The organism is Agrobacterium sp. ES01 (assembly GCF_050320885.1).
Lineage (GTDB): Bacteria > Pseudomonadota > Alphaproteobacteria > Rhizobiales > Rhizobiaceae > Allorhizobium.
Genome location: NZ_JBNQTH010000001.1, coordinates 1,063,652 through 1,120,376, shown reverse-complemented (window position 1 = coordinate 1,120,376; position 56,725 = coordinate 1,063,652). Strand labels below are relative to the sequence as shown.

General features: G+C 57.3%; 58 protein-coding genes (2 of these 58 cut by a window edge). 36 read left to right on the top strand and 22 right to left on the bottom strand.

Annotated elements, in window-relative coordinates; genetic code table 11:
- Positions 1–1,234: the 5' portion of a hybrid sensor histidine kinase/response regulator gene (locus tag ACQQ2Q_RS05535; protein ID WP_428186016.1), read on the bottom strand. 2,276 nt of this gene lie to the left of the window's left edge; 1,234 of the gene's 3,510 nt are visible here — the first part of the coding sequence; it begins with the start codon at positions 1,232–1,234; its stop codon lies off the left edge, out of view.
- A gap of 210 nt (positions 1,235–1,444) precedes the next feature.
- Between ACQQ2Q_RS05535 and mscL the strand changes: the two genes are divergently transcribed.
- From mscL to ACQQ2Q_RS05495, 8 genes are all read left to right on the top strand, one after another.
- Complete coding sequence (gene mscL / locus ACQQ2Q_RS05530; RefSeq protein WP_428186015.1) at positions 1,445–1,870, top strand: large conductance mechanosensitive channel protein MscL; 426 nt, start codon at positions 1,445–1,447, stop codon at positions 1,868–1,870.
- Between the two features lie 133 nt (positions 1,871–2,003).
- Positions 2,004–3,173 (top strand): pyridoxal phosphate-dependent aminotransferase, encoded by a 1,170-nt coding sequence (locus ACQQ2Q_RS05525; RefSeq protein ID WP_428186014.1) that lies wholly within the window; start codon positions 2,004–2,006, stop codon positions 3,171–3,173.
- Positions 3,174–3,351: 178 nt separating this feature from the next.
- A complete protein-coding gene (gene galE, locus ACQQ2Q_RS05520; protein ID WP_428186013.1) occupies positions 3,352–4,386 on the top strand; it encodes a UDP-glucose 4-epimerase GalE in 1,035 nt (344 codons plus the stop codon).
- A gap of 212 nt (positions 4,387–4,598) precedes the next feature.
- Positions 4,599–5,369: a glucose-1-phosphate cytidylyltransferase gene (gene rfbF / locus ACQQ2Q_RS05515; RefSeq protein WP_428186012.1), complete on the top strand. Its 771-nt coding sequence runs from the start codon at positions 4,599–4,601 to the stop codon at positions 5,367–5,369.
- A 2-nt stretch (positions 5,370–5,371) separates the two neighbouring features.
- Entirely contained in the window at positions 5,372–6,451 is a 1,080-nt protein-coding gene (gene rfbG, locus ACQQ2Q_RS05510) for a CDP-glucose 4,6-dehydratase (protein WP_428186490.1), read from the top strand.
- On the top strand, positions 6,448–7,011 hold the full coding sequence (locus ACQQ2Q_RS05505) for a dTDP-4-dehydrorhamnose 3,5-epimerase family protein (protein ID WP_428186011.1): 564 nt from the start codon (positions 6,448–6,450) through the stop codon (positions 7,009–7,011). Before rfbG ends, ACQQ2Q_RS05505 begins: the two co-directional genes overlap by 4 nt.
- On the top strand, positions 7,008–8,237 hold the full coding sequence (locus ACQQ2Q_RS05500; RefSeq protein WP_428186010.1) for a methyltransferase domain-containing protein: 1,230 nt from the start codon (positions 7,008–7,010) through the stop codon (positions 8,235–8,237). Before ACQQ2Q_RS05505 ends, ACQQ2Q_RS05500 begins: the two co-directional genes overlap by 4 nt.
- A gap of 156 nt (positions 8,238–8,393) precedes the next feature.
- Positions 8,394–9,671, top strand: a complete 1,278-nt coding sequence (locus ACQQ2Q_RS05495) for a glycosyltransferase family 2 protein (RefSeq protein ID WP_428186009.1) — start codon at positions 8,394–8,396, stop codon at positions 9,669–9,671.
- Between the two features lie 97 nt (positions 9,672–9,768).
- Here ACQQ2Q_RS05495 and ACQQ2Q_RS05490 read toward each other — a convergent pair whose 3' ends face one another.
- The 15 genes from ACQQ2Q_RS05490 to xylF form a co-directional block, all read right to left on the bottom strand.
- Positions 9,769–10,431: a GNAT family N-acetyltransferase gene (locus ACQQ2Q_RS05490; protein WP_428186008.1), complete on the bottom strand. Its 663-nt coding sequence runs from the start codon at positions 10,429–10,431 to the stop codon at positions 9,769–9,771.
- Positions 10,418–11,449 carry an N-acetylneuraminate synthase family protein gene (locus ACQQ2Q_RS05485; protein WP_428186007.1) on the bottom strand — a complete coding sequence of 344 codons (1,032 nt, stop codon included), beginning with the start codon at positions 11,447–11,449 and terminating at the stop codon, positions 10,418–10,420. The genes ACQQ2Q_RS05490 and ACQQ2Q_RS05485 overlap by 14 nt, the downstream gene beginning before the upstream one ends.
- Before the next feature lie 14 nt (positions 11,450–11,463).
- A complete protein-coding gene (locus ACQQ2Q_RS05480; RefSeq protein WP_428186006.1) occupies positions 11,464–13,251 on the bottom strand; it encodes a thiamine pyrophosphate-binding protein in 1,788 nt (595 codons plus the stop codon).
- Between the two features lie 17 nt (positions 13,252–13,268).
- Positions 13,269–13,742, bottom strand: a complete 474-nt coding sequence (gene fabZ / locus ACQQ2Q_RS05475) for a 3-hydroxyacyl-ACP dehydratase FabZ (protein WP_428186005.1) — start codon at positions 13,740–13,742, stop codon at positions 13,269–13,271.
- Positions 13,739–13,987 carry an acyl carrier protein gene (locus tag ACQQ2Q_RS05470; RefSeq protein WP_428186004.1) on the bottom strand — a complete coding sequence of 83 codons (249 nt, stop codon included), beginning with the start codon at positions 13,985–13,987 and terminating at the stop codon, positions 13,739–13,741. Before ACQQ2Q_RS05470 ends, fabZ begins: the two co-directional genes overlap by 4 nt.
- Positions 13,988–14,084: 97 nt before the next feature.
- Positions 14,085–15,293: an acyl-CoA reductase gene (locus ACQQ2Q_RS05465; protein WP_428186003.1), complete on the bottom strand. Its 1,209-nt coding sequence runs from the start codon at positions 15,291–15,293 to the stop codon at positions 14,085–14,087.
- Entirely contained in the window at positions 15,286–16,365 is a 1,080-nt protein-coding gene (locus ACQQ2Q_RS05460) for an acyl-protein synthetase (RefSeq protein ID WP_428186002.1), read from the bottom strand. Before ACQQ2Q_RS05460 ends, ACQQ2Q_RS05465 begins: the two co-directional genes overlap by 8 nt.
- The gene (locus ACQQ2Q_RS05455; protein ID WP_428186001.1) at positions 16,362–17,813 is read right to left on the bottom strand and encodes an AMP-binding protein; all 1,452 of its coding nucleotides are present in this window, start codon (positions 17,811–17,813) and stop codon (positions 16,362–16,364) included. The genes ACQQ2Q_RS05460 and ACQQ2Q_RS05455 overlap by 4 nt, the downstream gene beginning before the upstream one ends.
- Positions 17,814–17,918: 105 nt before the next feature.
- Positions 17,919–18,692 carry a cephalosporin hydroxylase family protein gene (locus ACQQ2Q_RS05450; protein ID WP_428186489.1) on the bottom strand — a complete coding sequence of 258 codons (774 nt, stop codon included), beginning with the start codon at positions 18,690–18,692 and terminating at the stop codon, positions 17,919–17,921.
- 181 nt (positions 18,693–18,873) lie between these two features.
- On the bottom strand, positions 18,874–20,040 hold the full coding sequence (locus ACQQ2Q_RS05445) for a DegT/DnrJ/EryC1/StrS family aminotransferase (protein WP_428186000.1): 1,167 nt from the start codon (positions 20,038–20,040) through the stop codon (positions 18,874–18,876).
- A gap of 1 nt (position 20,041) precedes the next feature.
- Positions 20,042–21,187, bottom strand: coding sequence for a glycosyltransferase family A protein (locus tag ACQQ2Q_RS05440; protein ID WP_428185999.1), 1,146 nt, complete (start codon positions 21,185–21,187; stop codon positions 20,042–20,044).
- Positions 21,188–21,359: 172 nt separating this feature from the next.
- A complete protein-coding gene (locus tag ACQQ2Q_RS05435) occupies positions 21,360–22,232 on the bottom strand; it encodes a DUF6030 family protein (protein WP_428185998.1) in 873 nt (290 codons plus the stop codon).
- A 252-nt stretch (positions 22,233–22,484) separates the two neighbouring features.
- The gene (locus tag ACQQ2Q_RS05430) at positions 22,485–23,267 is read right to left on the bottom strand and encodes an ATP-binding cassette domain-containing protein (RefSeq protein WP_428185997.1); all 783 of its coding nucleotides are present in this window, start codon (positions 23,265–23,267) and stop codon (positions 22,485–22,487) included.
- A gap of 15 nt (positions 23,268–23,282) precedes the next feature.
- On the bottom strand, positions 23,283–24,596 hold the full coding sequence (locus tag ACQQ2Q_RS05425) for a sugar ABC transporter permease (RefSeq protein ID WP_428185996.1): 1,314 nt from the start codon (positions 24,594–24,596) through the stop codon (positions 23,283–23,285).
- A 206-nt stretch (positions 24,597–24,802) separates the two neighbouring features.
- The gene (gene xylF, locus ACQQ2Q_RS05420; RefSeq protein WP_428185995.1) at positions 24,803–25,843 is read right to left on the bottom strand and encodes a D-xylose ABC transporter substrate-binding protein; all 1,041 of its coding nucleotides are present in this window, start codon (positions 25,841–25,843) and stop codon (positions 24,803–24,805) included.
- 207 nt (positions 25,844–26,050) lie between these two features.
- Here xylF and ACQQ2Q_RS05415 point away from each other — a divergent pair, with 207 nt between their 5' ends.
- The 16 genes from ACQQ2Q_RS05415 to visR all read left to right on the top strand — a co-directional run bounded on the left by ACQQ2Q_RS05415 (position 26,051) and on the right by visR (position 43,093).
- Positions 26,051–27,256: an ROK family transcriptional regulator gene (locus tag ACQQ2Q_RS05415; protein ID WP_428185994.1), complete on the top strand. Its 1,206-nt coding sequence runs from the start codon at positions 26,051–26,053 to the stop codon at positions 27,254–27,256.
- Positions 27,257–27,277: 21 nt separating this feature from the next.
- Positions 27,278–28,690, top strand: coding sequence for a di-heme oxidoredictase family protein (locus ACQQ2Q_RS05410; RefSeq protein WP_428185993.1), 1,413 nt, complete (start codon positions 27,278–27,280; stop codon positions 28,688–28,690).
- Positions 28,687–30,351 (top strand): CRTAC1 family protein, encoded by a 1,665-nt coding sequence (locus tag ACQQ2Q_RS05405; RefSeq protein ID WP_428185992.1) that lies wholly within the window; start codon positions 28,687–28,689, stop codon positions 30,349–30,351. The genes ACQQ2Q_RS05410 and ACQQ2Q_RS05405 overlap by 4 nt, the downstream gene beginning before the upstream one ends.
- Before the next feature lie 364 nt (positions 30,352–30,715).
- Positions 30,716–32,362 (top strand): methyl-accepting chemotaxis protein, encoded by a 1,647-nt coding sequence (locus ACQQ2Q_RS05400; protein ID WP_428185991.1) that lies wholly within the window; start codon positions 30,716–30,718, stop codon positions 32,360–32,362.
- Between the two features lie 135 nt (positions 32,363–32,497).
- On the top strand, positions 32,498–32,797 hold the full coding sequence (locus tag ACQQ2Q_RS05395; protein ID WP_428185990.1) for an STAS domain-containing protein: 300 nt from the start codon (positions 32,498–32,500) through the stop codon (positions 32,795–32,797).
- Positions 32,794–33,159 (top strand): chemotaxis response regulator CheY1, encoded by a 366-nt coding sequence (gene cheY1, locus ACQQ2Q_RS05390; RefSeq protein ID WP_428185989.1) that lies wholly within the window; start codon positions 32,794–32,796, stop codon positions 33,157–33,159. The genes ACQQ2Q_RS05395 and cheY1 overlap by 4 nt, the downstream gene beginning before the upstream one ends.
- Before the next feature lie 17 nt (positions 33,160–33,176).
- Entirely contained in the window at positions 33,177–35,432 is a 2,256-nt protein-coding gene (locus ACQQ2Q_RS05385; protein ID WP_428185988.1) for a chemotaxis protein CheA, read from the top strand.
- Between the two features lie 4 nt (positions 35,433–35,436).
- Complete coding sequence (locus tag ACQQ2Q_RS05380) at positions 35,437–35,904, top strand: chemotaxis protein CheW (protein WP_428185987.1); 468 nt, start codon at positions 35,437–35,439, stop codon at positions 35,902–35,904.
- Positions 35,901–36,809 (top strand): protein-glutamate O-methyltransferase CheR, encoded by a 909-nt coding sequence (gene cheR / locus ACQQ2Q_RS05375; RefSeq protein ID WP_428185986.1) that lies wholly within the window; start codon positions 35,901–35,903, stop codon positions 36,807–36,809. Before ACQQ2Q_RS05380 ends, cheR begins: the two co-directional genes overlap by 4 nt.
- Positions 36,806–37,861, top strand: a complete 1,056-nt coding sequence (gene cheB, locus ACQQ2Q_RS05370; RefSeq protein ID WP_428185985.1) for a protein-glutamate O-methylesterase CheB — start codon at positions 36,806–36,808, stop codon at positions 37,859–37,861. The genes cheR and cheB overlap by 4 nt, the downstream gene beginning before the upstream one ends.
- Entirely contained in the window at positions 37,861–38,250 is a 390-nt protein-coding gene (locus ACQQ2Q_RS05365; protein WP_428185984.1) for a response regulator, read from the top strand. The genes cheB and ACQQ2Q_RS05365 overlap by 1 nt, the downstream gene beginning before the upstream one ends.
- Positions 38,247–38,804: a chemoreceptor glutamine deamidase CheD gene (gene cheD, locus ACQQ2Q_RS05360; RefSeq protein ID WP_428185983.1), complete on the top strand. Its 558-nt coding sequence runs from the start codon at positions 38,247–38,249 to the stop codon at positions 38,802–38,804. The genes ACQQ2Q_RS05365 and cheD overlap by 4 nt, the downstream gene beginning before the upstream one ends.
- Positions 38,805–38,823: 19 nt before the next feature.
- The gene (gene cheT / locus ACQQ2Q_RS05355) at positions 38,824–39,204 is read left to right on the top strand and encodes a chemotaxis protein CheT (RefSeq protein ID WP_428185982.1); all 381 of its coding nucleotides are present in this window, start codon (positions 38,824–38,826) and stop codon (positions 39,202–39,204) included.
- 244 nt (positions 39,205–39,448) lie between these two features.
- Positions 39,449–41,146 (top strand): flagellar basal-body MS-ring/collar protein FliF, encoded by a 1,698-nt coding sequence (fliF, locus tag ACQQ2Q_RS05350; RefSeq protein ID WP_428185981.1) that lies wholly within the window; start codon positions 39,449–39,451, stop codon positions 41,144–41,146.
- Positions 41,147–41,586: 440 nt separating this feature from the next.
- Entirely contained in the window at positions 41,587–42,333 is a 747-nt protein-coding gene (visN, locus tag ACQQ2Q_RS05345) for a transcriptional regulator VisN (protein WP_428185980.1), read from the top strand.
- Positions 42,334–42,343: 10 nt separating this feature from the next.
- A complete protein-coding gene (gene visR, locus ACQQ2Q_RS05340) occupies positions 42,344–43,093 on the top strand; it encodes a transcriptional regulator VisR (protein ID WP_428185979.1) in 750 nt (249 codons plus the stop codon).
- Positions 43,094–43,172: 79 nt separating this feature from the next.
- Here visR and ACQQ2Q_RS05335 read toward each other — a convergent pair whose 3' ends face one another.
- The 6 genes from ACQQ2Q_RS05335 to motA all read right to left on the bottom strand — a co-directional run bounded on the left by ACQQ2Q_RS05335 (position 43,173) and on the right by motA (position 48,456).
- Positions 43,173–43,607, bottom strand: a complete 435-nt coding sequence (locus tag ACQQ2Q_RS05335) for a hypothetical protein (RefSeq protein WP_428186488.1) — start codon at positions 43,605–43,607, stop codon at positions 43,173–43,175.
- A gap of 4 nt (positions 43,608–43,611) precedes the next feature.
- Positions 43,612–44,694: a flagellar biosynthesis protein FlhB gene (flhB, locus tag ACQQ2Q_RS05330; protein ID WP_428185978.1), complete on the bottom strand. Its 1,083-nt coding sequence runs from the start codon at positions 44,692–44,694 to the stop codon at positions 43,612–43,614.
- Positions 44,695–44,860: 166 nt separating this feature from the next.
- Complete coding sequence (fliG, locus tag ACQQ2Q_RS05325; RefSeq protein ID WP_428185977.1) at positions 44,861–45,910, bottom strand: flagellar motor switch protein FliG; 1,050 nt, start codon at positions 45,908–45,910, stop codon at positions 44,861–44,863.
- 27 nt (positions 45,911–45,937) lie between these two features.
- Positions 45,938–46,558 (bottom strand): flagellar motor switch protein FliN, encoded by a 621-nt coding sequence (gene fliN, locus ACQQ2Q_RS05320; protein WP_428185976.1) that lies wholly within the window; start codon positions 46,556–46,558, stop codon positions 45,938–45,940.
- A 69-nt stretch (positions 46,559–46,627) separates the two neighbouring features.
- Positions 46,628–47,587, bottom strand: coding sequence for a FliM/FliN family flagellar motor switch protein (locus ACQQ2Q_RS05315; protein ID WP_428185975.1), 960 nt, complete (start codon positions 47,585–47,587; stop codon positions 46,628–46,630).
- On the bottom strand, positions 47,584–48,456 hold the full coding sequence (gene motA, locus ACQQ2Q_RS05310) for a flagellar motor stator protein MotA (protein WP_428185974.1): 873 nt from the start codon (positions 48,454–48,456) through the stop codon (positions 47,584–47,586). The genes ACQQ2Q_RS05315 and motA overlap by 4 nt, the downstream gene beginning before the upstream one ends.
- 170 nt (positions 48,457–48,626) lie before the next feature.
- Here motA and ACQQ2Q_RS05305 point away from each other — a divergent pair, with 170 nt between their 5' ends.
- The 12 genes in view from ACQQ2Q_RS05305 to flgH are tightly spaced (at most 60 nt apart) and all read left to right on the top strand, a layout consistent with a single transcriptional unit that may run on beyond the window.
- Positions 48,627–49,406 (top strand): DUF1217 domain-containing protein, encoded by a 780-nt coding sequence (locus ACQQ2Q_RS05305; RefSeq protein WP_428185973.1) that lies wholly within the window; start codon positions 48,627–48,629, stop codon positions 49,404–49,406.
- Position 49,407: 1 nt separating this feature from the next.
- A complete protein-coding gene (gene flgF, locus ACQQ2Q_RS05300) occupies positions 49,408–50,142 on the top strand; it encodes a flagellar basal-body rod protein FlgF (protein WP_428185972.1) in 735 nt (244 codons plus the stop codon).
- A 20-nt stretch (positions 50,143–50,162) separates the two neighbouring features.
- Positions 50,163–51,569, top strand: a complete 1,407-nt coding sequence (gene fliI, locus ACQQ2Q_RS05295; protein WP_428185971.1) for a flagellar protein export ATPase FliI — start codon at positions 50,163–50,165, stop codon at positions 51,567–51,569.
- A gap of 3 nt (positions 51,570–51,572) precedes the next feature.
- Positions 51,573–52,136, top strand: coding sequence for a flagellar protein (locus ACQQ2Q_RS05290; protein ID WP_428185970.1), 564 nt, complete (start codon positions 51,573–51,575; stop codon positions 52,134–52,136).
- Between the two features lie 60 nt (positions 52,137–52,196).
- Entirely contained in the window at positions 52,197–52,586 is a 390-nt protein-coding gene (gene flgB, locus ACQQ2Q_RS05285) for a flagellar basal body rod protein FlgB (protein ID WP_428185969.1), read from the top strand.
- Between the two features lie 4 nt (positions 52,587–52,590).
- Entirely contained in the window at positions 52,591–53,010 is a 420-nt protein-coding gene (gene flgC / locus ACQQ2Q_RS05280; RefSeq protein ID WP_428185968.1) for a flagellar basal body rod protein FlgC, read from the top strand.
- Entirely contained in the window at positions 53,007–53,339 is a 333-nt protein-coding gene (locus tag ACQQ2Q_RS05275; RefSeq protein WP_428185967.1) for a flagellar hook-basal body complex protein FliE, read from the top strand. Before flgC ends, ACQQ2Q_RS05275 begins: the two co-directional genes overlap by 4 nt.
- A 30-nt stretch (positions 53,340–53,369) precedes the next feature.
- On the top strand, positions 53,370–54,158 hold the full coding sequence (gene flgG, locus ACQQ2Q_RS05270) for a flagellar basal-body rod protein FlgG (RefSeq protein WP_428185966.1): 789 nt from the start codon (positions 53,370–53,372) through the stop codon (positions 54,156–54,158).
- Between the two features lie 28 nt (positions 54,159–54,186).
- On the top strand, positions 54,187–54,672 hold the full coding sequence (gene flgA, locus ACQQ2Q_RS05265; protein WP_428185965.1) for a flagellar basal body P-ring formation chaperone FlgA: 486 nt from the start codon (positions 54,187–54,189) through the stop codon (positions 54,670–54,672).
- 17 nt (positions 54,673–54,689) lie between these two features.
- Positions 54,690–55,787, top strand: coding sequence for a flagellar basal body P-ring protein FlgI (locus tag ACQQ2Q_RS05260; RefSeq protein WP_428186487.1), 1,098 nt, complete (start codon positions 54,690–54,692; stop codon positions 55,785–55,787).
- Positions 55,784–56,314 (top strand): MotE family protein, encoded by a 531-nt coding sequence (locus tag ACQQ2Q_RS05255; protein ID WP_428185964.1) that lies wholly within the window; start codon positions 55,784–55,786, stop codon positions 56,312–56,314. The genes ACQQ2Q_RS05260 and ACQQ2Q_RS05255 overlap by 4 nt, the downstream gene beginning before the upstream one ends.
- Positions 56,311–56,725, top strand: partial view of a flagellar basal body L-ring protein FlgH gene (gene flgH / locus ACQQ2Q_RS05250; protein WP_428185963.1) — the 5' portion only. Its footprint extends 287 nt past the window's final position; the window shows 415 of its 702 coding nt (coding positions 1–415); its start codon is at positions 56,311–56,313; its stop codon lies beyond the right edge, outside the window. Before ACQQ2Q_RS05255 ends, flgH begins: the two co-directional genes overlap by 4 nt.

Here is a 56,725-nt window from a genome sequence, read left to right as displayed (position 1 = left end):
TGCTGTCAGCGGAACGATAATAGGCATAGCCCAGAAGCATGATGGCAAAGATCGCCGTGCGGCGGATCTGCAGGAGCGGGCGGGCGAAATCGGATCGATGGCTGTGTTTGCCGATCAGCTTTTGCCTGAGGAAGACCGGCAGCACGATGTCATTCGAGACCATGATCGAAAGTGCGACCGAGGCAACGATCACCATGGCCGTCGCCGCTGAAAAGCCGCCGAGAAAGGTGATCAGCGAAATGAACGGCATTTCCGCATGGAGTGGCAAGGACAGCACATAAAGGTCCGCATCGCCTCCGCCGCCAAAGGTCAGAATTCCGCTGATTGCAGCCGGCAGAACGAATATATTGATCGCCACGAGATAAAGCGGAAGCAATATGCCGGCCAGGCGCAGTTCCTGTGGCGTGCGGTTCTCCACCACCGTCACATGAAACTGTCGGGGCAGCATCACGACGGCAAAGGCGGAAAGGGCAATCAGCAGCACCCACCGGCTGATTGGTGTCTCATGCGAAAGTGCTGACATCACTTCCGTGGAAGCGCTCGCCTTGGCCAGAAGGTCCGACACCCCGTCGAACAGTCCAAACAGCACGAACATGCCGAGCGTCCAGAATGCGAGCAGCTTGACGACCGATTCCATTGCAATGGCCAGGATCAGGCCGTCCTGATGCTCCGTGGCGTCGGTGTGTCGCGTACCGAAGATGACGGCAAAGCACGCAAGCGAAAGCGCAACCACCAGCGGCAGGTCGATAAAATAGAGGTTGCCGGTGCCAATCCCGTATTCGGATGGATCGACCATCGCCGAAACGGAGGATGAGATCGCCTTCAGTTGCAGGGCGATATATGGAATGGTCCCAACCAGCGAGATCAGCGTCACCAGCATGCCCACGATCGGGTTCTTGCCGTAGCGAGCGGCAATGAAATCGGCACCCGAAATCAGCTTTTCAGCCTTGGCCACCTCGATCAGGCGTCGAAGAAATGGCATTCCCAGCGTAAACACCAGAATGGGGCCGATATAGATGCCGGTAAATTCCAGTCCGCGTTCCGCCGCCAGACCCACACCGCCGAAATAGGTCCACGACGTGCAGTAGATGGCCAGACTCAGCGCATAGACGATCGGCCGGCCCTTGGCCGGCACACCACTGAGGCGTGTGCGCCTGTCGCCATAGCTTGCCACTGCAAATAGCAGCAACAGATAGGCAACGGCAGACGAGATGATGATCCATCCTGGAAGCACGCGCCCTCCCTCGCAACGGCAATCCAACTCTGCGTCAGTCTATGGCAAATGTAATCTATTGAAAATCGCTGCTGTCTTCTCCTAAAGTCGAAATAAAACAGCATGCGCGAGGCGCGAAATTCCACCTTCCATTCTCCGTCGGGCATATTAGGATGCTGACATGTCGCAGCGGCATCGCGCGGCCAGCATATTCCAATGGGGACACAGAAAATGTTGAATGAGTTCAAAACTTTTATCGCCCGCGGCAATGTCATGGACCTGGCCGTCGGCGTCATCATCGGCGGTGCCTTCGGCCTGATCGTTACCTCGCTCGTCAATGATATCATCATGCCGCTTGTCGGCGTCATCTTCGGCGGGTTCGATTTTTCCAATTACTTCCTGCCCTTGTCGGCCAATGTCACCGCCGCGACCCTTGAGGCAGCCCGCGAGCAGGGTGCTGTGTTTGCCTATGGCAACTTCATCACGGTGCTGATCAACTTCCTCATCCTCGCCTGGATCATCTTCCTGCTCGTTAAGGGTGTGAACAAGATGCGCGGATCGCTGGACAAGAAGGAAATGGAAACGGCAAAGGCAGCGCCACCTCCGGCCGACATCATGCTGCTCACCGAAATTCGTGATCTTTTGAAAACCCGCTAGTTCCAACACGTCGTCCCGGCTCGGCTTGGTGTCGAGCCGGATCATCACCAGAATCGATCAGTCTCTCACGCTTTGTCATAGGATTTTCCGGGCAATCTCGGCTATGAGGTGCCAAACGGAGATCCTGTCCCTGATGACCATCCTCGAAAGCCTGAGCCCCCGCGCCCTTGCCGCACCCGAAAGCGGCATTGTCGAAATCATGAACTATGCCCGTGGACGCGATGGCCTGTTGCCGCTCTGGGCAGGCGAGGGGGATTTGCCGAGCCCGGATTTCATCAATCGCGCGGCGGCCGACGCACTGATCGGCGGCGAGACATTCTACACATGGCAGCGCGGTATTCCCGAGCTGCGCGAGGCTCTGTCGCGCTACTACGCCCGCCATTTTGGCCAGACACTCTCGCCCGACCATTTCTATGTCACGGGCTCTGGCATGCAGGCGATAGCACTTTCCGTCCAGGCACTCGCCGCACCCGGCGACGAGATGATTTATCTCACCCCAACATGGCCCAATATCGTCGCTGCCATCGAATTGGCCGGCGTCCATTCGCGCGCTGTGCCGCTTGAATTCCACGATGGCCGCTGGAACCTCGATATCGCCAAACTGGAAAGCACAATCACGCCAAAGACCAGGGCGCTGTTCATCAACTCGCCGTCCAATCCAACCGGCTGGACCGCGACGAGGGAGGATCTGCAGGCGATTCTTGATCTGGCCCGCAAGCATGGCCTCTGGATCATGGCGGATGAGATCTACGCGCTCTATTCTTACGGATCTGCCACGCGCGCCGCGTCCTTCATGGACATCAAGGACGAGGACGACCGCATCCTTTTTACCAATTCCTTTTCCAAGAACTGGTCCATGACCGGTTGGCGAGTTGGCTGGATCGTGGCGCCGCCGGAAACCGGGCAGGTGCTGGAAAACCTGATTCAGTATGCAACGTCAGGTGTCGCCCAGTTCATGCAGCGCGGTGCCGTTGCCGCTCTCGACCATGGCGACGGGTTCATTCAGGCCAATATTGAGCGCGCCCGGACATCGCGCGACATTCTCTGCGACGCCCTGATTGCCACCAACCGTGTCGAAACACTGAAACCGGAAGGGGCCATTTACGCCTTCCTGAAGATCGACGGCGTGACAGACAGCCGCCGGGCGGCATTGGATATCGTTGACAAGACTGGCGTCGGGCTGGCCCCTGGAACCGCCTTTGGTTTCGGTGGCGAAGAGTTTTTGAGAGCCTGCTTCCTGCGCAATCCTCTCCAGATCGAGGATGCAGCCGAGAGGCTGAGCCGCTACGTTTTGGCGCTATGACAGGGCGCTGCGCGACGACAGTACGATGGTCGATAAAATTTGAAGTTTGTTGTCAACTGCATGGTAACTTTAGTTCGAGTTAAGTCAGTAAAAACAGATAGATAATCGTCTTCAATAAAGATTGCGAAAGACGCCTGTGGTGTGATCCCGCTGTTATGCAAAACGCGGGAGCAGGGACATGGCGATACTCGTGACAGGCGGCGCCGGATATATCGGCAGCCACATGGTATGGGCGCTTCTGGATCAGGGACACGACGTGGTCGTCGTCGACAGGTTGTCGACGGGCTTCCGCTGGGCGGTGGCGCCGAAGGCGCGCTTCTACAAGGGCGATATCGGCGATAGCTCCGTTCTCAAGCAGATCTTTGCTGAAAACGCGATTGATGCGGTCATCCACTTTGCCGGGTCCGTCGTCGTGCCGGATTCCGTCAGCGATCCGCTGGACTATTACGACAACAACACAGGCAATACCCGTGTGCTGCTGTCTGCAATGGTCGAGGCGGGCGTTACCAGGATCATCTTCTCATCGACCGCCGCCGTTTATGGCACCCCTGCACACACCAGGCCCATTCGTGAGACGGAAACCCCGCGCCCGGAAAATCCCTACGGGCAGTCGAAACTCATGACGGAATTCATGCTGCGCGATGCCGCCAACGCCTATGACCTGCGCTACGTGGCTCTTCGCTATTTCAACGTCGCCGGTGCCGATCCGAAGGGGCGTACGGGTCAGTCCACCCGCAATGCCACGCACCTGATCAAGGTCGCCTGCGAAACGGCCCTCGGCGAACGGGAAAAGATCAGCGTCTATGGCACCGATTATGCGACCCCGGATGGAACCGGTGTGCGCGACTATATCCATGTCAGTGATCTGGTTGCCGCCCATCTGGATGCGCTGGCCTATCTGCAGTCCGGTGGCGAGCCACTGATCGCCAATTGCGGCTACGGGCAGGGCTTTTCTGTCCTCGATGTGCTGCATGCGGTGGAGCGCGCATCCGGCAACAGCATTCGCATAGACTATGCGCCGCGCCGGCCCGGTGATGCGGCATTCGTGGTCGCCGACGCGACGCTTGCCCGCACGAAACTTGGATGGGTGCCGGTTCATGGAAATCTGGATTTCATCGTGAATTCGGCGCTGGAATGGCAGCGCGGACTGAGTGGCGCTGAACTTCAGGATATTGCCATGCTTCAGCGCAAACTGGCAGCAAGCGCCTTCTGATTTGATGACAATGGTTTTGGCATTCTGTGCGGCCCGGCTTCCAATTGCTGGGCCGTTACACGTTTGGCGTCAAGTTTGACAACAGCTTCGCCTTGTAACCTGCATTTCTAATAGGCCAATAGCAGGCAAGGTTTGATGGCGTTTGAAAGCAGTACCATAGCGCAGGGCGGTCCCGAGCGGTCGCTCGTGAATGTGATCCGTAGGGTGACGGCATGAAGGCGGTTATCCTGGCGGGCGGACTCGGCTCGCGTATTGCTGAGGAAACGCATCTCAAGCCAAAGCCGATGATCGAGATCGGCGGACGACCGATCCTGTGGCATATCATGAAGCTTTACCACCATCACGGTATCCGCGATTTCATCATCTGCTGTGGTTTTCGGGGCTATTTCATCAAGGAATATTTCGCCAATTACGGCCTGCATATGTCGGACATCACCTTCGATCTGGCAGAAAACCGTTTGCAGTTTCACCGCCAAAGTGCGGAAAACTGGCGTGTGACACTGGTCGACACCGGCGAGACTGCAATGACCGGCGGACGTCTCAGGCGTGTAGCCTCCTACCTCAGGGACGAGGAAGCCTTTTGCTTCACCTATGGCGATGGCGTCAGCAATGTCGACATTGGCGAGACAATTCGCTTCCACAAGAGCCATGGCAAACTGGCGACAGTCACTGCAGTCCACCCGCCAGCCCGCTTCGGCGCGCTCAAGCTGGACGGTGACAGCGTTGAGGGCTTTGTCGAAAAGCCGGAAGGCGAAGGCGGCTTTATCAATGGCGGTTTCTTCGTCCTCTCGCCCAAGGTGATCGAACGCATTCCAGACGATGAGGCCAGCTGGGAAGGCGAGCCACTGACCGGAATAGCTCGCGATGGCGAGCTAAAGGCCTTTTTCCACAAAGGTTTTTGGCAGCCCATGGATACGCTGCGCGACAAGAACCATCTGGAAAGTCTCTGGCAATCAGGCAACCCGCCTTGGAAGACGTGGTGAGCATGTCGGATACCGGCTTCTGGCGTGGCAAACGCGTTCTCCTCACAGGGCATACCGGCTTCAAGGGAAGCTGGCTCGGTCTGTGGCTGAAGGAGATCGGCGCCCAGGTGTCCGGGCTCTCGCTTGCACCGGACACCGATCCATCGCTCTATCAACTGCTTGATGGCAACCCGACAGATGAACGTGGCATCTGCGACATCCGCGACCGTGACGCGGTGGGAAAGCGCGTCAGGGCTACGCATCCGCAGATCGTCTTCCATCTGGCAGCCCAGCCGCTGGTGCGCGCAGGGTATCGCGATCCAGTCGGCACCTATGAAACCAATGTGCAAGGCACAGCAAACCTTCTTGATGCCCTTCGCGATGTGCCGGATCTGCGCTCCATCGTGGTGGTGACGACCGATAAGGTCTATGAAAATCCGGAAAACGGACAGGCATTTGTCGAGACGGATCCGCTCGGCGGCCATGATCCCTACAGCGCCAGCAAGGCAGCCGCCGAGATCGTTACGGCAAGCTACCGTTCCTCCTTCTTCGCTGCTCGCAATATTGGCGTCGCCACCGCGCGCGCCGGCAACGTGATCGGGGGCGGAGATTGGGCAGACGATCGGCTGATCCCGGATGCGATCAGGGCCTGGAGCAAAGGCGAGAAACTGGCAGTTCGCCGTCCCGCAGCCATCCGTCCCTGGCAACATGTGCTGGAGCCGCTATACGGTTACATGCTGCTGGCCGAGCGCCTCTGGCATGAACCGCATTCTGTCCGAGCCATGAATTTCGGCCCCGATCACGCTTCGGCGGCAAGTGTCGGCGATATTCTGGAACTGGCACGCAACGCTTATGGCGCGGGCGACGTCGATCTGAGCGACGCCGAGGAAGGACCGCATGAGGCCGGTTATCTCATGCTCGATTCCACCAGGGCGACACGGGAACTGGGATATCATCCACGCTGGAACCTCGGTGAAACACTGCTGAACACGATGGATTGGTATCGCGGCTTGGCCAATGGCGAGAAGGCGATGGATCTTTGTCTCAAGGATATCGCCGCTTACAACGCGACCTTCAAAACGATGGAGCGCCGTGCGGTATGAGCAAGCGGTTTGACATCATCGAAACGGCGATCGAAGGCGTGTTTATCCTCAAGCGCGCGCGCTTGGCCGATGAGCGCGGCTTCCTGACGCGCCTGTTCTCGCCGGCCGATCTGTGCGATGCTGGCTGGGTCGGAACCGTTGAGCAGATCAACGAAACCGGTACCCGCTTTCAAGGCACCGTGCGGGGTATGCATTTCCAGAATCCGCCCTTTACCGAGATCAAGCTCGTCACCTGCACGGCAGGCGCAATTCTGGATGTCGCCGTCGATCTGCGTAAGGGATCGCCGACATTTCTCAAGCACACTGCAGTTGAATTGAGCGCCGACAATGATTGCTCTTTGCTCATCCCGAACGGCTGCGCGCATGGCTTTCAAGCACTCACCGACAATGTCCGCATGATCTACGCCCATTCGGCACCCTATAGTGCTGAGGCTGAAGGCGGGTTGCATTGTGAAGATCCGGCACTCGGTATCGAATGGCCGCTGCCGGTTGCCAATCTCTCGGCTCGCGACGCATCCCATGCTCCCCTCGGATCTGATTATGTGGGGATCGCCGCATGAAGTGCCGTCATTGCCAGTCCGGGCGCATGCGCCCTTTTCTCGATCTCGGTACTGCTCCGCCGTCCAACTCCTATGTGCGGGCGGAGGATCTGGCCGCACCTGATACCTGGTATCCGCTGGTCATCCGGGTTTGCGATGACTGCCTGTTGGTGCAGACGGAAGACTTCGCCGCGCGCGAAACCTTCTTCTCCGAGAATTACGCCTATTTCAGTTCCTTTTCATCCTCGTGGCTCGCCCATGCAAAGACCTATGTCGCCGATATGGTGCAGCGGTTCGAACTTGGAATCGATGCCCGCGTCGTCGAGATTGCGGCCAATGACGGCTATCTGCTGCAATTCGTCAAGGAACGCGGCATCGCCTGCCTCGGTGTCGAGCCGACGGCCAGCACAGCCGCCGCCGCGCGTGAAAAAGGTCTAGAAATCCGTGAGGAGTTCTTCGGTCTTGCGCTTGCCGAGTCTCTTGCTGCCGAGGGTTGGTCCGCCGACCTGATGGCTGCCAATAATGTTCTGGCCCATGTTCCCGACATCAACGATTTCGTCGCCGGCTTTGCCCATCTTTTGAAGCCCGAAGGTGTGGCGACATTCGAGTTTCCGCATCTTTTGAACATGGTCTCGGAGGCACAGTTCGATACCGCCTATCATGAGCACTATTCGTATCTCTCGCTTCTGGCTGTTGAACGCATCCTGGCAGGCAATGGGTTGACCGTCTTCGATGTCGAGACGACGCCCTGGCATGGCGGAAGCCTCAGGGTATTTGCATGCCGCACCGACCATGCGGCGCATCAGACAACCGATCGCGTTCCGGCCCTGCTGAAACGTGAGGAAGAAGCGGGCATGCGCGATCCCGCTTTCTACGCCGGCTTCCAGGCCGAGGCACAGCGTGTGCGCAACGCGTTTCTGGAGTTCTTGATTGACTGCCAGCGCGAGGGCCTGTCGGTCGCAGCCTACGGAGCCGCCGCCAAGGGCAACACACTTCTCAACTTCGCAGGGGTGAAGAGAGATTTACTGTCCTTCGCAGTGGACAAGAATCCTGCAAAGCAGGGCATGTATCTGCCCGGCAGCCGAATTCCCATCCTCTCCGAAGAGGCGCTGAAAACGCAAAAACCGCAAAGGGTGGTGATATTGCCATGGAATCTGCAAAGCGAAATCAAGCAACAGCTTTCGTATATAGCCGATTGGGGTGGGATGTTCGTGACGGCGATACCGAGATTGACGGTGCATGCCTGACGAATGAGATGAACGATCCCGAGAAGGCAGGGCAGGGGCTCCCTGCCAAGGTTAAGGTCATGCAGCCGGATACGGTCGCAAAGTCGAAATAATCCGCTCAAAGCGCCGCGTCGCGGCCGGAGCTTGCCCGGAGAAGGGCCAGAACGGAGAACCCAGATGGCAGCCATCAAGCCGAGACTTACGATCTGCGTACCGTCGCGCAATCGCCAGTATTACTTCCAGAAGACCATCGAGGGTCTGCTGCGCCGCGCCCCGGAAGGCGTTGAATTTGTCTTCGCCGACAATTCTGACGATCCCTCCGTGATGAATGATTATATGGCCGAGCTGAAGAACGATCCGCGCATCGTTTATCTGCCGTCCGAGGATCGCGTACTCTCAATGATCGATAACTGGGAGCGCACGCTCGAAGCCGCAACGGGCGCGTGGGTCAGCATCATTGGCGACGACGACTTCATCGATCCCAAACTAGCCGACCTGCTCGATCGGATCCTTGCGGTCAATCCAGAGATCGAAGCCTTCGCATGGGGCGTGATTTCCTACACATGGCCCGGCGACAATCCAAACCTGACCAATGTTTTTGTGCCCTACAACAGCTTCACCGTCAAAGTACCGCGGGATGAGCCATATAAGCGCATGTTCGGCTGGGTCGGCGCGCGCACGGTACCGACCTCCGGTTACTCCCTCTATCATTCGGCCTATAGCCGGTCACTGCTCGATAAGATCAAGGCCGTTACAGGAAAATTCTTCGAGAATCCGATGGTCGACTATGACATCGCGATGAAAGCCATCACGATCGCCAAGCATTTCGCCTATTGCCAGCGTCCCATTTCCATCATGGGCAGTTGCCCCGAAAGCAATTCTTACGCCGTATCAAGGCTGTCCGTGGCGAAGCAGAGAAGCGCTCAGTTCTTCGGAGAGGTCGGGCGAAATACTGACGAGGACATCGATCAAAACGACTTTCCCTTCACGTCGGATCACGGTGTGACAGCGGCAATCGCGATCGTGCAGCAGTGGTACAAGTCAAAATACGATGGCCATTACAGCGGCTGGGAAATCGAGTTTACCAAGACCTGTGCGCGCAACACCGAAGGCTTCGCAGACCGCGAGGAATTTGACACCGTGAAAGCCAATTACGACGATGCGTTTTCGCGCTGGAAAGGTGGCAAATTTCTCAAGTTTTTCAAACCGGAATTCCGCGATCGCATGCAGGGTCTGCTGGTTACCGGATCGAGCGACGACGGCATCTACCTGAGAAGCGACATTGCCGGCATTAAAACGCCGGAGCAGCTTTACGACATCATCGAATCGATTACTCCGTCGCTGGACATGGTGGAAGTCGCTGCGGATGGATTGAAGTATCCTTGGGAGCAAACCGTCCAGCAGGTGGGGAGGCAGTCCCGTACACTGGTCGATGCCCCGGCACGCGTGGCCTGATCCGGTCATTCGTCGAGACAGTCGCACAAGGTGTTTGATTTGAAATGAACAAGCGAGCGGGGACACCGCGCTCGCTTGTGACCTTGGAGGCTATGCATCAACAGCCCGAGCGGTCAATCTCGATGTAATAGCAATAGATATTGTCATTGCTCGCTGCGCCGCGCTCACCAAGAACTAGGCGAGTTTCACCGTCGACCAGCGATTTGTTAAGGGGATATTTATGCCATCCGCCAAAGCCCATCGTTCTGTTCATCATGATGGCGGAGGCGTTGTTTGACAGGACGTAACCCAGCACCTTCTTGACGCCGGTCTTTGAAAACAGCCACTCAATCAGGGCGCGCCCGGCAATCTGAAGCAATTTAGGGTGTCCACCGCGCTCTCCGCGCATGGCATTGTCCAGCATCACATCATCTGCCGTCAGATCCTTGAAGCCAAAATGCCCGATCATGTCGTCCCCGGCATAGATCAGGAACATGAGTTGGGTTGGCGTCTTGAAGACGACTTGGTCCAGCCAGGTCTTGGTGCGTTCCGGCGTTGCGGTAAACTGGGTTAGGAAGAACTGCATATTGGCGTTTCGCCAGTCGGTCAGCTTGCCAATTACCTGTTCATTTTCGAGATGCTTTCGGGTCAGTGGCACCAGTTTCCCGATGACACTTTCTGTATCATCGCGAAGTGTGATCACGAGCGACTGTCTGTCGTCAATGATGTCCTGAATAAAGGATAGGACGTGCTGCTCGGGTGCGTTCTTATTCAACGTCATCCACCGACAGAACATCCCCTTGATCGACACTCTTCTTCAGCCGCCTGCCAATCAGTAGGTCGACCTTATCCGGGGCAAGCCCGATCCCGGGACGCTTGGCGTCGAGATCATATGATGTGAGCATATGCCCGGCAGGTAGGGCCTTCGCCGTCACAATACTGCGCCTCATCTTGGGGATCTGCGCGCGCTCGGTCTCGTCCAGGATGCGTCCGGCACCACCCAGGGCACGATGAACGGTATTGCAGGCGTCGATCATGCGTTTCATGTCTTCCGGTTCGGTCGCCATCTGGTTGTCCATACCGATGCGGCTGCTGTCCAATGTGAAGTGCTTTTCAATGACACAGGCGCCAAGCGCAATCGACGCGGCGGGAATTTCGCTACCCATGGAGTGGTCTGAATAACCGATTGGATAAGCTGGGAATTCGGCTCTGAGGCCAAGAATGTTGTTCAGGCGAATAGCCTCGGGCGGTGCAGGATAAACCGACGTGCAATGCAAGATGATGATGTCAGTATTGCCCGCCGTCTCGATCGTGCGCACAGCGGTTATGATCTCGTCCAGTGTGCCCATTCCGGTCGACAGAACAAGCGGCACATCAAGCGTCGCAAGGTAGGCTAGATACGGAAGATTGTTCAACTCCATCGAGGCAATCTTGATGAAAGGAACATTGCAGTCGCGTGCCAGAAAATCGGCCTCGGCGCGGGAATAGGGCGTCGATGCGAAATCGATACCGACCTCACTGCAATAGTCGGCCAACTGCTTCAGTTCCGAATTGTCCAGGGAGAACTTGGTGACGATGCGCTTGGTGATCGCGTTCTGTTTGTAATAGCTATCGGCATAGAGCGATTCGGAACTCCAGGACTGAAACTTGACGCAGTCGCAGCCGGCCTCCTTGGCCTGATCGATCATGGAGCGGGCTATGCCAATATCACCAAAGTGGCTGGTATTCAGCTCCGCAATAAAATACGGAGCAAGGTAGTCGCCGATCACCCGTCCGCTACGTAGTTTCACTGTCGACATTGGTCACTCACCGCTTACTGGTCGATTGCCTCAACGATCATTTCCGAGAGGAAAAGCTCGCGGTTCAAGAATGGTGTTTGGTCTTCCAGCGGGCGTCGCACAAAACGGCGGTCAACCACGCTGCGGGCATGTCCGAGCTCGATATATTCCTGATCCTCGCGACCGCGAATTTCGCAAAGCGTCGGTCCGTCGCGTTTCAGCAGATCGGCAATTCCCTCTTGCAACATGTCCGGACTGTCAATTGCGATATAATCGAGGTCGAAGCAGGTGGCCACTTTGGAAAAATCCGGGCAACTGACGCCATTTGCTGGATCAGTGCCGATGACGCGTTTCCGGAACAAGTCCTGCTGTCGCCGACGGATGATCGAATAGACGTTATTGTTGATGACGATGATCTTGATCGGAAGCTTGTGATAGCGGATCGTTTCCATCTCTTGCAGGTTCATCATGATCGAGCCATCGCCAATGACGGCAATCACAGGTCCGGGCTTGGCGAAGTATGCGCCAATTGCGGCCGGCAAGGCAAATCCCATGGCACCCTGCATGGCTGGATGCACGCAGTCCATGCCTTCCGCGAACCGCACATTGCTGGGCAGAATCACCTCGTTCAACCCTGAATCCGTCACCAGTGCCGCAGACGCCGGCAGCATGTCGGACAGGCAATGCGCAAGTTCGTACAGATCGACCTTTTCCGGATCCTTGAACTCGGGTTCGACCCCGGAGAAAATTGCTTTCCAATGCTGGCACTTTTCGACCCATTCCGTCGGGACCATATGCGGCTCGTACTGGTTGATGTCCTCCAGGAACGCCGCAAGGTCAGAATGGACCAATTGGTCGATACGGATGGTATCCTTGGTGTGTTCTATGGCGTCGATGTCGACAACAATCGTCTTGGCATCGCGTGCAAACTTGCAAAATTCCGTGCCCGTTACCAGCGAGGTCAGACGGCATCCAAGCACCAGAACAAGATCGGCGTTCTGCACTGCGAAGTTTCCAGCCCTTGAACAACCCATCGCACCGACCGAGCCAATGGAGAGAGCATCGGCGCTTCCAAAGGTGTCGGGTGCGGAAGGTGCATAGGTAACGGGAATATTCCACCGCTTTGCAAACTGCTTCAACTTGGCCTCGGAGCCGCTGGACCGCACGCCACTGCCAATCAGCAGAGTGGGGCGGTTCGCCTTTGCAAGGGCGCTGGCCACCGCGTCAATCGTCTCGCGCGATGCCTTCGGCGGTTCTTTGATATCTGACGTTGCCGAGGCAGAAAGTGCGTCTACATCAATCTGGGCGCTTTGCAGATCAAGAGGCACATCAATCCAAACCGGTCCCTTGCGTCCCGTATTCGCCAACATTAGCGCCTGGTCCATAGCCTCGACAATCTCGTCGGCGGAGGTGATCATACGCGCATATTTCGTGATCGGCTGAACGATGGAGATGATGTCGGCCTCTTGCTGGCCGTAGGTTCGAAGCGGAATGCCGGTAAAGCGCGTGGTTTCCTTCAGCGTATTCTGCCCCGAGATGAAAATGCACGGAATGCCATCCTGCCATGCGGAAAGAACACCGGTAACGGCATTTGTGGATGCACATCCCGTGGACACCAGACATGCGCCAACCCCACCTGTGCGATAGGCATAGGCGGTTGCTGCATAGGATGCGGATTGCTCATGATGAACAGGTACCGGCGTCAGCTGCGGGTGTTTGGCCAGCGCGTCCGTCAAAAACAGCGCGCCGCGTCCTGTCACCAGAAACACATGTCCGATTCCGATCTGCGCAAGGCGCTGCATTATGTAGTCGGCAACTCTCATGGCAATCGTCAATCTTCCTAGGTCTTGGGTTTGAAGCGATCCAGAACGGCTGGCAAGGCAACAACGAGATCGCCGCTGCAGGCCGGTTCACCATTGACGAAGCTCTCAACCGATCCAGATGCAATGCCGCGCTTGAACGACCGAAGTGTCGCCTCGATCTGCAGCACGTCACCGGGCACGACCTTACGCTTGAATTTCACATTGTTGATGGAGATGAAATTCGTCTTCATCCCCTTGTATTCGTCCATGCACAGAAAGGACATGATGAAGGTCTGTGTCAGGGATTCGATCTGCACGAAGCCCGGCACATTCGGTTCGTCATCGAAATGGCCCGGGAAAAACCACTCATTATAGGTGAAGCACTTGATCGCGGATGCGCTCTTGCCGGGATCGACTGCGGTGATCCGATCGATCAGCAGAACCGGATAGCGGTTTCGCTGGTGGCGAAGGATCCCGTTGATATCGAAAGCGGGCATGGAACTGTCACTCATGCCGCAGGCTCTATGACAACGTCATACTTTGCAAGAATGGTCTTGCCGACTTCGTAGCTGGAAAAGTCGATTATATCGTCGATTTCCATCTCGATCGAAAACGCGTCTTCGAGAGCGGCCATCAGCGCCATATGTCCTACGCTATCCCACGCCTCGACTTCCTGATACTTTGCTGTTGGCAGTTCGTCCGCGTTGATCATGAATGTATCAACAAAGGCGGTATCGTATTTTTCCTTGTTGCTCATATCTTGTTATCCTTGTTGTCAGTCTTTGGGGGAGCGTGAATTGAAAAATGCGCCAGCCTTTGCGGCAACCGGATATCCGGTGCATCGGGCGATCAGTTCATGCCATATTGACGATTCTCGAAAGTTCCTCAACCAGATTGTGCCCGTCCCAGATTGCGCCCATATCGAGCGCCTTGCCCACCGGCACGACGCGATCAATGCCTGACATTCCCTGGTCGATCACGAAGTTGACCAGCTTGTCTCGGTCGATCCCGAAACAGGTGATTGTTTGATAGCGCTCGGCGACGATGTCTGTAAGGCAGTCGAAACTGTCGGTCACATGTTCGAAAAAGGTGCCGTATTGGCCCCGATATTTGTCGATATCCAAGGGCAGCTCACTGAGTAATATGCGATAGGCAAGGTTCTCATGTCTGATGCATGTCTCGGTGTCGAGGTTGGCCGCAGTCCGGCAAAGATGGGCGAACTTGTCCAATGCATGGATTGGCGCCAAAGTGTATTTCCGACGCAAATGGTCGACCATGGCAGACCAGAAACGCTGCTGCGCGGCGGCGACATCCGCTTGCCCGTCAGCTATCCAGATAACCAGATGCGGCGATGAACATGCGTTCTGGTCCATGAGGAAGACATCATTGAAAAAGCCCTGGGTCAATTGCGCAATGGCTTTGTCATCGGCGGCAAGAACATGTTCGGCATTCAGCATGCAAAGTGAATATCGATCTGCGAATGCAATATCGACGCAGCGTGGATGCGTGGGCATTGTCTTGAGATGGGAGACGGTGGCATCACCGCCCCAGATGAGACGTGCCTGACATCTGGCCGAGAGTTGGGCCGTAATGTCGTCATTCCGCGGATAGGTCACCAACCGGTTCATGCTGGCCACCTGTTTGTGGGTGGGAATCGCGAAAAGGCGCGTGATCTCCTTGCAGATCACGTCCACCTGCTCGAAGTCTCTATCGGGTATCCTGACGATATTCGCATTGCCGGCCAGCAGACCAAAGGCGAACGAATAGGCAAAATTGACCGGCACATTGGCCGGCGCGATATGCAGGACCAGTCCGCGTCCAAGCCGCGCGTGGGCTGTATCGAAATCACGTGCAAGACGCGCGAGATTGGCCGCGCGGCACCAATATCCAAATGCGGCAATATCCGGATATTGCCTGACTTCGGGCAATGCGAGCAGTGCTTTCGACAATGCGGAGAGAAAGACCGTGGCGGCTTCGGAATACGGCCTTTGTGGCCGCGTGACCAATCTGTCGAGCGGTCCGCCGACGCGGATATTGATGGGCAATTGTGCGATCTCATTCATATGTATCGCTACAGCCTCTGACCTCAGCCTTGGCAACGCGGCCGGCTATCGAGAAGTATTTGCCCTGGCGCCCGCAGGGGCAGTCGTCCTCGCCCTCGATCTGTCCCATATCCTCAGTCAGCAGCGCATGGCCGGGATAGCTTCTCGGAATCATCGACAGAACCTCGATGACGCCTTGTTCTCTGTGACCGGCGACACTGAAATCCTGCGGATTGCGGACAATGACATCGGCGTAAACAGGTGCATGCAGATGTCCGGCCTCGCACTCCATGAAGATCGATCCGGTCTGCTCGACCATTCCGTAGTAGTTCACAACCCGGCCGATCCCGGCACAATCCTGCATCGCCGCGTTGAATGCAGCACTGTCGACTGCCTGATCCTGCAGTTTCTTCCAGCCGCCACCATGCAACAGAATGCCCTTGTCGATAGCAAGGCGTTTCCCCATCGCCTTCAGGTTCATGTAGAAGTGCTGCCAGATCATGAAGGTGAAGCCGAACAGAAATATCGGTTGACCGGCATGGCGCTCCAGGAAGGAGTCGATGGCGATCATGTCCAGATTCATCTCCGCATCGAGGGCGTAGGTTACATCCTGACCAAACATGGAGAAACCGAGGATCCCCGACCCGCGTGCCGAAAAGGCATTTCGATCACGAAGGACACTCGGTGAATCGATAACCAGCATCGGCAATCGCTTCTTTCCCAGCAGTTCAGTCATCAGGCGTGCCAGGATCTTGCTTTGCAGCGATGCCGTTTGCCGGTCCAGGAATATCCGTGATACCTGCTGCCCCGTTGTCCCCGAAGAGGTCATGGTCTTGAAGACCTGATCCTTGGGCACACTCAGAAGATCGAATTCCTTGAACATGCGAACCGGAATAAAGGGGATGTCCTGCAAGTGTTCGACTGGTTTTTCAGGGTCTGTCGTCAGTTTCAACATGCGATCATAGGGCTCGCATTGCTGCCGATGCCAGTCCGTGAGCGCGCGCAAGGCCTGACCAAGAGTGTCGGTCTTCTGACCAGCCGGCATCCCATAGGGTTCCAGGTCCAGCCAATGGGTGTAGTCGGGTGTCATCATGCCAGAACGCCTTTTGCGCGGGTGTCCAGCAAGCCATATTGAACCTTGCCAGACTCCGCGCGCGGCAAGTCGGCGAGATCGAAGACCGAAATGGCTGTCGGGCTGATTTTCAGGTCAGTGGCCAAGCTCGTCTTGATCTGCTTGGCGGCGTCAACCGTTGCTTGCAGCAGATAGATAGACAGATGGTCATCTTTTCCCGCGCAAGCCACATCGAAGCCCGCGTCCTGCAAACGGCTTTCCACATCCTGCAAGTTGATGCGATTGCCGAAAATCTTCAAAAACCGTTTCAGCCGCCCAACTATGTAATAATCACCCTCGTCATCCCGCTTTGCGATATCACCTGTTCTAAGCATGCCATTGAAGTCATCGCCCCTGCCTAGATCTGCATGGCCTTCGGCATATCCCATCGAAACATTGGCTCCACGATAGATCAGTTCACCGGCAGTATCGGTTTCATCGATGACAGCGCCGTGGTCATCTTCGAGCGAAAATTCGCCGCCTGGAATAGGCTTGCCGATGCAACCTGCCTTTGCATAAGCCAGATCGGCGGCAAGATAGGACATCCGGGCCGTTGCCTCGGTTTGTCCGTACATGCTGAAAAACCGCATGCCCTTGTCAGCACAATGACTGGCAAACTCCTGTGTCAGCTCCTTGTCCATCCGCCCGCCGGCTTGCGTCATGGTGCGCAGGCTTGGCAGCTCCATGCGTCGGAATCGCAGCTTCTTCAGCATTTCATAGTGGTACGGAACGCCGGAGAAGTACGAGCAGCTGGAAGCCTCCATGAAGTCCCAGAAGGCCCGATCAAACAGCGTCTTGCTGGTAACGGCGATCGTGCTGCCGGCAAGAATGTGGCTGTGTATGACAGACAGACCGTAGGAATAGGTCGGCGGCAAGCTGGTAATGGCGATATCGTCAGGCGTGATGTCGAGATAGTTGCAGATCGACCGGGCATTACTGCTAACGTTGGCGCGGGAGAGCCGCACAAAGCGAGGACTGCCGGTACTTCCCGACGTCGCCAGCAAGAGCGCAAGGTTATCATCGATTGTGTAGTGCTCCGATGACCGCAATGCCAGCAACTGATACCCGGAACGGGACATAACGACGGAGCTATTGGCAAATTCGCTGGCGCGGCTTTCTGGAAGCCAGATGAAATGCGGCTGATAAACGTCTGTCAGATGATGCAGCTGTGCCACCGGCAGGCTTGCGCTGATCATCATCGGGACGGCCCCGGTTTTCGCAAGCGCCACATAACCCGCAAGGCCACCCGCATCATTGTCGCATAGGCAAATCACCAGACGATGTGCAGTATCTCCAAAACCCGGACACCGGCAAATCGCATCAAGATCCTGCGGGCGGACATAGGTGCCGTCGCTCATCTTCAGCAAAGGTCGGTCCTGATACCTTGTATCGATGTCAGCGAAGATATCGCTTATGTCCGCGGTGGTCATCACTGCAAGCTTCTCGTTCTCCTCAAGGTGATCTCATGACGGTGCGCCATGGCTCCTCTTGGTGAAAAATTGAAAACGCCTCCTGCCTGGCAGATGACGGTTCCATTATTTGATGCGCCGTAGAAATCCATCCGGCGAAACTGTGATCTGCAGTTTGTTTTCGATCGATTTGTCGATTTCGAAATCGCCATTCTGTGCCAGATAGGCATGCACTGCGGTCTTGGGATTGTTGCCCTTGCCCCAAGGGCGATCAGCAGAGAGATGTTCAGGTGCATCCTCCACAATTGTGTCACTGACAATGCAGTAATTGCCGACCGTCACGAGCGGCGCATATGCTTCAAGTTCTCGCAAGACATGGTCATGCGTGTGATTGGAATCGAGGCAGACCATGATGCTGTTGTAGTCCGCAGCAAATGCACGCACCTGATCGACGATAGACGTGTCGATGCTGGAGCCTTCAAGCATGTGTATGCGTGGGGACATTGCATGTGCTTCAATTGCACTGCGGTTGTGTGGCCTGATCTCGATGTCGACTGCCAGAACCTTGCGCTTTGGCACCCGTGGATCAAGCCGTTCGCCATTCTCGAACGCATCGCAATAGTCCAGCAGTGCCAGCATGGACGCGTTGGAAATCAGCGACCCGCCATGGGCAATGCCGGTCTCGATAATGAGATCCGGACGCACGTCCCAGATGATTTCCTGGAAAGCGAGGATGTCTTGGGGGAATTGTATGATCGGACGCCCGAGCGCACGGAAATTATAGGTGTATCTGTGCTTTGCAGAGGCAAGATTCCACTCGAGTGACTGTTGCTGGAAATTCTTGTCCGCGCCAAGTCCAGCAATGTTTTCCCTGACCTCGTCCTGGAATTCTTTGTGCATCCGGTGGTTCTCACTCATTTCGTTTCGCAGAGACCGCGCAATCAGGGTTTTCACACCCCGGTTGGTCTCCGGATCACGCCTATCCTTGGACATGTCCAAGCAGACCAAATTCACTTAACGGTCTAGGTTGTCATCCTTGAGTGAGGCTTGTGGTGGGCGCTTCGGCAAAGCGCCCACCGTTTCAGGCAGCCGAACCCTTCAACTGGTTATGCTTGCGTTGGTTTGCCGCATCGACAAGTTCGCGAACCACCGCCGTCACACGCGCGATATCGGCGTCGGTCATGTCGTGATAGCTCGGCAGGTTGATCGCGCGGGTGGGGATATCCCATGCATGGACGTTATCCGGGCGCGGGGTAAACATCGGCAGGCTGGAGAGCGGGTGGAAGAACACGCGGGCGTCGATATTGGCCGCGGAAAATGCCGTCTGGATGACTTCGCGCTCGATGCCAAGCGAGCGGTCGAACACAGCTGTCGGCATCCATGCGCCATTCACGGTGCCTGAAGGTTCCGGGTTCAGCTGCACACCCTCGATAGCGTCGATATGGTCGCGATAGCGTCCGAAAATCGCGCGCTTGCGTGCAATCAGCGCATCGATCCGCTCCATCTGGCCGCAGCCGATGGCCGCCTGTACATTCGACATCTTGTATTTGAAGCCCACCATGTCGGGCCAGAACTGCTTGGTCTGCGTTTTCGCCCGGCCGTGATTGCTGAGCGTCAGAACATGGTTGAAGAGCGCTTCGTCATTGGTGACGAACATGCCGCCTTCGCCGGTGGTCACGGTCTTGGTGCCATGAAAGGAAAAAGTGCCGAAGGCCCCACGCGCGCCTGCGCGTCGACCGTCCCTGAAGGCCGAACCGATGGCTTCGGCTGCGTCTTCGATCACCGGAATGTTGTGGCGGCTGGCAATGGCTTCCAGCGCATCCATATCGCAGAGATTTCCATAGATATGCGTGGCGATGATCGCGCGTGTTCGCGGTGTAATCGCCTGTTCCACCTTGGTCGGATCCAGACACCAGCTGACAGGATCGATATCCACCATCACCGGCGTCGCGCCCAGATGATGGATCGGTGCCGCCGTCGCGATCCAGTTCGTGTCGGCCAGGATCACTTCGTCGCCGGGTCCGATGCCAAGGGCGGCCAGCCCCATATGCATGGCGCCGGTGCAGCTGGATGTCGCAATTGCAAAGCCGGTGCCGATATGCGTGCGGAACAGGTCCTCGAAGCGAATGATGTAGTCGTAGCACTTGGCGCCCCAGCCGGTCGCTGCGGCATCGGCGGCATAGCGCGTCTCAAGCTCCGTGATGGAGGGCTTTGTATAGAGAATGCGCTCTGGTGCTCTGGCGTTCATGTCAGCGAACCTGATCGCGCTCGGCTTCCGATATCTGGCTCTTGCCAGTCACGACGAAGACCGGTGCAATGATCGAGCGCATGACATTATAGAACTCCTGCGCTGTCTTGGCATTACCGATAAAGCGATCCACCAGCAGGAGCGAACCATGCAGGCCACGACGCTTGTCGTCCGGCAATTGCGGGTAATATTGCGGCCTGAACAGCGCAATAAGCTGCTCGCCGCCTGGCATCTTCTGCAAGGCAGCATGATAAGACCGGCACTTGATCTCAAACGCTGTGCGGTCGTGTTCCAGCATGCAATCGAAAACACAGGCGCGCACAAAGGCTTCGTTAAACCCGTTCCAGGCGCTGCCGAGTTCGGCAAGAACGCGTGCCTGCACTTCGGCGATGGCAGCGGTCAATCCGATGCCGCCATCCAGCGGAAATCCTTCAAGCGCGGAGCGGACGGGCACGGGCGTATACGGCTTGATGCTGGCCGCCGACATTGGCCGGTTGGCAAGGGCAAGCCCATTGGCAAACAGCACAACCCGCGCTGCCCATTCATAGCGTGGCACGGTCGTCAGCCAGCTTGATGCCACTTCCGCAGAGCGGATCGTCTCGACCAGGCTTTTTTTCAAGGCCCCATGAAACAGACCAAACGGCATTTTCGGCGTCTGGTTGCCATCGGTCCACTGGAAGAAGGCATCCAGCATCTTGGCCTTGTCCATCATGGAGAAATGATGGGTCACCGGCACCGGAACATTGGCTTTGATCTCGCGGGAGGCATCGTTGGAGATCGCAAAGGCGTTCCACCCAATGGCATCCGCCTCCGGATAGGTCGCTTCCACATATTCGATTGCCTCCGGCATATCGGGCTCAAGCATATCGTCGGGATAGACCAGCGTAACCCAGTCACCGGTTGCAGCGGCAATCGTGCCCAGCCAGAATTGGCCTGCTGTAATTTCAGGCGGAGCGGGCGGCAGGATCAGCAACCGCGGGTCGTTCTCAGCCAGTTCGTAAAGCGCAGCAGCTTCAGCGCAGGTATCGCCAAACGGCGCCACGATCACCTGAATGTCTGTCCCCGCTTTCTTGAGCAGCTGTTTTGCCAGATAATCGGGTGGCGAAAAGCCGGGTTCGACAGGAATGCACACGGAAAGCTTCGGCATGATCGGCCTCATGGTTTTGCCTGTCGCGAAAGGTTGCACAGACGGTCTCGCAGGCACCGGCGGCCACATTTGTGGCGTGGGCGCAATTCGGGTTCTTGATCCCATGTAGCGGTCAAAACTGGAGCGAGGCTTAGCTCCGGATGGCCTGATCTGTCGTCACAGCCAATGTTTGCTATCGCTTCCCGGTAGGTGCGAAGTTCTGTAAATCCGGACGCGCGCTGTCAACGTCATAGAGCGCCTTTTGCGCCTCGAAATAATTGCGCGTGCGGCTGATAGCCGGGTCATCGTTCGACGGTAGAATGAAGAGATTGAACCGGTCGGATGACGTGAATTCCTGGGTAAACCGGATCGAGAGGCCCGTATAATCTGCCGAATAGTCTTTCAGCCGGCGCGCCGCGGCCAGCAGGTCCTTGAGGTCTTTCCATCCGGTGCACTCGATCAGCAGTTCCAGTGCTTTCAATATGGCGGCATGCGCCGCACGACCATCTACACTCTCGGGCGCAACGAGTTTCATTCTCAACGAATTGATCGAACCGTCCTGATTGCCTTTGGCGATGAAAAACAGGGAGCCATGGCTTTCCTCATCCTCTCCCTTGTCGAAGCTCAATTCGGAGGTGCATTCGTAGCTATCGTCGTTTACAGGGCTTCCGTGCCACCCGGAATTGGGAAATCCCGCATCGTTATACGCTCTGCACAACTCGGGTCCAATGCGTGGCATCTCCCGGGCAAACCCGCTCACCCCGTCACGGTCGACAGAAGCCATAATGTTTTCGGGCATGTTGAAGGTCTCAACCTTGACCGGCTTTCCTTTCAGCGGCGCGGGCGGCACCTCGGGTCTGATCGGGGCCTCGATAATCCATTGCAAACCCAGCTCTGCCATGATCAGGCGGAGGTTCCTGTGATCATTGGCGAGAAGGACGATCGTCGCGATGATAATGGTGAACGACAGAAAAACGGCGACAAAGACCGCCCCACCGGCGCTTTTGCGGTTTGGGGGAGAGCTTTTGGTCTCTTTGCTATGTCTCGCCGAAGGTTCGTCAGGCATCTATCTGTCAAAACATGGGAAGCTGAAGTATGTCAAAACGCTTTCGCCGAATTCTATGGTCTATTCTATAGGAAAGGGTGGCGATAATTAGAATTCAATTATAGATAAATTTAAGTATTGAATGCAGTCGTAATTCTCTCGAATAGACTATGTGGCGTCTATTTTCAGCAGAATGCAACCCGTCGCACAAGTAAAATCGGCCCCCGCAAAGTTTTGCAGGGGCCGATTTTGAAATGTCTGATTGTCCGCCGATCAGGTGCTCATGGCGCCTGGGCCGGGAATTGCACCCGGCGGGCACTTGCCCATGATGATCATGCCAAGCACTTCGTCCTTGGTCACGTCCTCGGTCTTGGCGCTTCCCACGACCAGACCGTTCTTCATCACAAACACGCGGTCGGCCAGATCGAACACGTCATGGATGTCGTGGCTGATCAGGAAAATGCCGATGCCATCGGTTTTCAACTGCTTGATCAGTTCTCCAACCTGCGCAGTTTCCTGCGGGCCAAGAGCTGCCGTCGGCTCGTCCATGATCAGGATGCGGGCATTGAACAGGATGGCGCGGGCGATTGCCACCGACTGGCGCTGACCGCCCGACAGGGCTTTGACCGGCTCCTTGAAACGCTTGAAGTTGGGGTTCAGGCGTCCCATCACTTCACGTGCCTTGGCCTCCATCGCCACGTCGTCCAGCGTGCCCCAGGGGGTCTGCAGTTCACGGCCGAGATAAAGGTTTGCGGCAGCGTCGACATTATCGGCAACGGCCAGCGTCTGGTAGATCGTTTCGATGCCATATTCCTTGGCATCGCGCGGATTGCGGATATCGGCGGCTTCCCCATTGATCCTGATATCGCCGCTGTCGCGCTTGTAGGCGCCGGAGAGAATCTTGATCAGGGTCGACTTGCCGGCACCGTTATGGCCAAGCAGGGCGACCACTTCACCGGGGAAGAGGTCGACGGATGCCTTTTCGACAGCGTGGATCCCGCCGAAGGCGATGGAAATGTCTTTCATTTCCACGAGGGGAGTGCGTTGCTCCATCATATTTGGAACTCCTGATTACTTGGCGCGAGCACGGTAGACGGTGTCGAGCCAGACGGCGAGAACGAGGACGACGCCAACGACGATACGTTGAAGCGGCGAGTCGATGCCGAGCAAGACCATGCCTGATTGTAGAGATTGCATGACCAGAGCACCCAGCATGGCGCCGGCAATTGTGCCGCTGCCGCCTGCAAGAGATGTGCCGCCGATCACGGCTGCCGCGATGGTATAGAGCTCATCCAGTTCGCCCTGGGCATTAGTTGCAGCGTTGAGGCGTGCGGTCGAGATTGCAGCGGCCACGGCGCACAGCATGCCCATGAGCGCGAAGATCTTGACGGTCACCCAGCGTGTCTTGATACCGGCCAGTTCTGCAGCTTCCGGATTGCCGCCGATGGCAAAGACGTAGCGGCCAAAGCGAAGACGCGTCGAGATGAAGGTCATCACCACGCCGATGCCGAGCGCGATCAGAACGGGAATGGCAATGCCGTGCGCGATAAACAATCCACCGTCCGGAGCGACGATGCCGTTTGCCTCGGCATAACGCCGGGCAATGGCCTTGGGCCAGGGATAGCTGTTGAACACCCACACCGCGCCAATCACTATGCCGCAGCCAAGAGCGACGAGGAAATACTCGGCCCAGAGCGGACGCAACGGAAAGCCGAAGCGATGACGTTGCTTGCGTGAATTGAGCAGCGCTGCAACGATTGCCACGCAGGCAATCACGCCGACGACCCAACTCGCGACTTCACCGATCGATCCGGTGGTTCCGCCGCCCATAAGCCGGAAGGTCGCGTCCATGGGGGCGACTGTCCGGCCGCTGGTCACGAACCATGTTCCGCCGCGCCAGACCAGCAGGCCGCCCAGCGTCACGATAAAGGATGGCACCGCCATATAGGCAATCACCGTGCCTTGCAGCATGCCGATCATGCCACCGACGGCCAGACCGCAGCCAAGCGTGATGATCCAGGTCAGCGGATTTTCAAAGCCCAGAAACTGCGGCAGGATCTCGGCCTGCATCACGCCCATGATCATGCCGGTAAAGCCCAGGATAGAGCCCACCGACAAATCGATATTGCGTGTCACGATGACAAGCACCATGCCGGTGGCCATCACCGATACGGACGCCGTCTGGACAGACAGGTTCCACAGATTGCGCGGTGTCAGAAACAACCCGCCCGTCATCAGGTCGAAGCCGACCCAGATCAGGAGCAAGGCACCGATCATGCCGAGCAGTCTCGTGTCGAGTTCCGTCGCGCGCACGAAGCGGGCAACAGGTCCACCGACCGAAGACTTGGGTTTTGTTGAAGAGACAGAAGTATTCATTTCGGCCATAGGATTGCCGTGCCCCACATGCTTGAACCGCCTTTGAGCCCCGTTCGGGTTGAATGGCTGGCGGTCCGAAAATCTCATAATGAGACGCTGTTGCGCCCTTGTCGGTTTCGGTGTCCACTAGAGGAACATCCGAGCATCGCATTCGCACAGGCGCCGCAGCCTTTCTGGACTGCGGCGCCTGCCCGGAAAACCGGATTGAGGTCCGCTTAATCGCAGACAGAAACCGAGCCGGCCTTGACGCCCTGGCAGACTTCTTCCTTGGAGATCCAGCCTGCGTCGACTACGACGTCGAGATTGTCCTTGGTAATCGGAACTGGCTTCAGGAAGACCGACTTCATGGCAACGCCCTTCGGGCCACCGGAGAAGTCTTCAACGCCTGGAATTTCGTCCATGGTCTTGCCTTCGGCAAGCATCACGGCGATTTCGGCTGCGTTCTTGCCGAGTTCGCGTGCGTCCTTCCACACCGAAACCGTCTGTGTGCCCAGTGCAACGCGGTTAAGCGCAGCCTGGTCACCGTCCTGGCCCGATACTGGAACAGAACCGGCAAGGCCCTGAGCGGAAAGTGCCGCAACAACACCGCCGGCGGTGCCGTCATTCGAGGCGACAACGGCATCGACATTGTTGTCGTTGGCGGTCAGAAACTGCTCCATGTTCTTTTGGGCATTTTCCGGCTTCCAGCCGTCCGTGTAGGCTTCACCGACATTCTTGATCTTGCCGCTGTCGATGGCATCCTTGAGGACTTCCATCTGGCCGGAGAACAGGAAGTCGGCATTCGGATCCGAAGCGGAGCCCTTGATGAAGACATAGTTGCCTTCAGGCTGGACCTTGAACACTTCGCGAGCCTGCATGCGGCCCACTTCCTTGTTGTCGAAGGTGATGTAGAAGGCGGCTGGGTTCTCGATCAGGCGGTCGTAGCCGACGACCGGAATTCCCTCTGCGCTGGCTTTCTCGATAGCTGGTCCAATAGCGTCGGAATCCTGAGCCAGAACGATCAGTGCAGTTGCGCCCTGCGAAATCAGCGATTCAACGTCAGTCAACTGCTTGGCTGCAGACGACTGTGCGTCAGCTGAAATATACTTTGCGCCAGCGGCCTCGAGGGCTGCCTTAATGGCGCCTTCGTCGGTTTTCCAGCGCTCTTCCTGAAAGTTAGACCACGATACGCCGACAACGACGTCTTCCGCGAACGCTGCGGTATGCATGGCAACGACGACGGCCGTGCTGGCCATCAGCTTGATAAGGCTCTTCATGATGTCCTCCCAAATGACAAAGCAACCACCAACTCCCCGGTGGCTACTGCAAGGTCTGTCGAAAAACTTATTTTTTCTCGACAGTCGAGAAATTAAATGTCAGATAAATCCGGGGCTGTCAACAAGAGCGGGCGAGGTTATAGAAGCCGGCCGGACAGTCCCGGGAGAAGCGCCGCGTAAGCCTGTCGATAGGGAGGGGACCTAGTGATGCTTGCCAAGTCGAGCACCGAATTGGTCCGGCTGCAAAACAGCATATTGGTACTGAAGGCAGTTCGCCGGAAGGGCCAGCTTTCGCATACTGAAATTGCAGACATCACACATTTGTCCTCGGCCACGGTCTCGGCCATCACAGCCGATCTCGAGCGCGCGCATATTCTGCAAAAGTCGGAAGCACAGGCTGCGGCGCGTCGCGGGCGTCCCCGTGTACTCTTCACGCAAAGACGCGATATCGCCTATCTCATCGTGATCATCATCTCTTCCGACGCCATGCAATATTCCCTTGCGGATTATTCCGGGCGCCTGATCGACCGGTTTGTCGAACCGCGTGTCGAGGGAGGCGCCGGCGCCTTTCTTCAGGCCATCCGCGACGGTTTGGGCCGGATTGCCGAGCGCTCGCAGATTTCTGCCGAACAGGTTCGGGCCATTTCAATCAGCAGCAAGGGCATCGTCGAGCCCAACGAACCGGTTTTGATGTGGTCGCCGGTGCTCGGCTCTGAACGTGTCGATTTCGCCGAAGGCCTATCGGATCGCTGGCCCTCGCGCATTCTTTTGAGCAATGAGACTTTGCTCGTCGCCCGCGCTCTTGGCCGGCGGGCCGCTCAGGAAAAGGGCAGGGCCTTCAAGGGACTGGCCAGCCTGTCGCTGGGCCACAGCATCGGTCTTGGATTGGCGCTGCGGCGCTCGGTCGATGGACTGGAAGTAACCGCTCCCAATTTCGGTCACATGCTGCATGTGCCCAATGTGGCTCTGTGTCGCTGCGGTGCGCACGGCTGTATCGAGGCCTATGCCGGTTTCTACGCCATTCTGCGCAGCGCCTTCGAGGTCCCAAGAGATACCATCCCGGCCAAATTCGTGCCCTTGGCCGAAGTCGACAAGCTTGCAGCCAGCGCCAGAAATGGCGAACGCCGCCCGGGCTATGCCTTCCGCGAGGCAGGTCTGGCACTCGGCTATGGGCTGTCGCGCGTTCTCAGCCTGAACGGCGGCATGCCAATCACGGTCACCGGACCGGGCGCTCGGTATTTCGATCTGTTGCGCGCGGGGCTGGTCGAGGGACTTTCACAGTCTCAGGTGGTCCGGATGGAGGGATTGCCGGAGATTTCAGTTGCTGCGGACGAACCGCAGCTCGTTTTCGAAGGTCATCTGGAGCGCGCGCTCGACCTCATTGACGAGGATATTGTTTTGACTGTTCCCTGAGCGGGAACAGGGGGAGGGAAGATGAAGTATTTGCAGAGGGTATTGCTATGGGGGCTGGTGGCAGCGGCGTCGCCATCGGCGGCCGCTGAGCCCTGGGAGGAACGCACACCAGCGCTGGGCGCCGCCGGCCTGACCGTCTCTGGAGACTTGTCAGCAGAAGAGCTGGCCACCTTGCGGTTGATCGGGGAGGAGCTTTTCAAGGCCCGCTTCACCAGGCTGGATGGTGCGGGGCGTCCTGGCGCCACCCAGGCGATCGTGCCCACCAAACGTCGTCACCCGGTGGCCAGCGAATTCAGTCGCACGGCCGGTCTCGACGCCAATTCCTGTGCATCCTGCCACAATATGCCGGTCGCCGGCGGGGCCGGGGACTTCGTCACCAATGTCTTTGTCTCGGAGGGGTTCGAGAGCGCAGATTTCGACACCACCGATCCGCAGTTCTCAAACGAGCGCGGCACCAATCACCTGTTTGGGTCTGGTCTGGTTGAACTTCTGGCCCGTGAGATGACATTAGACCTTCAGGCCGCGCGGGATGCAGCCCTGGAGAAAGCTGCACGATCGGGCGAAAGCCAGCGGGTCCCATTGTCGTCCAAGGGGGTCGACTTCGGCTGGTTGACGGTTCACCCCGATGGCATCGTCGATCTGGAGGATCTGGATGGCGTTGATATGGATCTCGTCATTCGCCCCTTCACCCAGAAGGGCGTGATGACATCGCTGCGTCAGTTCTCGGTCAATGCCATGAACCAGCATCACGGCATGGAAGCATCCGAGCGTTTCGGCTCTCGCTGGACGGGGACCGCCGACTTCGATGACGACGGAGCCGCTGATGAAATGAGCGACGGCGATATTTCCGCCCTCGTTGCCTGGCAGGCCGGTCTGCCCGCGCCGGTCCGCATCACCCCGGAGAACGAGCCCTGGCGGATCCTGGCCAAGGAGGGTGAACAGGTTTTCGACAAACTCGGCTGTGCCAGCTGCCATCGGCCCAGCCTTCCATTGAAAAGTCTGTCCTTTGCCGATCCCGGTCCAAGCGATGTCGCCGGCACCCTGAACGACGCTCAGGTGGAGCAGGTCGCGACCTATGATCTGGCTCTGCTGGAATGGACGAAAACCCTGCCGCGCAACGAAAAAGGCGAGGTTCTGGTGCCGCTTTACGGCGATCTCAAACGCCATGTGATCACCGACAACAGTGTCGAACAACTGGGCAATGAATTGCTGGCCCAGCGCTTTGTCGATCGCAATATTTTCATGACCGCCGAACTTTGGGGCATCGCATCGACCGAACCCTACGGTCATCGCAATGACATCACGACCATGGACGAGGTCATTCGTGCACATGGCGGTGCAGCCCGCACCCCGCGCGATGCCTATATCGCTGCATCCGAAGACGACCGGAACCGCATCATTGCCTTTTTGAAAACGCTGGTGATCACGCCATGAAAAATCATTTCAGTTTACCCGTCATTGCTTTGGCCATCACGGCTTTCGCCTCCTCCGTTGTCGCGGAAGACGAGAAGCCCTTCGCAGGCGACGTGCCGCGCTTCAACGAAGAGGCCTTGGCGGCCGGCATTGATCATTCCTACACCGGCGGCTGGGAATTCTTCGTCGGCGGCGGTGCGGCGAGCTTCGATTGCAACGGCGACCGCATGCCCGATCTGCTGCTGGCCGGCGGCACGAGCGCACTTGGTCTCTATGTGAACCGGAGTGCCGCTGGCGGAGCGTTGAAGTTCGAAAAGATAGCCCTTGATCTCACCGAACGCGATCTGAAATCCGTCCTCGGTGCCTATCCGGTCGATATCGACAATGACCGCCATCCGGATCTCGTTCTCCTCCGACTTGGCGAAAATATCGTGCTGAAGGGCGCTGCAGATTGCCGTTTTGAAAAGGCCAATCGTGCCTTCTCGCTCGCAGGCGGGCGCGACTGGACGACAGCCTTTTCCGCCACCTGGGAGGCGGCTGCGCATTATCCCACCCTTGCCTTCGGCAACTATGTCGATCGCAGCGCGCCCGGCACGCCATTTGGTACATGCAGCCCCAACGAGTTGATGCGCCCCACGGCAAACAAGGAAACCCCCGACTATTCCGAGCCTTTCAAGCTCGATCCGAGCTATTGCACGCTCTCCATGCTCTTTACCGACTGGAACCGCTCTGGCCAGCCTTCGCTCAGGGTCACCAACGACCGGCAATATTATAGAGGTGGCAAGGAGCAGCTCTGGCAGATCGATCCGGGCCGTCCCCCACGCCAATACACAACCGCGCAGGGCTGGGCGTCGCTGAAGATCTGGGGCATGGGCATCGCGCAGGCCGATCTGAACGCTGATGGCCTGCCGGAATATGCGCTGACATCCATGGGCGATACCATGTTGCAGACACTGGATGACGAGGCCGAGGAGGACCGCCCCACCTATCGGGACATTGCCTTCGAGCGCGGCACCACCGCACATCGCCCTTATGCAGGGGATGATCGCCGACCCTCCACCGGCTGGCACAGCCAATTCGCCGATGTGAACAACGATACCAATCTCGACCTCTTCATTGCCAAGGGCAATGTCGAACAGATGCCGGAATTTGCTTCTTTTGATCCCGACAATCTGTTGCTGTCGGATTTCGCCGGCAAATTCCAGGAAGAAGGAGACGTAGCCGGCATTGCCCTTCGGACCAAGGGCCGCGGAGGTCTGGTGGAAGATTTCAATGCCGATGGCATGCTCGACATCCTCGTCGTCAACCGCAGCCAGAAAGCCAGCCTGTTCCGCAATCTGGGCGCCCGCACGGACTGGGGCTACCGCCCACTGGGCAACTGGACCAAGATCGAACTGGACAATGGCGAGATCAATCCGAACGGTATCGGTGCCAGGATCAACGTTCGTGCCGGCACACTCACGCAGGTCAGAACCGTGCAGGTCGGTGGCGGTCATGCCTCGGGGCAGTTGGGCTTCACCCATCTCGGGCTGGGCGTGAATGAGCGCGCGGTCGTGCGCGTTCAATGGCCTGATGGAGAGTGGAGTCCTCCCTATCGGATTTTCGCCAATCAGCACGTGGTCATCCGCCGGGGCGCAATAGCCGCCAAATACTGGTTCTCCTCAAGGCGGAACCTGCCGTAGTCGCTGATCTTGGGTGCCCCACATACGAGTTGCGTCTTTTTTAGGTCTTACTTGTATAAATGTGCCGTGGTGGTAACCTGAGTTAACCTTCGAGCAAGGAATTAACCATAAGACTTGGGGTATACGACGGATTGGACACACAAACGCGTGGTCCGCATATGGCATGACGCCGCACCGTTGTACCGGTTCTGGCCCGGTATGTTTTCATTAAAACAGTCTCAGGATTGATCTTTGGTGAGAACGGCTTTGCCTGCCGAGGAGTGATCCCCGGCACGGCGAAAACCCGCAATCTCACACAGAAAACCCTGATTGGTGTGGCCGCGCCGATGCCGAAAGGCATCGCGAGTGCTTGAGGACTTTGTGCTTGAACGAGGGGCAATCGACAGACAAGGCGACCAACACCCAGGCGGGCGGCCTGCGTGAACGGTTGCGCTTTGCCGGCTTCGATGCGCAAGCAGGCGAATGCCTGCGCTTGCACCGTTCCTTCATCGAGCCCTTTGTCAAAGCCGGCCTTCGTGACCTTTTCCACCGTTTCGCCAGCTTTCCGGATGCCGCCGCCTGTTTCACGTCTGAACAGCAGTTTGATCGTTTTCAGGACCTTCTGACCTCCCATTGGGATGTCCTGACGGATGCGCGCTTCGACGCACTGTATGCCGAGCGGGCCAAAGTGCTGGCCGATACCGAAAGTCGCCTTGGGCTCGATCCCCGCTGGCGCGTGCTTGGCCATGCCGTCGTGCTCGAGCATATCCTCACCGGTATCATGGCGGATCTGGGCAGCAGACGTTTTCTTTCATCGGCCAAGCGTCGCAACAACGAACTCAACAGTCTTGCCCACGCGCTGCTGCGTCTGGTCATGGTCGATGTCGACATCGCCGTTTCGCTGCGCTTCAACGAATTGCGTCAAAAGCACAAACGCGATCTGGCCGATCAGCGCAAGCATGACCGCGCAGATGTCGTCAATGCCTTCGGTGCCGTACTGGAAGCCTTTGCCGATCGTGATCTGAGCCGCCGCGTAGAGGGCGAACTCCCACAGGAATACAAGGGTCTCGCGGAGCAGTTGAATAACGGCATGGAAGAAATCCAGTCCGTTTTCACCCAATTCGACGAGCGCGTCGCCGTTGTCGAGGCGCAGATCGCAAAGACCCTGGCCAGCACGCAGCGCAACGCAACGCGTGCCGATACCCAGCTGCGTCTTCTCTCCGACACATCGTCGGAACTGGAAGACATGACCAGGCGCGTTCGCGAAAGTGCGGATCGCTGTCAGGTTGCAGAAAAAGCTGCCAGCCAAACGCGCAGTTCCGTTGAAGCAAGTGGTCAGGTTGCCGGCCGCGCAATTAGCGCCATGGCCGATATCGAAGCCTCGGCCGAACAGATCGGCAAGATCATCGGGTCGATCGACGAGATCGCCTTCCAGACCAATCTGCTGGCGTTGAACGCCGGTATCGAAGCCGCGCGCGCTGGCGATTCCGGCCGCGGTTTTGCGGTCGTTGCCCAGGAAGTGCGCGCACTTGCCCAACGCTCCGCAGAAGCCGCACGCGAAATCAAGAACCTTGTTGCGACGACCAAGAGCCAGGTCGAGGCGGGCGTGGATATTGTTGGCCAGACCCAGAAGGCCATCGGCGAGATTGCCGGACAGGTCGCCGGTATCAACGACACTGTCTCCATTCTGGCCCGTGGCACCGGAGAGCATGCGCAGGATGTCGATCGTGTCGCAGGTACCATCCGCGAGATCGGAGCCGGCGCCCGCGAGCATGCCCATGAAACAGAAGCGGCTCGCGCCGAAGCGGATGACCTTCAGACTGTCATCCTTGAATTGGGTGAAACAGTACGTCGCTTCCGCATTCGCCGCCGCGAAACGGTCACGGCCCGCCGGCCGGAAATAGCCCTTGCAGCCAATGGTGCACAGCACTCCGAGCTGTCCGGTTTCAATCGCGCCGACCCTGCGGTCGCGTTTGTTTCCTATGACGACGAGAATGTCTTTCCCGCCCAGATAGCGGGGTTGGCGACGTGAGGGGATTATTTACCACATTCGTATACACAGGAAGAAGGCGAACACGAAATGCGTCAGAAGGCGGCGGTTCACTGCTTCTGACACGGCTTTTCGCGAGCGCATGACATCCGGGAACGGAAGACAAGGAAAGAATTGATGGCACCCAAGAAAAGCGCGCAAGGCAGTTTGAAACTGTCCGCTGTGCTGGATCTCAATGAGGCCTCCACGCTTCGTGAAAGCCTTCTGTCTCTGCGTGGCAAGCCGCTGGCGATCGACGCCTCCGAGGTTGAGCGCGTCAGCACTCCATGCGTTCAGGTTTTGATGGCCGGCGCCAAGGCGTGGGAGGAGGACAAGAAGTCTTACTCATTCGCCAGCGTATCGGAGACTTTCACCAAAACTCTACAGCTCATCGGCGTAAATATTGATCATCTGCTCGCGAAGGAGATTCAGCAATGAAGAAGAAGGTTTTGACCGTCGATGATTCGCGGACAATCCGGAACATGCTTCTGGTAACCCTCAACAATGCCGGCTTTGAGACCATCCAGGCCGAAGACGGAATTGAAGGACTTGAAGTTCTCGAAGGTTGCGATCCGGACGTGATCGTCACGGACATCAACATGCCGCGTCTCGACGGCTTCGGCTTCATCGAAGGCGTTCGTCGCAACGAAAAATTTCGCGCTATCCCGATCCTGGTGCTGACCACGGAAAGTGATGCCGAGAAAAAGAACCGCGCCCGTCAGGCGGGGGCCACCGGTTGGATCGTAAAGCCATTTGATCCGACCAAGCTGATCGATGCGATTGAGCGTGTAACCGCCTAATACCGGGAACTTCTCCTATGGATATGAACGAAATCAAAGAGATCTTTTTCCAGGAATGCGAGGAGCAGCTCGCCGAATTGGAATCCGGTCTGCTGAAAATGAACGATGGAGATCGGGACCCGGAGACGGTAAACGCCGTTTTCCGCGCGGTTCACTCGATCAAGGGTGGTGCCGGTGCATTCGGTCTTGATGACCTGGTGGCCTTCGCGCATGTCTTTGAAACGACTCTTGATTGCGTTCGATCCAACAAGCTCGAGCCCGGCCCTGAAGTAATGAAGGTCATGCTCAAGTCGGCAGACGTGCTGGCCGATTTGACCAATGCCTCCCGCGACGGAACATCGGTTGAAGCATCCCGCTCCGCCGGCCTTGTCAAGGAGCTGGAAGCGCTTGCAAATGGGGAGGCGCTGCCGGCGTCTGCACCGGCCGCAGCAGCGCCCGCACCGGCTGAAGCCGCAGCCCCGGCGCCTGCACCGACGGATGACAGTGGCTTCCAGCCCGTTCCGTTCACATTCGATGAGTTCGGTGGCGATGACGAAGCATCGGCCGCAACGACCTTCGACATCAGTTTCAAGCCACGCGCTGACCTCTACTCCAAGGGCAATGATGCGACGCTGCTTTTGCGCAATCTGTCCAAGCTTGGCGAGATGAGCATCAACTGCAACATGGATGACCTGCCGTCCCTGGCGGACATGGATCCAGAAGCAGCTTATTTCAAATGGACGATCCAGATTTCGCCTGAAGCGGGTGAAGAAGGAATTCGCTCGGTCTTCGAATTCGCTGAATGGGACTGCGAACTTGAAGTGACGGCGCGCGAAGAGACGGACGAAAGTGCAGCCAAGGAAGAACTTCCTATGGTGCCGGTACCTTTCGATCTCTCTGCTCTCGACGATGACGGACCGGCTGAAAGCGACACGGCGCAGGCTGTTGCCGCCGCACAGACTGCGACGGATGTGGTCAATGCGGCTGCAAGTGCGGCAGCAAGCCCGTCCAAGGCCATGTCTGCTGCAGCCGCCGCTGCCGCCGCTCAACAGAACAACGCCGCCGCCGCTGCTGCCAACTCATCGGCTGGCCAGACCATTCGCGTCGATCTCGATCGCGTCGACCGTCTGATCAACCTCGTCGGCGAGCTTGTCATCAACCAGGCCATGCTCTCGCAGAGTGTGACCGACAACGACAACAATGGTTCGTCCACTGTCAATATGGGCCTCGAAGAGCTGCAGCAGCTCACCCGCGAGATCCAGGACTCGGTCATGGCCATCCGCGCGCAGCCGGTGAAGCCGGTCTTCCAGCGCATGTCGCGTATCGTCCGCGAAGTGGCCGATATGGTCGGCAAGTCGATCCGCCTGATCACCGAAGGTGAAAACACCGAAGTGGACAAGACGGTCATCGACAAGCTGGCCGAGCCTTTGACCCACATGATCAGAAACGCCGTCGACCATGGCGTTGAAACACCGGAAAAGCGGACTGCCGCCGGCAAAAACCCGGAAGGCACCGTCAAGCTGACCGCGAAACACCGTTCCGGCCGCATTGTCATCGAACTGGCTGACGACGGCGCCGGGATCAACCGCGAACGCGTCAAGCAGAAGGCCATCGACAACGAACTCATCGCTGCCGATGCCAATCTGACGGACGAGGAAGTCGACAATCTGATCTTTATGCCGGGCTTCTCCACGGCGGACCAGATCTCCGATATCTCCGGTCGTGGCGTCGGCATGGACGTGGTCAAGCGGTCCATTCAGGCGCTGGGCGGTCGTATCTCGATCAACTCACGTCCGGGTCTCGGCTCCACCTTCACCATGAGCCTCCCGCTCACGCTTGCGGTTCTCGATGGTATGGTTGTCACAGTCGCTGGCCAGACCCTGGTGGTTCCGCTGACGGCGATCGTCGAGACACTGCAGCCGGAAGCCGAGAGCATCCACTCCTTCGGCGCCAATCAACGGCTTATCTCGATCCGCAATTCCTTCTGCCCGCTGGTCGATGTCGGTCGCATTCTCAACTTCCGCAGCTCGCAGGCCAATCCGGTGGATGGCGTCGCCCTACTGGTTGAATCCGAAGGTGGCGGTCAGCGCGCGCTCATGGTCGATGCGATCCAGGGCCAGCGCCAGGTCGTCATCAAGAGCCTCGAAGCCAACTACACCCACGTGCCCGGCATCGCTGCTGCAACGATCCTCGGAGATGGCCGCGTTGCGCTCATTCTCGACGTCGATGCCGTTGTTGCCGCCTCGCGGGGGCAATCGTTGAAACAAGAAATGTCGCTAGCCGTCGCGGGATAAGGTCATGTCGGACGTCGTAAAAACTCTGAGCCAGGGCATACGGGAGCTTATTGCTTTCCGTATCGGCGATCAGGAATTTTGCGTCAACATCATGTCTGTACGCGAAATTCGAGGCTGGACGCCTGCAACGGGAATTCCCCATGCACCGTCTTATGTCCTCGGCGTCATTAATCTACGCGGTGCGGTTTTGCCCATCGTGGATACGGCGAAGAGACTTGGCATGCCGCCCACCCAACCCACGGCACGCCATGTCATCATCGTCGCGCAAGTGAAAAGCCGCGTCATTGGTCTTTTGGTCGATGCCGTTTCCGACATTCTGACAGTTACGGACGATATCATTCAACCAACCCCGGAAGTCTCATCAGACCTCGAAAAGCAATATGCCCGTGGCATTCTCGCCATCGAAAAGCGGATGATATGCCTTATCGAACTTGGTGCACTGTTCCCCGATGCTGAGAGTGAAGCTGCATGAGCATGTTGAGTCAAACAAAAACCCGGTTGAACGATGATGAGGTATTGGCATCTGGCGAATACCCTCTGACGCGCCGCGATCTCAATGAGATTGCTGCAATGATCTATTCGGATGCCGGTATTGCGCTCAACGATTCCAAGGCGTCTCTGGTTTATTCACGGCTGTCCAAGCATATTCGCAACCTCGGCCTGCGTGGCTTCCGTGATTATTGCAACCTGGTGTCCTCGCAGGAAGGTGCAGCCGAGCGTCGTGAAATGCTCTCGCATCTGACCACCAATTTCACCCGCTTTTTCCGCGAAAATCATCACTTCGAGCATCTGCGCGATGAGGTGTTGCCAGGTCTCATCGCCCGCGCCAAGAGCGGCGGGCGCGTGCGCATCTGGTCAGCGGCATCCTCAGACGGTCAGGAACCGTATTCCATCGCATTGACGGTGCTTGCCATGCTGCCGAATGCAGCGGAGTACGACTTCAAGATCCTGGCCACGGACATCGATCCGAAGATCCTGGCAATCGCCCGTCAGGGTGCCTATGACGAACAGGCGCTGGAAACGGTCAGCCCTGCCATGCGCAAGCAATGGTTCAAGGAAGTCGACATCAACGGACGTCGCAAATTCCAGGTCGACGACAAGGTCAAGCGCCTCATAACCTATAACGAGCTGAACCTGATGGCCCAGTGGCCGTTCAAGGGGCCGTTCGATGTGATCTTCTGCCGTAACGTCGTTATCTATTTCGACGAGCCCACCCAGGTGCGCATTTGGAACCGCTTTGCCGGTCTGCTTCCCCAGGGCGGTCATCTCTATATCGGACACTCCGAGCGCGTTTCGGGCGATGCGAAGAACCAGTTCGACAATATCGGCATCACCACCTATCGCTACACCGGAAAATTCGGCGGGAGGGGTGCATGACCAACCCGGCACGCGTTCTTGTCGTCGATGATTCACCTACGATGCGGGGACTGATCTCGGCTGTGCTCAATTCCGATCCGGAAGTGAACGTTGTCGGTCAGGCAGGCGATGCGATAGAGGCCCGTGCGGCCATCAAACAGCTCAATCCGGATGTCGTCACTCTCGATATCGAGATGCCGAACATGAACGGACTTGAGTTCCTCGAAAAAATCATGCGCTTGCGGCCAATGCCGGTGATCATGGTCTCCACCATGACCCATCACGGCGCGGAGGCCTCGCTCACGGCATTGGAAATCGGCGCTTTCGACTGCGTTGGAAAGCCGGCACCCGGCGAGCGTCAGCCCTTCGGTGACCTTGCTGAAAAGGTCAAAGCGGCCGCGCGTTCGGGATGGCGCTACAGCAACAAGCGTGCGGCTTCGCCGCCGCCAGCTGCCAATTCGGCGCCTGCCGTTGAATTTCGGGTGGGTCGTAAAATCGTTGCCATCGGCTCTTCTACGGGCGGCGTCGAGGCATTGATCAACGTCTTGCAGAACTTCCCGCGTAACTGCCCGCCCACGGTGATAACGCAGCATATGCCGCCGACATTCACCAAAAGCTTCGCTGAACGGTTGAATCGTCTGTGCGCGCCGGTTGTTGAGGAGGCAACCGATGGAGCGCGCCTGGAGATCGGCAAAATATTTCTTGCGCCCGGTGGAAGCCGTCATTTACAGGTGACGAACGCATCGGCACCCTGCTGCAGGCTGGTCGAACGCCCACCGATCAACGGTCATTGCCCGTCGGTGGATGCTTTGTTCGACTCCGTTGCCGAACTCGCTGGACGTAACGCTATTGGCGCTATCCTGACTGGGATGGGCCGCGACGGTGCTTCCGGTTTGTTGAAAATGCGGCACGCCGGTGCGCGCACGATCGGCCAAAACGAAAAAACGTGCGTCGTTTACGGCATGCCGCGCGTTGCCTATGAGCTGGGTGCCGTAGAGCACCAACTACCGTTGAATTCCATTGGCGAAGAAATTCTCAAACTTGCAGCCGCCCGAAAAGAAGGTATCGACTAATGTCTATCGCAGAAAAAATTAAAGTTCTGATCGTTGACGATCAGGTTACGAGCCGACTGCTTCTCAGTGATGCTCTGACGCAGCTCGGTTTCAAGCAAATTACTGCGGCAGGTGACGGCGAACAGGGCATGAAGATCATGGCCCAGCAGCCGCATCACCTTGTCATCTCCGATTTCAACATGCCCAAGATGGACGGACTGGTATTTCTGCAGCACGTCCGCGCGAACCCCACCACCAAGAAGGCTGCCTTCATCATTCTGACCGCACAGGGAGACCGTGCACTGGTGCAGAAGGCCGCTCAGCTTGGAGCCAACAACGTTCTCGCCAAGCCTTTCACCATCGACAAGATGAAGGCGGCGATTGAAGCTGTATTCGGAGCATTGAAATGATAGCAGAAGGCGCGGCCAAGCGGGTCCACATTATCCAGGGGGAGTACAAGGTTGTCAGTGATCCAGATGTGGTTCTGTCAACGATCCTTGGATCGTGTGTGGCAGCATGCCTGCGCGATCCTGTCGCCGGTGTTGGCGGCATGAACCACTTCCTGCTTCCAGGCTCGGCCACGCCGGGTGCGGGCGGCGGCGATGCGACACGTTACGGCGTTCATCTGATGGAGTTGCTGATCAACGGCCTCCTGAAGAAGGGCGCGCGGCGTGACCGTCTTGAAGCCAAGGTCTTCGGTGGAGCCAAGACAATTGCGACCTTCTCCAATGTCGGCGAACAGAACGCGGCATTTGCCATGCAGTTCCTGCGCGATGAAGGGATAACGGTTGTTGGCTCCTCCACGGGCGGGGACCATGGTCGAAAGCTCGAGTTCTGGCCGGTCAGTGGTCGGGCACGTCAGTATCCGCTGACGGGTGCAGAGACACAGAAGACGGTGGCACTGGAACAGAAGCCAGTCGTTCCGGTCAGCAAGCCGGTCGAGAGTTCAATCGAGTTCTTCTAGCCCAAGAGGCTGGAGCGTAATGTATGTAAGGGAGACCTCACTCGTGGAAGAAACTTTGCCTGACGTCCTGATGCGTGTGGTTTCCGAATTACATGATGTCGCATATCTGATCGAACGTATCGAACCGCAGGTTCTCGAACTTGGCGGTGAAAAGATCCTGGAGTCTCCCGACAGTCTCAAGATCATGCAAGGCATTGATCTGGCTGTGCAGAAGGCCCGCGGCCTGGCAGAATTCATCGACACGATCACCGGCACGATTTCGGACGATTGGGTCGTGGATGTCTCGACGGCCCTTAGCCTGGTGAAGCTTGCCGAGATGCAGAAATCTCTGGGCGCAGGCTTCCGTCACGGCCATTCGCAGCCCCTCGATAAAGCCTCGGGCGACTTTGATCTCTTCTAGGGAACGAGGCGAATACTGCGGCTGATCGGATGACGGCTTTCGAAGCATAACAAGGTCTTCGGGCGCACCTGTTGTGTCTGACCGACCATCTGTGCTGCGCGATCTACACCAATTCCGCCAGTATCTTGCACTGCATATATGCTCGCGAAACTTGCCTGAACGAAACGCTCGCACAAGTTTCGACTTATATTAGTCTCACTAAGGCAAGAAGCCTTAAACCCTTCGTTAGACGGTGTGAGACAGAATGAATCTGTTAAATCAATTAGTTCAGGTCACTAAAAACCTGGCCGGGCTTGGCCAGGCACGACTGATGGCTCTAGCAGGTGTCGGCATTGTTTCAATCGCCCTCATCCTGGCCGGTGCCATCTATGTCAACAAGCCTGCATATGAAACGCTCTATGTCGGTCTGGAGAATGTCGACCTTAATCAGGTGAGCATGGCGCTCGCCGAGACGGGCATCAACTTCGAAGTCGGCACCGATGGAAAGAGCATCAGTGTGCCCGCAGGCATGACCGGAAAAGCCCGGTTGATGCTGGCCGAGCGTGGCCTGCCCAACAGCGCCAATGCCGGCTACGAGCTTTTCGACAATGTCGGTTCGCTCGGCCTCACATCGTTTATGCAGGAAGTGACCAGGGTTCGCGCTCTTGAAGGCGAAATCGCCCGCACGATTCAACAGATCACAGGTATTGCCGCCGCACGCGTTCACATCGTCATGCCGGATGTCGGCAATTTCCGCCGTGGCGAGCAGAAACCAACCGCATCCGTCATGATCCGCGCCAGTTCGACGACTGGCCGCAAGGCGACCGCCTCCATTCGGCATATGGTCGCCTCGGCGGTGCCGGGTCTCGATGTTGAAGACGTCACAATTCTCGATTCCACCGGTCAGCTCCTGGCCTCCGGCGATGAATCCGGTGGCGCTGCCACACGTTCCCTTGGCGTCGTCCAGTCGGTTCAGCAGGAAATCGAATCCAACATCGACAAGGCATTGGCACCATTCCTCGGCATGGACAACTTCCGGTCCTCGGTCACTGCTCAGCTCAATACCGATACGCAGCAGATTCAGGAAACCATCTACGACCCGGAATCCCGTGTCGAACGCTCCGTCCGCGTGACCAAGGAAGCGACAAAATCGGAGTCACGGCAGCAGGATACCGCTGCAACGGTCGAACAGAATATCCCGCAGGGCGCCCCCGAAGGTGGCTCCGGTGGTCCGGCCTCCTCCGACGAAGCCGACAAGAAGGAAGAGCAGACCAACTACGAAATCAACAGCAAGTCTGTCGCCACAGTCAAAAACGGCTACACGGTAGAAAAGATCTCTGTTGCCGTTGTCGTCAACAAGGGTCGTCTTGCCAAAATGGTTGGCGAACCCGCTGACCAGGCCAAAATCGACGCCTATCTTGCCGAGATGCAGACAATCGTCGCGTCTGCCGCCGGCATTGACGACAAGCGCGGCGATGTGGTCACCCTGACCGCCATGGACTTCCTCGAGAACCAGTTGCTCGAAGAATCCGCGACCGGCCCAGGTGTCATGGACATGCTGAGCCGCAACCTCGGTGGCATCATCAATTCGCTCGCCTTTGTTGCAGTCGCATTCCTGGTCGTCTGGATGGGGATCCGTCCGATGGTTCGCTCGGTGGGCGGCGGAAGCACAGCCAGCATTGCAGCCGGCTCGTCGGAAGAAGGCGCTGGTCTGGAACTCCCCGACTTCTCGCCGGCCATGGCGGGTGGCGACAGCGGCGGGCTCATGGAAGGCTTCGGCTCGGACTTCGGCTTCGACTCGACGGACGATATGCTCGATCTGGACGACGATCCCAATGGCGGCTTCAATCGCCGGGTCAAGGAAGGCCCCGAACGTCGCCTGTCGCGAATGGTGGAACTCAGCGAAGAACGCGCAGCCAAGATCCTCCGCAAATGGGCCGTCGAAAGAGACAAGGCCGCCTGATCGAGGCCGCAACAATCATCGAAAACCGCGCTTTTCAAAGGCGCGGTTTTTTTGTTTGCGCAGGAATAATGACGGGTCACGCCATAAAATCGCCTTTGTGACCGTCACGGCCGATCAAGCACGGGTGAGACCTGCCGCGCTGATGCTCGTCAATGATTTCATTCGACAAATGTTACCCACGCTTTTTTCTGCTGGCGGGATTGAGCACGGTAACACCCTGAACAATAAGCGTATGGATAGCTTGGCAGGCATGGCATGTTATGCTTGCGGGCTTCTGTGCCCCGGACAGGTTGTAGCCTTTCTAATCATATGACGTAGAATGAACTGATTCGTGGCCCGCTTCGAACAATATAAGATACGCCTTTGGGACGGTGCGGCATCCTGAAGCGCAGTATTAAAAGTGGGTACTGCCGTTTCATCCCGGAGAGGGGGAAACAAGAATGGAAGTGGAGTTTTCGAGAGGTGGAGCGAATTCGAGGCGCACGGCTGTGCCCGGTTCGGAGACGCCGGTTCGGAACCTCACCCGCGAAGAATTGATTGATCGGTTGTCGGTTGTTGTGGGTGTTGCCCATATATCCGCAGCTCTTCAGATGCTGACTGACTATGTCGGTGCTTCGCTTTTCCTTCTGATCCGCCACGAACTCATCCAGGAACAGGGCCTGGGCTCTGTGGTTTCGTCCAACTGGCCATTTGACCTTGTGCGCCGCGTGGAAACGGAACTGGCCGAGCTTCACACGCGCTCGACCGAGCTGGAAAAGTGCATTTCGGTTCTCCAGCCCAAATTTGCCTTGCTTCCCGATGATGTCGAGCCCCCCGAAAACGTGAACCGCCAATATTGCTCGATGATGTTCAATGTCGGCCGTTCGCGATATTCCTTCATGCAGCTTTTTCCCTCAGATCTTGTTCTCTCGCCTGAAAAACTGAGGGAAGTGGGACTTCTGGCGAGCTATTGTGTGAGCCTTTCCGAGTACAAGGCCGAGCGGAGCGACCGCGAGTTCGAACTGACCGAGCGCGAACTCGAATGCCTGTTCTGGATTGCCGAAGGCAAGACCAGCGATGAAATCGCGGTGATCCTCGGCATATCCAAAAACACCATCAATAATTACATCACCAGCGTTATGCGCAAGACAGCCACCAAAACGCGCTCCGAGGCGATTGCCTATGCCGTGCGCAATAATCTCGTCTAGGGAGCCGTCCATGAGCCTAACATCAGGACCGTCAGGCGGGGGTCGAAAAGTCGAGATCCAGGCCATGCAGTTGCGGCCTTCCAGCCGAGCCGACGTTTTTTCGAAATTTCTCGCCGTTCAAAAAACCTTGAAGGCAAGGTCTTTTGCCGTCTTCAAGCTCACCGCCGGCGGCGCACCGGGAAAACGAAAGCTCGTGTGCGAGATGGACAATACCGATAGCGCCGCCACTGCCACACCGGCAGATGTCGCGCGAGCCTATGGCGACAACCTGCTGTCACATATCGAAATGTCGATGCTGCCTCTCACCTGGTATGCAGAAGACGGTGTGAATATCGTCGACACGGCGGACATGCGGCCTTTCGTGGTGCATTTGAAACCCAGGCTTCTGCCTATCTCCGGCATTGCTTTTCCGGTTCGCCTGGGCGCGATCGGCAATGGCTATGTCATGTTCATCAGCAACAGCGGACTGGATCTGTCGGGCGAAGCCATTCTTGAGGCTCATGGCCGTAGCTGCAAGCTGATGATGGATATGCTGGCGCTCGACGAGCGACGAGCCATACCGGCCGAAACGCTTAGCGACCGTGAGATCGCCTGTCTTCAACTGGCTGGCGATGGTCGCATCAGCGACGAAATCGCTGGAAAGCTCAACCTGTCGGTGCACACCGTCAACGCCTATCTCGGTTCTGCAACCATCAAGCTTGATTCGGTCAACCGGATCCAGGCGATCGCCAAGGCGATTCGCCTTGGCTACATCAACTGACGGTCAATTCGCTTCATAACGACAAAAAAGCCCCGGCGCTTGACGCCGGAGCCAGTTATCGATGCAGTCCGCGATGCTGTCAGGCAGCGATATCGTTCGTCTTGACGAATCGTGCCTCTTGCAGGCTGCGCGCGAGATAAGCGGTGTTGGAATTCGGATCGCCCATGGGCGTCTGAAAGGCGATGTGGTTGATCTCCAGTCCGGCATGGTCCCTGGTCAGCGTCAGCTTGGCATAGACCGTAATATCCTTGGGCTTGATCTCGATTTCCAGCGTGACTTCAGGAGCCTCGCCCCATTCGAGCTTGTATTCCCCTCCCGCGCCAAAATTGACGGTGCCGGGATGGAAATAGAGCTCTGCTGCCGACGAAACCAGGTCCGCCAGGCTGCTATGGAATTCAAAGCGCAGCAGTGAAATAAGGTCTGCTGCATCTAACAGGCGGAGTTCGGAGGCCACCGGGCTGATCGCTTCCGCAACAATCTTTTCGCGCTGATCGGTATAAGGGCATTTTTTCATTTTATTATGGCAACCGTTGTTTTGGGGCCTGCGCGGCGTAAACACGATGCACGAGTTCCGCCACGGCCTTGTAAAATATCGACGGTATCACGCTATCAACCGAGACTTGCGCAAACATGGAGCGAGCCAGCGGTGGATCCTCAAAAATGGGGATGTCATGCTCCCGTGCGATCTCGCGAATGCGCAGCGCAATCAGGTCCTGACCCTTGGCAATCACCACCGGAGCATCTGATTCTTCGCGCACATAGCGCAATGCCACGGCAAAGTGGGTGGGGTTGGTAATGATCATGGTTGCCCGCGGCACGTTGTCGATCATGCGCCGGCGCGCACGATCTCGCGCAATGGAGCGCTGGCGGGACTTGACGATCGGGTCGCCCTGCGCCTGCTTGTATTCGTCCTTGATCTCCTGCTTGGTCATGCGCAGGTTCGAATACCAGTGGTGTCGGGTCCAGAACAGGTCGACTACCGCCAGCAAGGCTGTGGCCATCAGGATGATGACCAGCACTTCCTTGATGATCGCGGTAAACTTGACGAGAATCACCTGCGGATCGGAAAACATCGCGTCCAGTGTCGCAAAATACTGACCACGCATGAAAACCATGATGATCGCCGACACGATGATGATCTTGAACAGCGATTTGCCGAACTCGACGAAACCGTTCACACTGAAAATACGGCCCCAGCCCTTGATGAGCGAGATACGGTTTCCCTGCGGACGTATCCTCTCCAGCACGAATTGCGGCATGTTCTGTGCCACCGAGGCTGTCACCCCTGCCAGAATGATCAACAGAAGTGCCGGTGCCAGAACGCCTGCCATTGCCCAGCCCAGATACACAAACAGCGATATGACATCCGAGGCCGTCTCTATCTTCCATTGATCGGGCTGCTCGAACAGGTCGCGCAGGATAGCGCCCAGATGGGCTGCACCGGATGGCAGGAAGAAGACGAAATAGACATAGATGGCGAGCACCGAGACAAAGATCGGCAGCTCGCGGGAGGCGGGAATGTTCCCTTTGTCCGCGGCGTCCCGAAGTTTTTTGTCTGTCGGGTCTTCTGTTTTGCTGTCTTTGTCTTCATCGTCAGACAAAGTCGGTATTCCTTAATCCCGGAGTAAGATGCAGCACGATGCCTCGGCGGCAGCGTCAGCGAAGGGAATCAGGCAGAGATCGCCGGATGGCTGAAAATAGCAACCCGGCCGACTGGGGGCAATCGGCCGGGTTCGTAAGCTTCGTTTATCAACACTATGCCTGAGATCAGGCGGCAGCGCCTTCGCCGCCCTCGGATCCTTCCGTCTCCTTGAGCAGGATCTGACCGGAACCGGCAAGCCGGATGGCTTCCTGGGCAACAGCGCGGCGGGCCAGCGCCACTTCGCGCGGATTGATGCCGCCAGTTCCGCCACCGAGATCGGCTTCGATCATGCGGCGCTGGCGAGGGCTGATGGCCGACAACACACATTCTTTGATTTCGTTGGATGCACCGCGAAGCGCCATCGTCAGAATGTCTGCGGAAATGTCGTTGAGCAACATGACGCGGCTGCGCTGCGGCATGGCCAGAAGGTCTTCGAACAGGAAGATCTTCGGGCGAACCTTGTTGACCGATTCCTTGCTGATGGTCTCGAGAGAGTTGAGCAAGGTATCGACCTGCGGCTTGTCCAGCTCGTTCATGAGCTCGGCAACCTTGTTCGAGCCGGTCGAATTCTTCTCTGCTTCGATTTCGTTGATCAGGTCCTGAACGCGATTTTCGATGATCTGCGCAGCCTTCGGGCTGACATTCTTCAGGTTGACCGTACGGTTCATGATATCGGCCCGGCGGCTGTCGGGCAGCTTCATCAGCACCTTGGCACCGAAGGACGAGGGCATCATGGAAAGTATATAGGCAACAGTCTGGGGATGCTCGCGCATCAGGAACTTGCCGATGAAGTCCGGATCGGCATCCTGCAGGCGGTCCCAGATGGATGCTTCGAAGGCCTGGAACGCGGTCCGCCGACCGAGAAGGCCATCGACCTCCTCAGGTGTCAGGCCTTCTTCGAGAATGCTCTCGATGGCCTTGGCGTTGTCCATGAGACCTGCACCTTCAGTGAACAGATCTTCGAATTCATTAACGAGTTCAGCCAGTTCATCCGGTGGGATGGTGCGAAGCGTTTGCGCAGACGCGATGATCGTCTGCAGCTCCGCCTGGGTGAAATATTTCAGCAGCTTCCCGGCGACGCCCTTACCCATGGCAAGCAGCACGGCGGCTGCTTTATCTGCTTGGGATAGGGGCTTTCCAGCGACCGCGCCGCCAAAATCGTCAAAGTCCATCATGGTCTTTCCCCTCTGGCCCTAATCGGGTCAGTGTACCTTAGTACTCATTACTTCGATCAGTTTCACCCCGAAACGGGTGTCGTCATTCTCCAGGACAGTGATTTCGCCACGGGCGATTCGCCGGCCATTCACCATGATTTCAACAGGTTCACCGATTCGTCTGTCGAGAGCGATAATCGCGCCTTCTTCGAGATTCATCAAGCCCGAGACCTGCATACGGCTGGATCCCAGCACGATCTGCACATCAATCGGGATGTCCATGATCAGATCCATATTGGCATTGAGCGCGCTGCCGGGTTCCGGCATGGCCGATGCCCCGCCGAACGCGTCTCCGCCGCCGAAGCTGTCGCCGCCGAAATCGCCCATTCCGCCGGCATCATCGCCGAGCGGAGTGTCTGCGAGATCTCCGCCGAAATCCCCTCCGCCGAAATCGGCATCAAAAGACGAAGTTTCACCTTCCGCCCCTGCCGCATCGCCGAAGTCGCCGCCGAACTGGGCGTCGAGATCGAAGCCGCCGTCTGGCAAGGTGCCGTCAGCATCGCTTTGCAGCACGCCGCGAAGATCACCAACCGCCTGGTCGATGTCGGCATCGCTGTTTGGCATCGCCAGATCGTCGTCTTCGGTCACTGATGTTTTTTTAGGTGCCATGACTTTACTATTCCCATTGAAACTTGCCTCAACCTGCCTTTCGGTTTTTCAACCGCCGTCGGGTCAACGCTATCCCATTAGATGTTTGAGCAATTCGTCTTCGGTTGAAATATTATCTTTCACCCGAACGGTGTAGTTTTCACCGGACCGGCCAAATTCGCATTTGTACATTTCCTTGCCGTTCGCGTTGACGTCGACGGTCACCTCGCCCTTGTCGTTAAAGGCAATGACGTCGCCGATCGCGAGCCTGGAAACGGTGCCAAGTGTCAGAGACTGCAGGCGAATGCGTGCCTCGAGCGTGACTTGCGACCGGCGGACCTGTTCGGAAAGATGCTCCGCCCATTGTTTCTGGTCTCGGTTCTGCTGGCTGGTCGATTTTGGAACCGTCACAACCGTTTTCAAAAGCGCCTTCTGCGGAACGATCAGCACGAATTCGGACGACACGGACCCAAGGTCGATGCCCATCTTGATCGCGGCGGCATAGGGATCGACCTGATCGTCGTCGAGCTTTGGCCGGTTGTCGGCATTGTGCGGCGCTTCCACAAGCGGCTCGAAGCCGCCCGCGGCGTTGATGCCCGAACGAAGCACGTTTCCGATCTTGTCGAACACCATCTTGGCAAGATCGAGTTCGATATCCGAAAGCGGACGCTCGATCGGCTCTTCGATTGTTTCCGGCAGAGCACCCAGAAGGTTTTCCATCAAGGTGATGACAAAGCCGTTCCCGCAGGCGAGTGTGAAGCTCGGGCACCAGTTGCGCAATGACGTGTCGGCAAAGCAGAAATTGTCGCCCAGGTCGCCGATCAGATCGCTCATCAGGCCGGTTTCGTGGCTGTTGTAATAGACCTCGACCGTCATGCCTGTTTCGCTGTGCATGATGTCGGGCAGGAATTCGGAATAAAGACGTCCAAAGTCGCTGCACAGCTTTTCGACCGTCTTCGCGTCGCCAAGGCCGCCGGTCAGGCGGGCAAGCAACGCCGGATCCATAGGCTGTGGCGCAGGGGTGCCGGTTTTTGTCTCGCTCATGATCATGCCGCCTTGTTGTCGCCGCCAGGATTCATCATTTCCTGTTCAACAGCGTCGATGGACGGACGCTCGTAGGAAGAGATGGTCTTGCGTCCATATTCCAGAGCCACCTGCGGGACAGAACCGTTCATATAGGCAAGCAGGGTCTGCTTGACGATGATGTAGAGACGATGCTGCTTCGTTCTGACGGTCTTGATCTGCGAAATGACCGGGTTGCAAAGGCAGTAGGACAGGAAGATGCCGAGCATGGTGCCCACGAGTGCCGCACCGATGAGGCCGCCCAGAACTTCGGGAGATTCGTTGATCTTGCTCATCGCTTTGATAACGCCGAGCACGGCAGCAACGATACCGATGGCGGGAAAGGAATCGCCCATCGCCGTCACGGCGTGATACGGCTTCATCTTGTCGTAGAGGATTGTGTTGATTTCTTCATCCATCAACGCTTCGATCTCGTGCGAGCGCGCATTGCCGATAATGATCAGGCGGACATAGTCGCAGATGAAGGCAGTCAGTTCGGTGTTCTTCAGGACTGAAGGAGCCGCCTGGAAGATGCTTGATTCCGCCGGATTGTCGATATGGGCTTCGATCTCGTTGCGCGACTTTGTCCTCAGGTCGCGCATCAGGGAATAAAGCGCGCCCAGCACGTCGAGATAATGACGCTCCTTCGGCACCGAATGCTTGAAGGCCTCGCCCATCGCCTTGCCGGTATCTTTAACGACCTTCATCGGGTTTGCCATGATGAAGCCGCCGACACCCGCACCGCCGATGATCAAGAGCTCGAATGGCTGAATGAGCGCATCAACGTGTCCGCCCATGGCCATGAAGCCGCCGAGAATACAGCCGACAGTGATCACAAATCCAATGATAATATTCATTTCAAGCCCGCATCTGAGTGGTTTTCAGTGCAACCGATACGATGGCTTCCTTGCGTGAGGCTGTTGGTCGGGCTTCACGGTTTGTGAACCTACAAACAGCTTCGCGCAAGCCTTTTGCGGCATTTAGGGAGATAACAGAAGTCCGATGGACCCCTTAGAGGTATAGGACAGTGACGACGACATTTGTAAGCTATCAGCAGATCAGCCGTGATTTGGCCACGTCTCTCGAACGTGTGTCGAAGAAACCGGACGTTGCCCGTGAGACCGAATACTATAATTCGAAGATCGGCGACATCAAATCGGTCGATGATTTCATGGCTGATACGCGTCTCTATAACTATGCGCTCAAGGCCCATGGTCTTGAAGACATGTCCTATGCCAAAGCCTTTATCCGTAAGGTTCTGACGGAAGGTATCGACGACGACGATGCCTTCGCCAATCAGCTTTCAGATACGCGTTACAAGGAACTCGCCACCTCATTCAATTTCAAGGCATTCGATACGGCAGCAACATCTTTCGACCGGGCCCAGACAGAGGTCGTCGACAAGTATATGCGCCAGACCCTTGAAGAGGATGCCGGCAACGAAAACACCGGCGTTCGCCTTGCGCTCTATTTTGACCGTACCGCTTCCACCATCACAACGGCGATGGATATTCTCGCCGACGATGCCTTGGCTCAGGTGGTGCGCACTGCTCTTCAGCTTCCTGCGGAAGTTGCAAGCTCGAATATCGACAAGCAGGCAGCTTATCTGGATCGGGTTCTCGATATCGAGGATTTTCAGGATCCGGAAAAAGTCGGCAAGTTTCTCGAGCGCTTCACCGCCATGTGGGAGATCGAAAATCCCTCGGATAATTACGATCCCCTGGCAGTGTTCAGCTCATCCTCCGGTTACGGCATTTCGCCGGACCTTCTTCTATCCCTCAATTCCTTGAAATTAGGAGGCAGTTAAAGTGCAATCTGGGTTATATGTCTCCCTGTCCTCGCAAATGGCGCTCGAAAAGCGCCTGACAACCATCGCCGACAACATGGCCAATGTGAACACGGTCGGTTTCCGTGGCACCGAGGTCAAGTTCAACGAGGTTCTCAGCAAGACCGAGAATGACATCAACGCCAAGATCGCGTTCGTGTCGCAGGGTAACGACTACCTGTCCACCAAGAATGGCGAGCTTCAGCAAACCAACAACACGCTGGATTTTGCCGTCAAGGGCGACGCCTATTTTGCGCTGGATACGCCCGCCGGCCAGGTTTTGACCCGTGACGGTCGCTTCACCATTCAAGATACAGGTGCACTCGTCTCCGTGCGCGGCTTTCCTGTCCTGGATGCCGGCGGAGCACCGATCCAGTTGAACCGCGCCGGTAGCCCGCCGGTCGTCGGCCTCGATGGCAAGATTTTGCAGGACGACAAGCTCGTCGCCACTATGGGCCTTTTCCAGGCAGACATTTCCAACGGTTTCGTGCGTTACGAAAACAGCGGCATCAATACCTCTGATCAGCCTCAGCCTGTCGTCGACGACGACACTGTTGGCGTCATGCAGGGCTATATCGAACAATCGAACGTCAACGGCATCTATGAGATGACCCAGCTTATTCAGGTCAACCGCGCCTTCGAAAGCGTCAGCTCGTTGATGCGCGATAGCGAAAGCGGTCTGAGCGAAGCAATCAAGATCCTCGGCGGATCCGGCTGAAATTAGGAATTTAAGACCCCATGGAAGCCTCCAACGCTGATATCACGCTGTCGCGCAAACTGACCGGTCTCGTCAGCCTCGCCGAGCGATATGCAAGCCCCGATCGTTCCGTGGCCCATGGTGGCCATGTGCGCACCATTGCAGCCGGTCACTATACGGTGACGGGCATGTCCAGACATGTCCGGCTTGGCGAATTCGTCGCGCATCGAAGCGCCACCGGCATCCATCTGGGCGAAGTCGTTCGCGTCGAGCCCGACCTGGCTTACGTCTGCCCGATTGAACCGGGCGAGCCTATCGGAATCCACGACACTGTCATTCGCAAGGGCGCATTCCGCATCGCGCCGGATGAAAGCTGGTGTGGCCGCACCATCAATGCGCTGGCCGAGCCGATCGACGGCGGAGCCCCCCTTGTCCCCGGATCCGTGCGTCGCTCCATTTCCAACAGTGCGCCGCCATCCATGGCGAGACGACGGGTGGAGCAGGGACTGCGGACCGGGGTGCGCGCCATCGATATCTTCTCACCGCTTTGCCTCGGTCAGCGCTTGGGCGTTTTCGCCGGTTCCGGCGTCGGCAAGTCGACGCTCCTGTCCATGCTGGCGAAAGCGGATGCCTTCGATCGCGTCGTGATCGCCCTGGTGGGCGAACGCGGGCGTGAAGTCCGTGAATTCATTGAAGACACTCTCGGCGAAAACATGGCCAAGGCGATTGCGGTCGTTGCGACCAGCGATGAAAGCCCGATGCTGCGCAAGATGGCGCCGCTGTCTGCAATGACGATTGCCGAGCATTTCCGCGACAAGGGCGAAAATGTCCTCTTCATCGTCGACAGCGTGACACGCTTTGCCCACGCCATCCGCGAAGTCGCAACGGCTGCCGGTGAGCCGCCGATCGCTCGCGGCTATCCGGCCTCCGTCTTTACCGAACTTCCACGACTTCTTGAACGGGCAGGTCCTGGCGAAGAAGGTAAGGGCACGATTACCGCTATCATCTCGATCCTGGTCGACGGCGATAATCACAACGATCCGATCGCCGATTCGACCCGCGGTATTCTCGACGGCCATATTGTGCTGGATCGCAGTCTTGCCGATGAGGGGCGTTACCCGCCCATCAATCCGCTCACCTCGATTTCCCGTATGGCACGCAAGGCCTGGACAGCCGAACAGGAGAAGCTGGTGTCGCGTCTCAAGACGCTGATTCATCGTTACGAGGAAACGCGCGATCTGCGTCTGATCGGTGGCTATCGTGCCGGCAGTGACCCGGATCTCGACATGGCGATCAAACAGGTCCCTGTCGTTTATGAAGTTTTGAAGCAGACACCGTCAGACCCGGCGGCGGTCGATGCCTATGCGGATCTGGCAACGGCGTTGAAAGCGGCCCTTGGCGTCGGACAGAATGGCCAGGCGGGCATGCCCGCCAGGGGAAGGGGATAAGTCGTGGATGATTTGAACGGGCAGGAGCAGGCAGCTCCGGCAAAGCGGAGCGGTCCGCAGTCGTCCGGCATGGCCGACAAGGTATTGGCAAGTGTAGGCGTCGCGATGGCGGTCGCCGCCGCAATGTATCCCTGGTACGTCTTCTTCAATCAGGACAAATTTGGTGTTCGGCTGGCCGATTGGGGCAACACCCGCGACCTTCCAGAAGGGCCGGGACGCAGTGTTTTCAGTGTGTCTCCGCTCGCGATGATCGACAAGGACAACAAAGGCCCCAAGATCGTCACGGAGCAGCAGATCGATCAGCTGTCGACCGCCACAGTCTCCAAGCGCGGCGCCGCCGGCGATAGTGACCCTGAAGCCAAGCCAAGTCAGCCATTCCCGGGACGCAGCGGCTTTCAGCTTCTGCACGTCGCCAATGGTCGCGCCCTGATTGAGGACAACGGCGGCATGTACATGGTTCAGGTGGGCTCGATGCTGCCTGACAACAGTCGCGTTGCCACGCTGGAAATGCGCGACGGCAAATGGGTGATCATCACCTCCAACGGCGATATTTACGAGAACCGCTAGCGGGTAAGTCCCACGCAAGATTAGCACCATAGGATTTACTCACGGAATATGGAGAAGCCTATGGACCCCATTCAACTTTTCTCGCTTGCATCAAGGCAAGCCGAATGGCTGTCGATCCGGCAGGAAGTCGTTGCCGGCAATATCGCGAACGCCAATACCCCGAAGTTCAGGGCTCGGGATATCACGCCGTTCAGCGCGGTTCTGGACACCACCACCTCGGTTGCCATGGCACGCACCAATCCTGGCCATATCTCTGCCAACACCTTGAGCGACGAGATCGAGGTCAAGGACGCCGAACTCAACAATGAGATCGGCATCCAGGAATCGGGCAACACCGTTTCGATTGCAGAAGAACTCACCAAGACCGGCGAAATCAAGCGTCAGCATGAGCTGAACACGCAGCTGGTTACCTCTTTCCATCGCATGATGTTGATGACCGTAAAGAAGTAAGATCATGGATCCTTTATCTGCCTCTCTCAAAATCGCCGGCAGCGGCCTGGAAGCCCAGTCCACACGCCTGCGTCTCGTTTCGGAAAACATCGCCAACGCCCGTTCGACAGGCGATACACCTGGCGCCGAACCGTACCGTCGCAAGACGATCACCTTTGGCAACGTGCTCGACAAGACGAGCGGAGCCGAACTGGTCAACGTCAAGAAGCTCGGCAACGACATGACCGATTTCACGATGGAATACGAACCGGGCAATCCGGCCGCTGACGAAAAAGGCATGGTCATGATGCCCAACGTCAACATTTTGATCGAGATGGCGGACATGCGCGAAGCAAACCGCACCTATGAGGCCAATCTCCAGACCATCAAGCAGACGCGCGATCTGATTTCCGCGACCATTAATCTTCTGAAGGCATCTCAATGATTGAAACTGTCCAGAAACTCAGCGCACTGTCGCCACTGAATGGCATCAGCGCGGTCACCAGCGAAACCACGGAAGCAGCCGGCAAGGCTCTTACGCCTGGAATGCAGACCGGGATGAGTTTTTCCGATGCGGTTGGCAGCATGGCAACCGACGCTGTGAAAAACCTCAAGAATGCTGAATTCATGTCCTTCGAGGGCATCAAGGGCACCGCCAACACGCGTGAGGTCGTCGATGCCGTCATGCAGGCAGAGCAGTCGCTTCAGACCGCTCTGGCGCTGCGCGACAAGATCGTGAGCGCCTATCTCGAAATTACGAAAATGCAGATCTGACCTGAATAAACCGGTTCAAAGGACAAAGACATGAGAGCGCTTGCCATTGCGGCTACGGGCATGGATGCCCAGCAAACCAATCTCGAGGTGATTGCTAACAACATCGCCAACATCAACACGACCGGTTACAAGCGCTCCCGCGCGGAATTCACGGACTTGCTTTATCAAAGCGAACGCACCCAGGGCGTACCCAACCGTGCCAACCAGTCCATCGTTCCGGAGGGTGCCAATATCGGTCTTGGTGTGCAGACAGCTGCCGTCCGCAACATCCATACCCAGGGCGAACTGGTGCAGACCGGCAACGAGCTCGATATGGCGCTGATCGGGCGTGGCTGGTTCCAGATTGCCTCGCCGGATGGCAATACGCTTTACAGCCGCGCCGGTGCATTCAATACCAATGCCGACGGCCAGCTCGTCACCATCGACGGCAATGTCGTTACGCCGGAAATCACGGTACCCACCGACGCCAGCGAAGTTGTCGTCAGCCGTACCGGTGTCGTCTCCGCCCGTATCGGTAACGATGTCGACTATACCGAACTTGGTCAGCTCACCATTGCCAACTTCGTCAACGAAGCAGGTCTGAAACCCCTCGGCGACAACCTCTTCGCGCAGACGGCAGCGTCCGGCCAGCCAATCGTGGCGGCACCGGAAGATCCGGGCTTCGCCTACATCAAGCAGAATTATCTGGAAACATCCAACGTCGATTCCGTCAAGGAAATCACCGACCTTATCTCTGCGCAGCGCGCCTATGAGATGAACTCCAAGGTGATCCAGACGGCCGACGAGATGGCCCAGATCGTCAGTAAGAACCTGAAGTAAACCCGCCGGAACGGAAAAAGGGGCAAACATGATGTTTCGCCAGAAGTGGAATGGTCCGACATTGATGCTGGTGGCGCTGGCCGCCGCATCATTGTTTCTCAACACGGGAGAATTGGCCGCCGCGGACGGCAAATACGCGGTTGTCCCGACCCGTATCATCTATCCCGGCGATGTCATCGACTCCAGTCTGCTCGACGAGGTGAAGGTGACGAACCCCAACCTCGCCGGCGGCTACGCCGAATCCATTGATCAGGTTGTCGGCTTCGTGACCAAACGGACCCTTCTGCCAGGCCGGACAATTCCAATGTCCAGCCTGCGGGAGGCCTTTGCAGTCAAACGCGGTGCCAATCTTCGACTGACATTCATGATTGGCAATATGACCATCTCGGCTGCCGGCTCGCCATTGCAGGACGCCCTGATCGGTGACGTCATCAAGGTACGCAACCTGGACAGCGGCATAATCGTCAGCGGAACGGTTATGGCCGATGGCACGGTACAGGTGATGGCGAAATGAGTATCTTGAAGTCTCTGATGGCCGTGATCACAGCTGTCGTCTTCGTGGCGGCTCCCTTGGGCCAGGCCTCGGCGGCATCGCGCGTCAAGGATATTGCATCATTGCAAGCCGGACGTGACAACCAGCTCATCGGCTATGGTCTGGTCGTCGGTCTCCAGGGCACAGGCGACAGCCTCAGGTCGTCGCCGTTTACCGAACAATCCATGCGCGCCATGCTGCAGAACCTGGGAATTTCCACCCAGGGCGGCCAGTCGAACGCCAAGAACGTGGCAGCCGTCATGGTCACGGCAAACCTGCCGCCCTTCGCCAGTCCCGGCAGCCGCATCGATGCCAATGTCAGCTCGCTTGGCGATTCTACCTCGCTTCGCGGGGGGACGCTCGTCATGACCTCGCTTTCGGGCGCGGATGGCCAGATCTACGCCGTTGGCCAGGGTTCGGTGATTGTCTCCGGCTTCAACGCCCAGGGCGCTGCCGCATCGGTCACCGAAGGTGTGACCACTGCCGGCCGTGTCCCCGGCGGCGCCATCGTCGAACGCGAGCTGCCGTCCCAGTTCAAGGATTCCATCAACCTTGTCCTGCAGCTCAGGAATCCGGATTTCACCACCGCAATCGGCGTTGCTGACACCATCAATGCTTATGCTGCGGCCAATTACGGTGCCCCCATCGCGGAAGCGCGCGATTCCCAGGAGGTCGTCGTCGCCAAGCCGCGCACCGCGGATCTGACCCGCCTGATGGCCGATATCGAAAACCTCGTCGTCGAGACCGATACGCCAGCCAAGGTCGTCATCAACGAACGGACGGGAACCATTGTCATCGGCGCAGATGTGCGCGTGTCGCGTGTCGCTGTCAGCTACGGCACGCTGACTGTCCAGGTCAATGAAAGCCCGCAGGTCATTCAGCCGCAGCCTTTCTCGAAGGGCACGACCGAGATCCAGCAGCAGACCGATATCTATACCGAGAAGACGGGCGACAAGATCGCCATCGTTGATGGCCCGGATCTTCGCACCCTCGTCGCAGGACTGAACAATATCGGCGTCAAGCCCGACGGCATCATTGCCATCCTTCAAGGCATCAAGTCGGCCGGCGCCCTTCAAGCGGAGCTCGTACTGCAATGACGGCAGACATGAACAGGTCGTTCGCGAGGAAGGCAGCACGTCTTCTTCTTGTCCCGGCACTGATGTTCGTTCCCGGATGGATGGCTGTCGCGGCGGAGCCCTCCGCACTCGACACGGTAACCCAGGAAGAAATCGCCAAATTTTGCGGCGGCATTGCCGATTCCGCACGCGACCAGCGCTATCTCCTGCAGAAGCAGGAACTGGAAAAGCTGCAGGCCGATATCGACGGACGCATTGTCGTTCTCGAGGATCGCCGCGCCGAGTACGAAGACTGGCTGAAGCGTCGCAACGATTTCCTGCGCCAGGCCGAAATCGGCCTCGTCGAAATCTATAAGAAGATGAAGCCGGATGCGGCAGCACCGGCCCTTGCCGAAATCAATGTTGAACTGGCGGCCTCGATCATCATGAAGTTGCCGCCACGCCAGTCAGCGCTTGTGCTCAGCGAGATGGAGCCGAAGAAGGCTGCCATGGTCTCGGCAATTATATCCAGCGCAGCTGACCCGAATACCTCGAAGGAACCCTCATGAACAAGCGCGCCCCGGCCTTGATGGCCATACTTCTCCTTGCGGGTTGCGAAAGCCAGACGCTGAAGGAAATCGGCAATGCGCCGTCCATGAGCCCCATCGGCAGCGGTCTGCGCTATAGCCAGACCCCGCAGATGGCGCTTTATCCGAAGCAGCCGCGGCAGGTCGCCAGCGGCTATTCGCTGTGGAATGACAGTCAGGCAGCCCTGTTCAAGGATTCACGCGCCATCAATGTCGGTGACATCATGACCGTGAATATCCAGATCAACGACAAGGCGACGTTCGATAACAAGACAGATCGTAGCCGCTCCAATACTCAGGGCATAGGTTGGGGTGTCGCAGCTGACCTGATCGGCAAGACCGACGGTGATCTGTCTTCGAATTCCGATACCTCGACGGCTGGCAAGGGCTCGA

Bases quoted from the DNA above. Each gene is read 5' to 3' on its own strand.
- mscL (WP_428186015.1), top strand. From the start codon at position 1,445: ATGTTGAATGAGTTCAAAACTTTTATCGCCCGCGGCAATGTCATGGAC.
- ACQQ2Q_RS05525 (WP_428186014.1), top strand. From the start codon at position 2,004: ATGACCATCCTCGAAAGCCTGAGCCCCCGCGCCCTTGCCGCACCCGAA.
- galE (WP_428186013.1), top strand. From the start codon at position 3,352: ATGGCGATACTCGTGACAGGCGGCGCCGGATATATCGGCAGCCACATG.
- rfbF (WP_428186012.1), top strand. From the start codon at position 4,599: ATGAAGGCGGTTATCCTGGCGGGCGGACTCGGCTCGCGTATTGCTGAG.
- rfbG (WP_428186490.1), top strand. From the start codon at position 5,372: ATGTCGGATACCGGCTTCTGGCGTGGCAAACGCGTTCTCCTCACAGGG.
- ACQQ2Q_RS05505 (WP_428186011.1), top strand. From the start codon at position 6,448: ATGAGCAAGCGGTTTGACATCATCGAAACGGCGATCGAAGGCGTGTTT.
- ACQQ2Q_RS05500 (WP_428186010.1), top strand. From the start codon at position 7,008: ATGAAGTGCCGTCATTGCCAGTCCGGGCGCATGCGCCCTTTTCTCGAT.
- ACQQ2Q_RS05495 (WP_428186009.1), top strand. From the start codon at position 8,394: ATGGCAGCCATCAAGCCGAGACTTACGATCTGCGTACCGTCGCGCAAT.
- ACQQ2Q_RS05490 (WP_428186008.1), bottom strand. From the start codon at position 10,431: ATGACGTTGAATAAGAACGCACCCGAGCAGCACGTCCTATCCTTTATT.
- ACQQ2Q_RS05485 (WP_428186007.1), bottom strand. From the start codon at position 11,449: ATGTCGACAGTGAAACTACGTAGCGGACGGGTGATCGGCGACTACCTT.
- ACQQ2Q_RS05480 (WP_428186006.1), bottom strand. From the start codon at position 13,251: ATGAGAGTTGCCGACTACATAATGCAGCGCCTTGCGCAGATCGGAATC.
- fabZ (WP_428186005.1), bottom strand. From the start codon at position 13,742: ATGAGTGACAGTTCCATGCCCGCTTTCGATATCAACGGGATCCTTCGC.
- ACQQ2Q_RS05470 (WP_428186004.1), bottom strand. From the start codon at position 13,987: ATGAGCAACAAGGAAAAATACGATACCGCCTTTGTTGATACATTCATG.
- ACQQ2Q_RS05465 (WP_428186003.1), bottom strand. From the start codon at position 15,293: ATGAATGAGATCGCACAATTGCCCATCAATATCCGCGTCGGCGGACCG.
- ACQQ2Q_RS05460 (WP_428186002.1), bottom strand. From the start codon at position 16,365: ATGATGACACCCGACTACACCCATTGGCTGGACCTGGAACCCTATGGG.
- ACQQ2Q_RS05455 (WP_428186001.1), bottom strand. From the start codon at position 17,813: ATGACCACCGCGGACATAAGCGATATCTTCGCTGACATCGATACAAGG.
- ACQQ2Q_RS05450 (WP_428186489.1), bottom strand. From the start codon at position 18,692: ATGCACAAAGAATTCCAGGACGAGGTCAGGGAAAACATTGCTGGACTT.
- ACQQ2Q_RS05445 (WP_428186000.1), bottom strand. From the start codon at position 20,040: ATGAACGCCAGAGCACCAGAGCGCATTCTCTATACAAAGCCCTCCATC.
- ACQQ2Q_RS05440 (WP_428185999.1), bottom strand. From the start codon at position 21,187: ATGCCGAAGCTTTCCGTGTGCATTCCTGTCGAACCCGGCTTTTCGCCA.
- ACQQ2Q_RS05435 (WP_428185998.1), bottom strand. From the start codon at position 22,232: ATGCCTGACGAACCTTCGGCGAGACATAGCAAAGAGACCAAAAGCTCT.
- ACQQ2Q_RS05430 (WP_428185997.1), bottom strand. From the start codon at position 23,267: ATGATGGAGCAACGCACTCCCCTCGTGGAAATGAAAGACATTTCCATC.
- ACQQ2Q_RS05425 (WP_428185996.1), bottom strand. From the start codon at position 24,596: ATGGCCGAAATGAATACTTCTGTCTCTTCAACAAAACCCAAGTCTTCG.
- xylF (WP_428185995.1), bottom strand. From the start codon at position 25,843: ATGAAGAGCCTTATCAAGCTGATGGCCAGCACGGCCGTCGTCGTTGCC.
- ACQQ2Q_RS05415 (WP_428185994.1), top strand. From the start codon at position 26,051: ATGCTTGCCAAGTCGAGCACCGAATTGGTCCGGCTGCAAAACAGCATA.
- ACQQ2Q_RS05410 (WP_428185993.1), top strand. From the start codon at position 27,278: ATGAAGTATTTGCAGAGGGTATTGCTATGGGGGCTGGTGGCAGCGGCG.
- ACQQ2Q_RS05405 (WP_428185992.1), top strand. From the start codon at position 28,687: ATGAAAAATCATTTCAGTTTACCCGTCATTGCTTTGGCCATCACGGCT.
- ACQQ2Q_RS05395 (WP_428185990.1), top strand. From the start codon at position 32,498: ATGGCACCCAAGAAAAGCGCGCAAGGCAGTTTGAAACTGTCCGCTGTG.
- cheY1 (WP_428185989.1), top strand. From the start codon at position 32,794: ATGAAGAAGAAGGTTTTGACCGTCGATGATTCGCGGACAATCCGGAAC.
- ACQQ2Q_RS05385 (WP_428185988.1), top strand. From the start codon at position 33,177: ATGGATATGAACGAAATCAAAGAGATCTTTTTCCAGGAATGCGAGGAG.
- ACQQ2Q_RS05380 (WP_428185987.1), top strand. From the start codon at position 35,437: ATGTCGGACGTCGTAAAAACTCTGAGCCAGGGCATACGGGAGCTTATT.
- cheR (WP_428185986.1), top strand. From the start codon at position 35,901: ATGAGCATGTTGAGTCAAACAAAAACCCGGTTGAACGATGATGAGGTA.
- cheB (WP_428185985.1), top strand. From the start codon at position 36,806: ATGACCAACCCGGCACGCGTTCTTGTCGTCGATGATTCACCTACGATG.
- ACQQ2Q_RS05365 (WP_428185984.1), top strand. From the start codon at position 37,861: ATGTCTATCGCAGAAAAAATTAAAGTTCTGATCGTTGACGATCAGGTT.
- cheD (WP_428185983.1), top strand. From the start codon at position 38,247: ATGATAGCAGAAGGCGCGGCCAAGCGGGTCCACATTATCCAGGGGGAG.
- cheT (WP_428185982.1), top strand. From the start codon at position 38,824: ATGTATGTAAGGGAGACCTCACTCGTGGAAGAAACTTTGCCTGACGTC.
- fliF (WP_428185981.1), top strand. From the start codon at position 39,449: ATGAATCTGTTAAATCAATTAGTTCAGGTCACTAAAAACCTGGCCGGG.
- visN (WP_428185980.1), top strand. From the start codon at position 41,587: ATGGAAGTGGAGTTTTCGAGAGGTGGAGCGAATTCGAGGCGCACGGCT.
- visR (WP_428185979.1), top strand. From the start codon at position 42,344: ATGAGCCTAACATCAGGACCGTCAGGCGGGGGTCGAAAAGTCGAGATC.
- ACQQ2Q_RS05335 (WP_428186488.1), bottom strand. From the start codon at position 43,607: ATGAAAAAATGCCCTTATACCGATCAGCGCGAAAAGATTGTTGCGGAA.
- fliG (WP_428185977.1), bottom strand. From the start codon at position 45,910: ATGATGGACTTTGACGATTTTGGCGGCGCGGTCGCTGGAAAGCCCCTA.
- fliN (WP_428185976.1), bottom strand. From the start codon at position 46,558: ATGGCACCTAAAAAAACATCAGTGACCGAAGACGACGATCTGGCGATG.
- ACQQ2Q_RS05315 (WP_428185975.1), bottom strand. From the start codon at position 47,587: ATGATCATGAGCGAGACAAAAACCGGCACCCCTGCGCCACAGCCTATG.
- motA (WP_428185974.1), bottom strand. From the start codon at position 48,456: ATGAATATTATCATTGGATTTGTGATCACTGTCGGCTGTATTCTCGGC.
- fliI (WP_428185971.1), top strand. From the start codon at position 50,163: ATGGAAGCCTCCAACGCTGATATCACGCTGTCGCGCAAACTGACCGGT.
- flgB (WP_428185969.1), top strand. From the start codon at position 52,197: ATGGACCCCATTCAACTTTTCTCGCTTGCATCAAGGCAAGCCGAATGG.
- flgC (WP_428185968.1), top strand. From the start codon at position 52,591: ATGGATCCTTTATCTGCCTCTCTCAAAATCGCCGGCAGCGGCCTGGAA.
- ACQQ2Q_RS05275 (WP_428185967.1), top strand. From the start codon at position 53,007: ATGATTGAAACTGTCCAGAAACTCAGCGCACTGTCGCCACTGAATGGC.
- flgG (WP_428185966.1), top strand. From the start codon at position 53,370: ATGAGAGCGCTTGCCATTGCGGCTACGGGCATGGATGCCCAGCAAACC.
- flgA (WP_428185965.1), top strand. From the start codon at position 54,187: ATGATGTTTCGCCAGAAGTGGAATGGTCCGACATTGATGCTGGTGGCG.
- ACQQ2Q_RS05260 (WP_428186487.1), top strand. From the start codon at position 54,690: ATGGCCGTGATCACAGCTGTCGTCTTCGTGGCGGCTCCCTTGGGCCAG.
- ACQQ2Q_RS05255 (WP_428185964.1), top strand. From the start codon at position 55,784: ATGACGGCAGACATGAACAGGTCGTTCGCGAGGAAGGCAGCACGTCTT.